Origin of the sequence: Streptomyces sp. NPDC002476 (assembly GCF_042889785.1) — a bacterium.
In the GTDB taxonomy this organism is placed as follows: Bacteria; Actinomycetota; Actinomycetes; order Streptomycetales; family Streptomycetaceae; genus Streptomyces.
Window position 1 is genome coordinate 55,976 of record NZ_JBIARH010000028.1, and the last position, 46,373, is coordinate 102,348.

Below are 46,373 nucleotides of genomic sequence, written 5' to 3' on the forward strand. Positions count from 1 at the left end.
CGTCGGTGAACTCGCCGTCGATGAACAGACCGTACGAGGGCGCGATGTCGACGACCGCGCGCGACTCGGGTGCGGGCGCGTACGCGAACGCGGAAGCGCTCGTGGAAGCGGATGCGGATGCGGATGTCATGGGGATCAGTCCACCGTCACGTAGTCGGGGCCGGAGTAACGGCCGGTGCTGAGCTTCTGACGCTGCATCAGCAGGTCGTTCAGCAGGCTGGAGGCGCCGAACCGGAACCAGTGGTTGTCCAGCCAGTCCGCGCCCACGGTCTCGTTCACCAGCACCAGGAACTTGATCGCGTCCTTGGACGTGCGGATGCCGCCGGCCGGCTTCACGCCGATCTGCACGCCGGTCTGCGCCCGGAAGTCGCGCACCGCCTCCAGCATCAGCAGGGTGTTCGCGGGCGTGGCGTTCGTCCCGACCTTGCCGGTCGACGTCTTGATGAAGTCGGCGCCCGCCATCATGCCGAGCCAGGAGGCGCGGCGGATGTTGTCGTACGTGGACAGCTCGCCGGTCTCGAAGATCACCTTCAGCCGGGCGTCGGGGCCGTCGGCCCGCGCGCACTCGGCCTTCACGGCCAGGATCTCCTCGTACACCTTGAGGTAGCGGCCGGAGAGGAAGGCGCCGCGGTCGATCACCATGTCGATCTCGTCGGCCCCGGCGGCCACGGCCTCGCGGACGTCCGCGAGCTTCACGTCGAGCGCGGCGCGCCCGGCCGGGAAGGCTGTCGCCACGGACGCCACCTTCACGCCGGAGCCGTCGAGCGCGGCGACGGCGGTCTCCACCATGTCGGGGTAGACGCAGACCGCCGCGGTGCGCGGGGTCGTGCGGTCGGGCTCGGCATCCAGGGGATCGGAGGAGAGCCGCGGCGAAGCGTAGCGAAGCGGGTCGGGGTGGACGGCCTTGGCGGCGAGGGCCCGGACCTTGCCCGGGGTGTCCGCGCCTTCCAGCGTCGTCAGGTCGATCATCGAGATGGCCAGGTCGATGGCGTACGCCTTGGCCGTCGTCTTGATCGAACGGGTTCCGAGGGACGCGGCGCGCGCTTCGAGGCCGACGGCGTCGACGCCGGGCAGGCCGTGCAGGAAGCGGCGCAGCGCACTGTCGGACGCGGTCGCGTCCGAGAGGGGGGTGCCGCCCTGCTCGAACGCAGTCGAGAGCCTGGGGGAGGGAGCTGTGGTGGGCATGGTCACCAGATGAGCATATCTACGCGCGTAGCGGCATGTACAGGGGGTGGGGTCCTCCGGGGACTAGTGCCGTGAGCGGCACTAGTGCGGGCACGACGGGGTCCGGCCCTTCCGGCGGCCCGCGGGGGCCGGTTCCTGCGGGGGCCGCGGGGTCGGTGCCGGGGTGGGATCCGGTGAGATCCGGCCGCCCTCCCGGACGCGGGCGACGTCAGGCAGAATCGGGCCCATGACGAGCCCCACACCGCCCGCAGAGCCGACCTACGCCGACCGGACCTTCCGGTCGTCCGCCGGGATCGTCGGCGGTGTCCTGCTGCTTCTGTTCATCTGCTGGCTCGGCGCGGACGCCCTGGTCAGGGGGCACGGCCGGACGCCCTGGCTGGCGCTGGCCGGTCTGCTGACCGTGGTGCCGCTCGTCGTCGCCTTCTCCGTGCGGCCCGCCGTCCTCGCGAACGACCGGCGCATCCGGATCCGCAACCCGTTCCGGACGATCACGCTGCCCTGGACCGAGGTCGCGGATGTCCGCGCCGGATATTCGAGCGAGCTGTTCACCGAGGACGGCACCAAGTACCAGATGTGGTCGGTGCCGGTGTCGCTGCGGCAGCGCAAGAGCGCGGCCCGGCAGCAGACCCGGGACGCGGCGACGGATCCCCGCGGCCGGACCTCGGGGGTTGCCGACGTCCGCGACAGCAAGTCCCGGATGGCGCCGGCCGACCGGACCATGGCGGATCTGCGGGAGATGGCGGAGCGTGCAAAGGCGGTCGCGTCGGCGTCGGGTGCGTCCGAGGCGTCCGAGGCTCCCGGCTCGGTGCGGTGGGCGTACGAGGTGATCGCACCGGCGGTGGCGGGCGTGGTGTTGTTCGTCGTGCTGCTCGCGACCGGCTGAGGCGCAGCCGAGCGGGTTACGGGAACGGGAAGCAGGAACGGGAAGCGGGACCGGGGCGGGGCGTCCTGACGGCGGGCGCGTTCCCCTTCAGCCGCGTTCGAAGTGGTGCGAGCGGCCGACGACCGAGAAGCCGCGGCGTTCGTACCAGTGGCGCGGCCAGTCGGCGGCATCGGCGGTGAGGAACCGCGTACCGCTGCCCGCGTCGGCGGCCAGCCGCAGGGCGGTGGTCAGGACGGCGTCCGCGTGGCCGCGCCCGAGATGGGCCTCCGAGGTGATCAGGTCCTCGATCTGGGCCGTGCCCGTCGCGGGATCCAGATAGAGGTCGGCCCAGGAGGCGACCTCGCCGTCCTCCGCGCGGGCGCCGATGAAGTGCACGATGTCGGCCCCGCGGTGGCGGGCCTCGCGCCGGTCGACGAGGTGACGTATCACTTCGTCGTCGGCGTCCGGGAGGAAGCCCCGCCAGCGCCGGGCGAGCGGGATCCGGAACGCGTCGAGGTCCACCACCTCCGCGCCACCGCCGTGCGGCACCGGGCCCGTGTGCAGCATGACCAGGCAGACGGAGTGGGAGTAACCGGCCCGGACCAGCGGTCCCGCGCATGCGCTTCCGAACTCGTCGTCGAGCACGGAGACCAGCCGGTACGGCAGATGCCCCAGTACCTCGTCCGCGACGGCGGGCAGCGCTTCGGGGTCGGCCGTCCCGTCGGCGGCCGGATCGATGACGAGCTGGTTGTTCCCGCGGGAATGGGCGAACGCGTCGTCGAGCACGGCGAATCCGCCCGGGACGTCGACGGTGCGACCGGCCTGGCGGCGGGCGAAGTCCGACAGGAAGGCGTTGATCCGTCGCGGTTCAGGGCTGGGGCGTGTTGCGAAAGTCCCGTCTGGCATGCGCGGCAGCTTAGGGCCTGCCGCCTGCCATCTGCTGCGTGCTGTCCGCCACGGATTACGGGACAGCCCTTACTGCCTGCTCGCGCAACGCGGTGGGAACCGGGACGGGGCGGGCCCGGCGGCCCTGCCTCGGCCGGTGGCCGGGCCGCCGGGCCGGTGCTCCGTCGCGGCGGCGGACGGCAGGGGCTTTGCGGGCGGTGTCACGCGGCGGTCCACTGCGTCCCCGGCGCCGTCCGAGGGCGCCGGTACCGCCGCCGTCCGCCCGGAACCGGCCCGGCGAAGCGTACGCGTGCGCCGGGAGGGGATGGTCAGCACCCCGAGACAGGCGACGACGAGGACGATCCCGGCCCAGCCGAGGACGGGCAGCCGCTCGCCCACGACCAGCACGGCGAACACCGCCGCCACGGCGGGCTCCAGCAGGGACAGGGTGGTCGCCGTGCTGACCGGCACGCGGGCCAGGCCGAAGCCGAACAGGACGTATCCGGTGAACATCGGTACCAGCGCCATGTAGAGGCCCACGCCCGCGTTCGTCCAGGAGGCGACCAGCGGTGCCCCGGTGGCGAGCAGCACCGGCACGAGCATCAGCCCGCCCAGCCCGAACACCGAGCCCATGGCCGCGCGCGACGGCACGCCGTGGGTGATGAGGCGGTGTGCCGCCCACGCGTACACGGCGTAGGTCACGCCCGCGAGCAGCCCGAGGCCCACGCCGACGACGGTCCGGACGGCGGAGCCCGTAGCGGGCCCGGATCCCGAGCCGGCCCCTGCCGCCTCGGCCGCGCACAGCAGCACGGTGCCGGCCACTCCCAGCGCCGCGCCCGCCATCCAGCGCCGGGACAGGCGCCGTCGGTCGATGACCCGTTCGATCAGCGCCGAGGCCAGCGGGGCGGAGCCGATGGAGACGACCGTGCCCACCGCGACACCGGCCAGACGCATGGAGGTGTAGAACGCCAGCGGGTACAGCGCCACCCCCGCCCCGCCGACGAGCGCGGTCCGCCACCGCGCCCGGAGGCCCGCCCGGAACCGTGCGATGCTCCGCCCGGCCACCGCCGCCTGGAGCAGCCCGCCCAGGCCCATCGCCGCGGCTCCGATCGCCAGCGGCCCCACCTGTGGCGCGAACGTCGCCGCCGTGCCCGTGGTGCCCCACAGCACCGAGGCCACCAGCACGGCGCCCGCCCCCGCCCCCGCTCCCGCGCTCGTGCCGACGGAGTGGCCGGCGGTCCGCGTCACAGGTCGTCCACCAGGCGCGCCGCCAGGTCGCGGGCGTGCCGCATCCGCGCGTCGTCCCCTTCGAGGCCCGCGCGCACGATGGCGCCTTCGAGCAGAAACGCCAGGTGCTCGGCCGTGGCGCGGGCCTTCTCCTCCCGGCCGGGCAGCAGCTCCGTCAGGTGCCCGGCCAGGATGGCCTCCACCTCTTCCTTGTGCTGCCGCACCACCGTCCGGCCCTCGTGACCTTGGGGCAGTTCGGCGGCGGCGTTGAGCAGCCCGCACCCCCGGAACCCGTGCTCGTAGGCGAGCCGGGCGTGATCGGCGTACGCGTCGAAGACGGCGAGCACGGCCTCGCGCGGGCCCCGCGCTCCGGCCAGGCGCTCCCGGTAGAGGCCGAGCCATTCCTCGTGCCGGGCCTGGAGGTAGGCGCGGACCAGATCGGCCTTGGAGCCGAAGTTGTTGTAGAGGCTCATCTTCGCCACGCCGGCCTCGGCCGTGATCGTGTCGATCCCCGTCGCCGCCACGCCGTCGGCGTAGAACCGGCGCGCCGCGGCATCGAGGATCCGGGTCCGCGCGGCCCCGCGCCTGCGCGTCACCGGCCGCTTCCCGGTGGCTTCCGCATCGGGCATGGCTGCCCCCTTTCCGTTATTAGGTAGACCAGTCTATCTAATAACGGAGAGGGGCGAGGGCGGGCGAGACATGTGGTGGGGCCCGGCTCGATTCCGGCGATCCGGTGCCCGCGTCGTGTCGTGTCGTCGTGAGGGGGCGGGTGGCTCAGTAGTCCCAGTCGTCGCCCCCGTCGTCGCCCCAGCCGCCGTGGCCGTGCCGGACCACCCGGAAGCTCGCGCCCACGCCGTTGAACACGGACACGCCTCCCTGGACGTGCTGCGGGATCACGCCCGAGGTGTCGCCGTACGGGCCGACGACCGCGATCGGGCCGCCGTTGTCGCAGGTCGCCCCGGAGAAGACCTCGACGGTCATCCGGCTCTCGTTGAAGATGTTGAAGCTGGTGGAGCCGAGGCCGCTGGCCGCGGTGACGCAGCCGTCCGGGTAGGCGGGGTACGTGCGCTCGTTGAAGTGGATGCGGCCCATGCGGTGATGGCCCCCGCCGCTCCCTCCGCCGTGGCCCCGGCCCTCGTCGCCGCCCCCGCCCCCGCCCTCCTCGTCACCCCGGTCGCCGCCGCGGCCCCCGCCGCCCTCTCCTCTGCTGCCCTCTCCTCCGCCGCCCTCTCCTCCGCCGCCCTCTCCTCCGCCGCCCTCTCCCTCTCCGCGCCCTCGTTCGTCGCCCCCGCTCTCGGCGCCGCCCGCTCCGGTGGCGTCCTTGCCTCCCTTTGGCGTGGTGGCCCCGTCGTGCACGGCGGGGGCGGGGGCGTGCACGGCGGGGGCGGGGGCCTGCCGGGCTGCCACCGGGGGATTCTCGGGCTTCTCGGGGGCGTCGGCCGAGGTGAGGCCGGAGCCGGAGGCGGCCAGGGCCGCCGCGGCCGCGGCGGCGACGGCGGCGGTGGTGGTGGCCGTGATGATGGTGGAACGCGTGGCCATGTCACTTTCTCCTGTCTGGGAGCGGTCGATTGAGTAACCGACCCGTGACTGAACGTACTTTTGCTCACCATTCGTGTCATGTCGAGGCATATCGAACGGATGGCGCCGACGTGCCGCCGGGGCCGCGGACCGTGCTCAGCCCGGCGGCGCGGGGGCCGTGACGCCGCTTCCGGTGCTGCCCGGCCGCTCCGGCCTCACCGGGGCCCGCCCCGGTCGCAGGGGACCCGGCATCGGAGCAGGTCGCCGGCCCGGGCCCGGGAACAGGCCCAGGAACGGGTCCGGGCCGTGTCCTCGCACCGGCGCCGCACAGCAGGCGGGAGTACGAGGACACGGCCCGGCGGGCACCAAGGCGTCAGATCCCGGCGGCCACCGCCAGATCCCGCTTGATCGCGGCCAGCAGCCGCGCCCCCTCCGCGCGGGCCTCGGGCAGGCCGTCCGTCGAACCGACCGGCACCACGACCTCCAGGTAGCACTTGAGCTTCGGCTCGGTGCCGCTGGGGCGGACGATCACCCGGGCGCCCCGGAGGCGGTAGCGCAGCCCGTCGGTGGGGGGCAGCTGCGCGCTGCCCCGTGACAGGTCCTCGGCCGAGACGACGTCGAGGCCGCCGAGCGAGGCGGGCGGACGCTCGCGCAGTCGCCGCATGGCGTCGGCGATGACCGACAGGTCCTGCACCCGCACCGACAACTGGTCGGTCGCGTGCAGCCCGTGCTCGACCGCCAGGTCGTCGAGGAGATCGAGGAGCGTACGGCCGCGCTCCTTGAGGGAGGAGGCGAGTTCGGCGACGAGCAGCGCCGCCGTGATGCCGTCCTTGTCGCGCACGCCCTCCGGGTCGACGCAGTAGCCGAGCGCCTCCTCGTAGCCGTACCGCAGGCCGTCCACCCGGGCGATCCACTTGAAGCCGGTCAGCGTCTCCTCGTACCCGAGGTCCGCCCGCTCGGCGATCCGCCCGAGCAGTGAGGAGGACACGATCGACTCGGCGAACACGCCCGCGGCGCCCCGGTCCACCAGATGGGCGGCGAGCAGCGCGCCGACCTCGTCGCCGCGCAGCATCCGCCAGCCGCCGTCGGCCGCCGGGTCCGGGACGGCGACGGCGCAGCGGTCGGCGTCCGGGTCGTTGGCGATGACGAGATCGGGCCCGGTCCGGCGCGCGGTCGCGAAGGCGAGATCCATCGCACCGGGCTCCTCCGGGTTGGGGAAGGCGACGGTGGGGAACGCCGGGTCGGGCTCGGCCTGTTCGGCGACGAGCACCGGCTCCGGGAAGCCGGCGCGGGCGAAGGCGGCGGTCAGCACGGAGGTGCCGACGCCGTGCATCGCCGTGTACACGACGCGGGCGGTGCGCGGCGATCCGGCGGCGAGCACGGCGTCCGTACGGGCCAGGTACGCGTCCAGGACCTCGTCGCCGAGGATCTCCCAGCCGCCCTCGGGGCGGGGCACGGTGTCCAGCGGGCCGACCGCGGCGATCTCGGCGGCGATCCGGGCGTCCGCCGGGGGGACGATCTGCGAACCGTCGCCGAGGTAGACCTTGTAGCCGTTGTCGCGCGGCGGGTTGTGGCTGGCGGTCACCTCGACGCCCGCGACGGCCCCCAGATGCCGTACGGCGTACGCGAGCACGGGGGTGGGCAGCGGGCGCGGGAGCACGGCCGCGCGCAGGCCCGCGCCGGTCATCACGGCGGCGGTGTCGCGCGCGAAGTCGGCCGACTTGTACCGGGCGTCGTACCCGATGACGACGAGCCCGTCGCCCTGCCCCTCGGCCTTGAGGTACGCGGCGAGCCCGGCCGCGGCCCGGATGACGACGGCGCGGTTCATCCGCATCGGCCCGGCCCCCAGCTCGCCGCGCAGCCCGGCCGTGCCGAACTGGAGCGTTCCGGCGAACCGCGCGGCGATCTCGGCGGCGCTCCCGGCGTCCCCGGCGGCCGCGGCGTCGACGAGCCCGGCCAGCTCGTCACGGGTCTCGGGGTCGGGATCCTCGGCGAGCCACGTCCTGGCCCGGGCCATGAGGTCCTGCTGCATGGGTCCGCCTTTCTGCGGGGTGGGTTGGGGGAGCGGTGACGCCCGTCCGGGCGCGGAATCCGTTCCGGGTCCGTCGCGTCGGGTCCGTCACGCGCGCCGCGACCGGTGCCCGGCTCAGATGCGTTCGAGCACCCGGGCCAGCAGCGCGCCCATCCGCGTGGCGGAGTCCCGCCCCGCCTGGAGGACCTCCTCGTGGTTGAGCGGTTCGCCGCTCAGCCCGGCCGCCAGGTTGGTGACCAGCGAGATGCCCAGCACCTCGGCCCCCGCCTCGCGTGCGGCGATCGCCTCCAGCACGGTGGACATGCCGACCAGGTCGCCGCCCATGACCCGGACCATGTTGATCTCGGCGGGCGTCTCGTAGTGCGGGCCGGGGAACTGCACGTACACCCCCTCTTCGAGGGTGTCGTCGATCTCCTTGCACAGCGCGCGCAGCCGCGGCGAGTACAGGTCGGTCAGATCGACGAAGTTGGCGCCGACGATGGGCGACGCCGCGGTCAGATTGATGTGGTCGCTGATCAGGACCGGCTGGCCGGGGCGCATGCCCTCGCGCAGCCCGCCGCATCCGTTGGTCAGGACGACGGTCCTACAGCCCGCGGCGACGGCGGTGCGCACCCCGTGCGCGACGGCGGCGACGCCGCGGCCCTCGTAGTAGTGCGTACGGCCCAGGAAGACCAGGGCCCGCTTCTCGCCGATCCGGTACGAACGGATCGTGCCGCCGTGCCCCTGCACGGCGGGCGCCGGGAAACCGGGGAGTTCGGTCACCGGGAACTCGGCCTCCGGAATGCCGAGCGCGTCGGCCGCCGGAGCCCAGCCGGAACCCATCACGAGCGCGACGTCGTGGGTGTCGGTACCGGTCAGCTCGCGCAGGCGGGCGGCGGCGGCGTCGGCGGCGGCCCGGGGGTCGCCCTGGATGTTGTCCGGAATAACTGATGCGTTCACGCGGACGAGCGTAACCGCTGATTCCCTACGCGCGTAGATGGCCACGTGCAGAGACTGCGCAGGCTTTCTCGTGCAATCACACAAAATTGCCGGTGGCGAGGGGAATTTCGGACGCACACGGGCCGGAAAGGCTTGTGCGGCCCGCGGCCGGACCCGTACGCGACCGCATCCGTACGAGGCGAGCCCGTACGGATGCGGTCGGGAGCGGCACCGGGGACGGATGCGGCGCACGGCCGGGGACGGCACGGGGGCCGCCGGGGCCGGGGCCGGCGCACGGCCGGGATCGGCGCGGGGCCGGGTCCGGCACGGTCGGCGGAGGCCCGGCGCGGGTCAGCAGGGGCGCTTGCGCATTTCCATCACGTAGTCGTGCGGTGCGCCCGCGGACTCCGCCGCGTCCGCGATCTCGCCGAGGTAGCGGGCGGAGGGCAGGCCGCCCTCGTATCCGTTCAGCACGTACATCCAGGCCGGTTCCTCACCGTCCAGGGTGTGCACGCGCACCCGCATCCGCCGGTAGACGTCGAGGCCGACGCCCTCCCAGCGGTCCATGGAGTCCTCGTCCATCGGCGCGATGTCGTAGAGAGCCACGAAGACCTGGGAGCGGGGGGCCTCCACCACCGTGGCGAGCGCGCCTTCCCAGCCCATCTGCTCGCCGCCGAAGGTCAGCCGCCAGCCGTTCAGCCAGCCGGTGCCGCGCAGCGGGGAATGCGGTGCGCGGCGTGTCATCAGCCGCGCGTCGAGGTTGCCGGCGTACGCGGCGTAGAGCGACATGTGATCGAGGGTACGGGAGGTCACGGCCGGATCGTCGATTCCGGGGCGCAAGACCCCTTACGGGGGTCGCCGGGGCCGCCGCGGGCCACCCGCTCGCGGCGGTCGGCGCGTGGCGTGACGGGCCCCGCCCGCACGGATGGAGGGGCCCCGGGGCGAAGCACCTTGGCGCGTGCGGGACAATGAAGTACGTACTGCATTCCCCCGGGGCGATCCCCCGGACCCCCGGCCGGGGTGGCGGACGGCCGCGGGATGACACATACGAGGCGGACTTTTCGTGACCCGGATCGTGATCATCGGCGGCGGACCCGGCGGCTACGAGGCGGCGCTGGTGGGCGCCCAGCTCGGTGCGGAGGTGACCGTCGTCGACTGCGACGGCCTCGGCGGAGCGTCCGTGCTCACCGACTGCGTGCCCTCGAAGACCCTGATCGCCACGGCGGAGGTGATGACCACCTTCGACTCCTCGTACGAGGAACTGGGCATCATCGTCGCCGACGACACCCCGCACATCGACCAGGCGGCCCGCGTGGTCGGCGTCGACCTCGGCAAGGTCAACCGGCGTGTGAAGCGCCTGGCGCTCGCCCAGTCCCACGACATCACCGCCTCCGTCACCCGCGCGGGGGCGCGCGTGCTGCGCGGCCGGGGCCGTCTGGAGGGCCTCCAGGCCGCCGACGGCTCCCGTACGGTCGTCGTGACCGCAGCCGACGGCACGGAGGAGCGGCTCACCGCCGACGCCGTGCTGATCGCGACCGGCGGCCACCCCCGGGAGATTCCGGACGCGCAGCCCGACGGCGAGCGCATCCTGAACTGGACCCAGGTCTACGACCTCGACGAACTCCCCGAGGAGCTCATCGTGGTCGGCTCCGGCGTGACGGGCGCCGAGTTCGCGGGCGCGTACCAGGCGCTCGGCTCCCGGGTCACCCTGGTCTCGTCCCGCGACCGGGTGCTGCCGGGCGAGGACCCGGACGCCGCCGCCGTGCTGGAGGACGTCTTCCGGCGCCGCGGCATGAACGTCATGGCCCGCTCCCGCGCCCAGGCCGCCAAGCGCGTCGGCGACCGCGTGGAGGTCACCCTGGCCGACGGACGGGTCATCTCCGGCACGCACTGCCTGATGGCCGTCGGGGCGATCCCGAACAGCGCGGGCATGGGCCTGGAGGAGGCCGGGGTCAGGCTCAAGGAGTCCGGCCACATCTGGACCGACAAGGTCTCCCGCACCACCGCTCCCGGTGTCTACGCGGCCGGTGACGTCACCGGGGTCTTCGCCCTCGCCTCGGTCGCCGCCATGCAGGGCCGGATCGCGATGTACCACTTCCTCGGCGACGCGGTGGCCCCGCTGGACCTGAAGACAGTGTCCTCCAACGTCTTCACCGACCCGGAGATCGCCACCGTCGGCTACACCCAGGCCGATGTCGACTCCGGCTCGATCGACGCCCGCGCGGTCAAGCTGCCGCTGCTGCGCAACCCGCGTGCCAAGATGCAGGGCATCCGCGACGGCTTCGTCAAGATCTTCTGCCGTCCCGGCACCGGCATCGTGGTCGGCGGCTGTGTCGTCGCGCCACGGGCGAGTGAATTGATCCACCCGATCTCGATCGCGGTCGACAACAATTTGACGGTGGAGCAGATCGCAAACACGTTCACCGTGTACCCGTCCCTGTCGGGTTCGATCGCTGAAGTGGCACGGCAGTTGCACACCCGTAAGCGGGCGGGCGACGCGTAGGACCCTCCGGACCTCGGGGAACCCGGCGGTCGCCGACGACACCCGGCAACCCGGGCTATGGAACGACCGTCGGACGATCAGTACGGAACAACAACAGGGCCGCTTATACCACTTGGCGACCCCTTGTATGCGCAGCTTCTGCTATTCGGTGCAAAGTGCTGAAAACACTCGGGCGAGCACGTTACTGTCAGTTTCGTGTTCGCTGCAGAACGTCGCCAATTGATCCTCGAAATGGTGCGCGCCAACGGGGCGGTATCGCTCCGTGAGCTCGCCCGTGTCGTCCAGACCTCCGAAGTGACCGTACGTCGGGACGTGCGGGCGTTGGAGGCGGAAGGACTCCTCGACCGCCGCCACGGTGGTGCGGTACTGCCGGGTGGGTTCACGCGGGAGTCCGGCTTCCCGCAGAAATCCCATCTCGCCACGGCGGAGAAGACCGCGATCGCCGATGTGGCCGCCGGACTCGTCGAAGAGGGCGAGGCCATCGTCGTGGGGGCCGGTACGACCACGCAGGAGCTGGCCCGCAGGCTCGCGCGCGTGCCCGGCCTGACCGTCGTGACCAACTCCCTGCTGGTCGCCCAGGCGCTGGCCCATGCCAACCGGGTGGAGGTGGTGATGACCGGCGGCACGCTGCGCGGTTCGAACTACGCGCTGGTGGGCAGCGGGGCCGAGCAGTCCCTCCAGGGGCTGCGGGTCTCGCGGGCGTTCCTCTCGGGGAGCGGGCTCACCGCCGAGCGCGGCCTCTCCACGTCCAACATGCTCTCGGCGAGCGTGGACCGGGCCCTGGTGCAGGCCGCGGCGGAGGTGGTGGTCCTGGCGGATCACACCAAGCTCGGTTCCGACACCATGTTCCAGACGGTGCCGACGGATCTCATCACCCGTCTCGTGACGGACGAGCCGCCCGGCCACGACGACCGTGCCGCCACCGAACTCCAGGCCCTGGCGGACCAGGGCGTGCAGATCGCGGTGGCCGGTGCGGGAGGCGGAAACCCGGGGACGGCCGAGGCGCCGCCGTCGGGACGGCAGGTGCGCCGCGACATGGCGCTGCCCGGCCAGCGCCGCACCCGCGGCGGCCCCGGGAAGCCGGGAGCGCAACCGCTGCGCGGCGCCGCGGTGCTGCCGGATCAGGGGCAGGCACAGGGGCAGGCTCAGCAGGACCGGGCGAGGGTGGCGGACCTGCGACGCCGATAGGCGTGCGCCCGAGGAGCCGCGCGGCCCACGGGTCCGGCGGCGGCCGGTACGGGGCGGTGGGGGCTGCTACGGGCTGCGGCATGGCTGGTACGGGTTGGCCGGCCCGATGCGGGCCGATGGGCACACGGGGCCGGTAGCGATACGGCTCCGACAGCACCGACAGCACCGACAGCACCGACAGCACCGACAGCACCGACAGCGCCGACGAGGCCGGTGGGCCCGGTGGGTCTGGTGGTTCCGGTGGGGTGTGCGCGGAGTTCAACCGCCTTCCGCGCCGGGCCCCTCAGCCCGCGCCGGGCCCGCTCAGCCCGCGCAGGGTCAACATCAGCAGCCGGTCGGCCAGTTCGGGGTCGTCCGGCGACTGCTCCGACGCCAGCGCGATCGCGTTCGTCAGCTGCATCAGGTCGTCGATGGACACCTCGGCCCGTACGGCCCCGCACGCCTGAGCCCGCGCCAGCAGGGCCGCCCCCGCCTCGCGCAGCGGCACGTTGCACTGCGCGAGGGCCGAAGTCTCGTCCCGTGACGTCGACATGAGCGCCTGCGCCAGGCCCCGGTACGCGCCCGCGTGGGTGATGATCGCGCCCAGCCACTCCACCAGACCCCGGCACGGCTGCTCCGCCGCCGCGAGCTCGCGGGACCGGCTGATCAGCTCGGCCAGGGCCTCCTGGAAGACGGCGTTCATCAGCGCGTGCCGGTTCGGGAAGTGCCGGTACAACGTGCCGATCCCGACCCCCGCACGGCGTGCGATGTCCTCCAGGGCCGCGTCGGTGCCGTGCTCCGAGAAGGCGGTACGGGCCGCGCTCAGCAGCCGGTCGTAGTTGCGGCGCGCGTCCGCACGCATGGGCCGGGACGGCGTCCGTGCCGTGCTCGTCGCCGTGCTCGTCACCATCGGGCCTCCCTCGTCATCCGCCCCGTGATCCAGGATGCCATCGCGGACGGGCGGGCCGGGTACTCCTCGCGCGAACGACCGGGCCCCCGCGGGTGCCTTTTCGGCTTCGCGGGGGCCTGGTGCGCACCGTCCGACGGGAGACGTCCGGTGCGGAATGTCTGGAACGGGCTGTCTGGAACGGAACGTCCCGAACGGAGCGTCCGGTGCGGGGCGGCCGGAACGGAACGGCCGGAACGGAGCGTCCGACGGGAGACGTCCGGTGCGGGGCGGCCGGTGGGGTCCGGCCGCCCCGACGGATGTCAGTCCTTGATCTCGCAGATCACGGCGCCGGAGGAGATGGAACTGCCGACCTCGGTGGTGAGTCCCTTGATGGTGCCGGCGCGGTGGGCGTTCAGCGGCTGCTCCATCTTCATGGCCTCCAGGACGACGACGAGGTCGCCCTCCTGCACCTGCTGGCCCTCCTCCACGGCGATCTTGACGATGGTGCCCTGCATCGGGGACGCCAGGGTGTCGCCGGAGACCGCGGAGCCGGACTTCTTCGCCGCGCGGCGCTTGGGCTTGGCGCCCGCCGCGAGACCGGTGCGGGCCAGGCTCATGCCCAGCGACGACGGCAGCGAGACCTCCAGGCGCTTGCCGCCGACCTCGACGACGACGGTCTCGCGACCCGCCTCCTCCTCGGCCTCCGCGTCGGCGGGTGCGGCGAAGGGCTTGATGTCGTTGACGAACTCGGTCTCGATCCAGCGGGTGTGGACCTTGAACGGGGTGCCGTCGGCCGGGGCGAACGCCGGGTCGGTGACGACCGAGCGGTGGAACGGGATGGCGGTGGCCATGCCCTCGACGTCGAACTCGGCCAGCGCGCGGGCCGCCCGCTGAAGGGCCTGCTCGCGGGTCGCGCCGGTCACGATCAACTTCGCCAGCAGCGAGTCCCAGGCGGGACCGATCACGCTGCCGGACTCCACGCCCGCGTCCAGACGGACACCGGGGCCGCTCGGCGGGGCGAAGACGGTCACCGTGCCCGGGGCGGGCAGGAAGTTGCGGCCCGGGTCCTCGCCGTTGATCCGGAACTCGAAGGAGTGGCCCCTTATGACCGGGTCGCCGTAGCCGAGCTCCTCGCCGTCGGCGATGCGGAACATCTCGCGCACGAGGTCGAGACCGGTGACCTCCTCGGTGACCGGGTGCTCGACCTGGAGGCGGGTGTTGACCTCCAGGAAGGAGATGGTGCCGTCCGCACCGACCAGGAACTCGACCGTGCCCGCGCCGACGTAACCGGCCTCCTTGAGGATGGCCTTCGACGCCGCGTACAGCTCGGCGTTCTGCTTCTCGGAGAGGAACGGCGCGGGCGCCTCCTCGACCAGCTTCTGGTGGCGGCGCTGGAGCGAGCAGTCACGGGTGGAGACCACGACCACGTTGCCGTGTTTGTCGGCCAGGCACTGCGTCTCCACGTGGCGCGGCTTGTCCAGGTAGCGCTCCACGAAGCACTCGCCGCGGCCGAACGCGGCCACGGCCTCGCGGACGGCGGAGTCGTACAGCTCCGGGATCTCCTCCAACGTGCGCGCCACCTTCAGACCGCGGCCGCCGCCACCGAAGGCGGCCTTGATCGCGATCGGCAGTCCGTGCTGCTCGGCGAACGCCACGACCTCGGCGGAGCCCTCGACCGGGTCCGGCGTGCCGGCCACCAGCGGGGCCCCCGCGCGCTGGGCGATGTGACGGGCGGCGACCTTGTCGCCGAGGTCCCGGATCGCCTGCGGCGGCGGGCCGATCCACGTCAGGTCCGCGTCGATGACGGCCTGGGCGAACTCGGCGTTCTCCGACAGGAAGCCGTAGCCCGGGTGGATCGCGTCCGCCCCCGAGTCCTTGGCGGCCTGGAGCACCTTGGCCATGTCCAGGTAGCTGGTGGCGGGGGTGTCACCGCCCAGGGCGAACGCCTCGTCGGCCGCGCGGACGTGCAGAGCGTCACGGTCCGGGTCGGCGTAGACGGCCACGCTCCCGATCCCGGCATCCCGGCATGCCCGGGCTACGCGGACAGCGATTTCGCCACGGTTGGCGATGAGCACCTTGCGCACGATGGCTCCCTCCTTGAAACAAGCTGAGTTTAGGGACTACCGACACGGCGCTACGACCCGTCCCCAATGGTGAGCTTGCCCACACGGAGTGTGATCCGAGGCTTGCTCAAGTCGCGAAATCCCTTGTGGCACCACGGTACGCCGGGATTCATGACCGCACAGTAGCCACGAGGTGTGGTCCGGGTCTCTGTTCATGCGACCAGCCGCTTCCGGCGTTTCTTTGTGGAGTCCCCACTAATGGACGAACGATTCTTTGCCCGGCGCACGAAAGGGTGCCAGCCGTGCGGGGTGCGCGCACGGTGAGAGACGGAGTGGCGCGAGGGCGGGAGGGGGCGCGGGCCGCGCGAGGTCTTGTCCCGGGCGTTACCGGTTAGTAGGGTCCGCGATATCGGACGTACTGCAGGTAACACGTACTACGGGTGACAGGAGGTGTGCGCCGTGATGCGCAGACCGGTGGCGTTCGTGGCCGCGCTCGCGTTGTTCGCGGAGGCCGTGGGCGTCGTGCTCGTCAACGGCATTCTCGCGACGGTCGTCGAGAACCAGGACATGTCCCTGGCCGGTCTCGAATCCGGTGCCATGTCCGGCGGCACCTGGGTGATGGGCGGCGTGTCCGGGCTCTGCCTGCTGCTGTGCGGGCTGGTCCTGCTGCTGACCGGCGTGCGCGACCGGGCCCCGGGCCGGCTGGGCCGCATCGCCCTCGTCGTCTGCGCCGTGGCGCACGGGGTGCTGGGGGCGCTGGCGGTGGGGCTGCTCGGCTGGATCGCGTTCGCGTTCCTGATGACGGTGCTCGGGCTGATCGTTCTGACGCTGGTGGTGTACGGCCCCGAGGGCGATCGGCCCGTCGGCGTCGAACCGTCCGCCGCCCGGGGGTCCGCGGACGGCGGATCCGCGGACGGGACCGGGCCGGGTGCCCCGGCGGCGGTCTGACGGGACGGGTTCGACGCGAGGGGGCCGACCGGAGGCGGTACGGCCCATGGGGGCCGGACGACCGGCGAGGACCGGCCCCGTCGCGGTCGGCCGAAGGGGGCGACACCGGGTGCCCGAGGGGAGTGGCCCGACCGGGTGGCCCGCCGGAGGTGGCTGACGGGGAGGGCTCAGACCCACAGGTCGGTGACGGAGATCCCCAGTTCGCCCAGGAGCCGGCGCAGCAGCGGCAGCGAGAGCCCGATGACGTTGCCGTGGTCGCCCTCGATCGAGTCGACGAACGGGGCCGAACGGCCGTCCAGGGTGAACGCGCCCGCCACGTGGAGCGGCTCGCCGGAGGCCACGTAGGCGGCGATCTCGGCGTCCGTCGGTTCACCGAAGAGGACGGTCGTCGACGCGGTCGCCGAGGCCGTGCGTCCGGTGGCGGTGTCGACCACGCTGTGGCCGGTACGCAGTACCCCGGCGCGGCCGCGCATGGACTTCCAGCGGGCGGTGGCCTCCTCGGCGTCGGCGGGCTTGCCGAGCGCCTGACCGTCGAGTTCGAGGACCGAGTCGCACCCGATGACCAGGGCGCCGGCCGTCTCCGGCAGGCCGGCCACGGCCGCGGCCTTCGCCTCGGCGAGCACCAGCGCCAGTTCGGCAGGGGTCGGGGCGCTCAGCGCGTCCTCGTCCACGCCGCTGACGATCACCTCGGGCGCGAATCCGGCCTGCCGCAGCAGACCGAGACGGGCGGGGGAGGCGGAGGCGAGCACGAGACGGCGCTGATCTGTCATACGCGCCATCGTAGAAGGAGCGGAAGGCCGCCCGCCCCGCCGGTCGGCCCGCCCGGGCCGAAGTCCGCCGTGCCGGGGTGCCGGGGTGCCGGGGTGCCGGGCCGTTCCGCCGGTCGCGGATCCCGGCCGCTCCGGCTCTCAGCGGATTCCGAGCGCCAGCATCCCGACGAGCATCGCGAGAGCGAGCACCAGGCCCGCGCGCCGGATCATGTCCTGGGCGTCGCGCAGTTCCTTCGGCGGCTTGTTCTCGGGATCGGACCACAGCATGACCCGATCCTGCTGCGACCGCGCACCACGGCGCCTGAGTACCCGTACTCAGGCGCCGTGGTGCCTACGGGCCAGATCGTGCCCGCAGCGTCACCCGGGCCAGTACGTCCGTGCCCAGGCACGCGGCCCCGGCACAGGGCGCGCGCGGCGGGCGATGCGCCCCGGGTCGGCCCACTGCCCGGGCAGCGCCGATCCGCCGGAGGACGCGTCGGACGCCGCTGCCGTCGCCGCCGCGCGCGCACGGACCACGGTGAGCGCGGCGGCCAGCTCCTCGGGAGTCGGGTTGCCCCGTACGACCTTGATCATGGCAATGACCCTTTCCGGAAGGGGAGTTGGGTGGGGCGGAGCGGCCGCCAGGTGCCGCCTGGGGCGTGTTTCGAAAGTCCCGTCCGGCCCGCGACGCCTGGCACGGCGCCTCGCCACGTCGTCGGGATCGTCCACGTAAGCCCGGTACGAGGACGATCCTCCGTCTTGCGATGCACCGCAGCCGTCGTCGCGCGCCCGCCAGGGATTACGGGACAGCCCTTAGAGGGGGATGTTGCCGTGCTTCTTCGGGGGCAGGGACTCCCTCTTCGTGCGCAGCTGGCGCAGCGCCTTCACGATGTGGGCGCGGGTGTCGGACGGCATGATCACCGCGTCGACGTAGCCGCGCTCGGCTGCCACGTACGGGTTGAGCAGCGTGTCCTCGTAGTCGGTGATGAGCTTCGCGCGGATCGCCTCCGCCTCCTGGGGATCCGTGGCCGCGGCGATCGTCCGGCGGTGCAGGATGTTCACCGCGCCCTGTGCGCCCATGACGGCGATCTGGGCGGTCGGCCAGGCCAGGTTGATGTCGGCGCCCAGGTGCTTGGAGCCCATCACGTCGTACGCGCCGCCGAACGCCTTGCGGGTGATCACCGTGATCAGCGGGACGGTCGCCTCCGCGTAGGCGTAGATCAGCTTGGCGCCCCGGCGGATGATGCCGCCGTACTCCTGGTCGACGCCGGGCAGGAAGCCGGGGACGTCGACGAAGGTCAGCACGGGCACGTTGAACGCGTCGCAGGTGCGGACGAACCGGGCCGCCTTCTCGCTCGCGTTGATGTCGAGACAGCCCGCGAACTGCATCGGCTGGTTGGCGACGATGCCGACCGGAGCGCCCTCGACCCGCCCGAAACCGGTGATGATGTTCGGCGCGAACAGGGCCTGGGTCTCCAGGAATTCGCCGTCGTCCAGCACGTGCTCGATGGCGGTGTGCATGTCGTACGGCTGGTTCGCGGAGTCCGGGATGAGCGTGTCGAGTTCGAGGTCCTCCTCGCTGGTGGCGAGGTTCGCCTCCTCCGGGAAGACCGGCGGCTCGGAGAGGTTGTTCGAAGGGAGGTACGACAGCAGCGACTTGACGTACTCGATGGCGTCCTTCTCGTCGCCCGCCATGTGGTGCGCCACACCGGAGACGGTGTTGTGGGTGCGGGCGCCGCCGAGCTGCTCGAAGCCGACGTCCTCGCCGGTGACGGTCTTGATGACGTCGGGGCCGGTGATGAACATGTGCGAGGTCTGGTCGACCATGACGGTGAAGTCGGTGATCGCGGGGGAGTAGACCGCGCCGCCCGCGCACGGTCCGACGATCAGCGAGATCTGCGGGACGACGCCCGAGGCGTGGACATTGCGGCGGAAGATCTCCGCGAACAGACCGAGCGCGACGACCCCCTCCTGGATGCGCGCGCCGCCTCCGTCGTTGATGCCGATGACCGGGCAGCCGGTCTTCAGCGCGAAGTCCATCACCTTCACGATCTTCTCGCCGTAGACCTCGCCGAGCGAGCCGCCGAAGATCGTGAAGTCCTGGGAGTACACACAGACGGGGCGGCCGTCGACCGTGCCGTAGCCGGTGACGACGCCGTCCCCGTACGGACGGTTCTTCTCGATGCCGAAGTTCGTCGACCGGTGCCGGGCGAACTCGTCGAGCTCCATGAAGGAACCCTCGTCGAGCAGCAGGCCGATCCGCTCCCGCGCGGTCAACTTGCCTTTCGCGTGCTGCTTCTCGACCGCCCGTGCGGAGCCCGCGTTCGTCGCCTCGTCGATGCGGCGCTGCAGGTCCGCGATCTTGCCCGCGGTGGTGTGGATGTCGATCTCTTCCGGCTCGGACATCGGGTGGCGGCTCCCTGCCTGGTCACGGGGACGACTGTGGCGCTGATCAAGATCAGGTGCTGGACACCGGCTGATCAGGTTCTGTCAGGTTCTGGAACACCTACTGATCCGTAGCGTATCGGCGTACATACGGTTCAGCAGTGCGTCGTTTACCACACCTAGTCTGGCTTGCATGACACCTTCGGATGCGCCTCACAGCCGCTGGTCCGACCTGGACCGACCGCCCCTGAACGTCCCCGCGCTGCGCCGCGGGCTGCTGCGGCCGGGCAGCCTGTGGACCTCGCTCGACGTCGTGGAGACCACCGGGTCCACCAACTCCGATCTGGCCGCGCGGGCAGCGTCCGGGCTCGCCGAGGGCGCGGTGCTGGTCGCCGAGGAGCAGACGGCGGGCCGCGGCCGGCTCGACCGCACCTGGACGGCCCCGGCCCGTTCGGGGCTGTTCTTCTCCGTCTTCCTCGAACCCGGCGACATCCCGGTCGCGCGGTGGGGGTGGCTGCCGCTGCTCACCGGCGTCGCCGTGGCCACCGGGCTGGCCCGCGCGGCGGGCGTCGACACCGCCCTGAAGTGGCCCAACGACCTGCTCGTCACGGTGGCGGGCGAGGAACGCAAGACGGGCGGCATCCTCGCCGAGCGAGCCGGGGACGGCGTCGTCGTCGGCACCGGCCTCAACGTCACCCTGCGCGCCGCCGAACTGCCCGTCCCCACCGCCGGATCGCTCTCCCTCGCCGGGGCCGTCTCCACCGACCGGGAGACCCTGCTGAGGGGCGTGCTGCGCTCGCTGGAGCACTGGTACGGCCGCTGGCGGGAGGCCGGCGGCGACGCGGCGGCCAGCGGGCTCCAGGAGGCGTACGCGGCGGGCTGCGCGACGCTCGGCCGGCCGGTACGCGCCGAGCTGCCCGGCGACCGCACGCTCACCGGCGAGGCCGTGGCGATCGACGGCGACGGCAGGCTGGTCCTGTCCACGGACGAGGGCCTGCGCGAACCCCTGTCCGCGGGCGACATCGTGCACCTGCGGGGAGCCGGGGGCGAGCTGACCTGACGCGCTCCGGGACGTCCCACCGGGCCCACCCGCGCACCGCCCCCGGGACGTCCCGCCCGGCCGCCGCCCACCCGCGCACCGCCCCCGGGAGTCCCGCCCGGCCGCCGGCCACCCGCGCACCGTCCCCCGGGCGTCCCGTCCGGTCGCCGGGGGAACTCCTGCCCGGCCGCCCCGGGGACGTCCCGCCCGGTCACCCCGCGACGTCGGAGTGCGGCTCACGGACGTGAGCCACGGCACACCTGCCGTAAAGTTGAGGCGATCCACCGACAGATCGGCAGGGAAGTGCGCAGGGAACGGGCAGGAGGCGGCTGGTGACCGTCGACGACACGACCTCCGGCGCGGGCGACGAGCCCCCGTCGGAACCCTCGGTCCACCCGACGCCGCATCACGAAGTCGACCATACGGCGGAGCCGACCGACGACCCCCTCGCGATCCGGCTGGAACAGCTCATCCTGGGCGCCGACCGCCGTTACACGCCGTTCCAGGCGGCCCGGACCGCCGGTGTCTCGATGGACCTGGCCTCCCGGTTCTGGCGGGCCATGGGCTTCGCCGACATCGGTCAGGCCAGGGCGCTCACCGAGGCCGACGTGCTGGCGCTGCGCCGCCTCGCCGGTCTCGTCGAGGCCGGGCTGCTCAGCGAGCCGATGGCGATCCAGGTCGCCCGGTCCACCGGGCAGACCACCGCCCGGCTGGCGGAATGGCAGATCGATTCGTTCCTGGCGGGGCTGACCGAGCCGCCCGAGCCCGGCATGACCCGTACCGAGGTCACGTACCCACTGGTCGAACTGCTCCTCCCGGAGCTGCAGGAGTTCCTGGTGTACGTGTGGCGGCGCCAGCTCGCCGCCGCCACCGGCCGGGTCGTGCAGGCGGCCGACGACGAGGAGATGGTCGACCGGCGCCTGGCCGTGGGCTTCGCCGACCTGGTCGGCTTCACCCGGCTGACCAGGCGGCTGGAGGAGGAGGAACTCGGCGAACTGGTCGAGGCGTTCGAGACCACCGCCGCCGACCTGGTCGCCGCCCATGGCGGCCGGCTCATCAAGACCCTCGGCGACGAGGTCCTCTACTGCGCCGACGACGCCGGGACCGCCGCCGAGATCGCGCTGCGCCTGATCGAGGCGATGAACCAGAACGAGACGATGCCCGCGCTGCGCGTCGGCATCGCCTTCGGCACCGTCACCACCCGTATGGGCGATGTCTTCGGGACGACGGTGAACCTCGCCAGCCGGCTGACCTCCATAGCGCCGAAGGACGCCGTGCTGGTGGACGGCGCGTTCGCGGAGGAACTGACCCGCACCGGCGACGCTCCGGCCTCCGAGGCGCAGGCCGCCGCGCAGGCGGCGGCGGCCGAGAAGGAGCGCCAGGAGGGCCTGGAGCCGACGGCTCTGCCCAGGTACCGCTACGGACTGCAGCCCATGTGGCAGCGGCCGGTGCGCGGCCTCGGAGTTGTCGAACCCTGGCTGCTGGCCCGCCGCGGCACGTCCTGACGCCGTCCGCCGCCCTCGCCGCACGCCCTGGAAGCCGCCCCATAGGATCCCTCCGGTAACGCTCGTTAACCGGAGGGGTGAAGTCATGACCGTCGCGTCCGTCACGTCCGAGCAACGGTTCGGGGAGTTCGTCGTCGTACGGGTCCACGAGGGGCAGGAGCACGTCGCCGAGCTGGTCCTCGACCGGCCCGGGGCCATGAACGCGGTGTCCACGGACATGGCCCGCTCGATCGCCGCCGCCTGCGCCGCGCTCGCCGCGGACCCCGCAGTCCGGGTCACCGTCCTCACCTCCAGCCACGAGCGGGCCTTCTGCGTGGGCGCCGACCTGAAGGAGCGGAACTCCTTCACCGACGCCGAGCTGCTGCGCCAGCGTCCCGTCGCGCGCGCCGCCTACACCGGAGTGCTCGAACTGCCGATGCCGACGATCGCGGCGGTGCACGGCTTCGCGCTCGGCGGCGGGTTCGAGCTGGCCCTGTCCTGCGACCTGATCGTCGCCGACCGCACGGCCGTGGTCGGCCTGCCCGAGGTGTCGGTCGGCGTCATCCCGGGCGGCGGCGGCACGCAGCTGCTGCCGCGGCGGATCGGCGCGGCGCGCGCGGCCGAGCTGGTCTTCACGGCCCGGCGGGTGGAGGCGGCCGAGGCGCACGAGACCGGTCTGGTCGACGAACTGGTCGAGGCGGGCCGGGACCGCGACGAGGCGCTCGCGCTCGCCGGGCGGATCGCCGCCAACTCCCCGGTGGGGCTGCGGGCCGCGAAGCGGGCGCTGCGGCTCGGGCACGGTCTCGATCTGCGGGCCGGCCTGGAGGTCGAGGACGCCGCGTGGCGATCGGTGGCCTTCTCGGGCGACCGGGCCGAGGGCGTGGCCGCGTTCAACGAGAAGAGGAAGCCGGACTGGCCCGGCGAGTGATGCGCGCGCGGTGAGACGGGCGATGCCGGGCGACGCGACGGGAGCAGCGCCGACGGGACGCGGGCGACGGCGACGGGACGCGAGTGACGCCGGGCGACGCGGACCGAGCGGTGCCCTGAGTGAACCGGCCGCTCGGTGCCGCCCGGCGCCGAGCGAAGTGACGTTGAGTGTTCAAAAGGACACGCACTGAATATTTTCTGCGCCTCAAGCTGATCAAATCACCACAAAACTACATAAGCTGTGGTGATGGGTGGTGAAGATGCACGGCTGCGGGCCGTGGTTGCGCTTGCGCAGGCGATGGCGGCGGCGCACACCCCTCGGGGGTCGTGGCGAGCGGCCGCGCTGGGGGCGTGCGAGGCGCTCGGCGGCACGTTCGCCGCGCTCTCCGTGTGGGAGCGCGGGGGCGGTCGGCTGCGTGTGCTGGTGAACGCGGGTGAACGGGGCGAGGGGGAGGAGGAGTTCCCCGAGGACGAGACGTACCCGGTGCACCGGTTCCCGGAGATCACCGAGTTCCTGCACGAGCGGTGGGCCGCCGGTGGCGAGCCCGACGCCTGGGTGGAGACCGCCGAGGGGCCGGTGGACGGTGCGTCGGGCGGCGGAGCGCCCGGGCGCGGGCGCGGCTACTGTCACCAGCGGGTGGTCGCCCTGCGCCGTCGCGGGCGCGGGTCCTGCGTGGTCGCGCCGATCGTTCTGCACGGGCGGGCCTGGGGCGAACTGTATGTGGCGCGCCCGGTGGGGCAGCCGGTGTTCGGACGGGAGGACGCGGACTTCGCCACCGTGCTGGCCGCCGTCGTCGCCGCCGGGATCTCCCAGGCCGAACGGCTCGAAGAGGTCCGCAGGCTCGCGTTCACCGATCCGCTGACCGGGCTGGCCAACCGGCGCGCGGTCGACGTGCGGCTGGACGAGGCGGTGGAGCGGCATCGCGTGGACGGTGCGGTGGTCAGCCTGGTCGTCTGCGACGTCAACGGCCTGAAGCGGGTCAACGACACACACGGCCATGCGGTCGGTGATCGCCTGCTGGAACGTTTCGGTTCGGTGCTGTCCCGTTGCGGCGCCATGCTTCCCGGCGCGCTCGCGGCACGGCTCGGCGGAGATGAGTTCTGCCTGCTCGCGGTGGGCCCCGAGACGGACGAGGTGGTCCGGGTGGCCGCCGAACTCTGCGAGCGCGCGGCCGAGTTGGAGCTGGGGGACGGGGTGGCGTGCGGGATCGCCTCGACCGGCGACCCGATCGGTCCGGTGATCTCGGCGCGGCGCCTCTTCCGGCTCGCGGACGCGGCCCAGTACCGGGCGAAGGCGGCCCGCTCCACGGAGCCGGTGGTGGCGGGGCGCGACGGCGAGGTGCTGCGGCTGGCCGACGCACCGCCCCGGTCCCCGCACGAGCGACGCCATCTGCGCGGCAGTCACCGCTGAGCGCGGACGTGCCCCTGGCCCGGCGGCGGACGTGCGACCGGCCCGGCGTCCGCGGGGGCGGGCGGTGGTCCATCGGCCCGTGGGCGGGGCGCGGCGGGCGCGTGAGCGGGACGCGGGCCGCGTGCACGGAGTTTGCGGGCCGCGCGAACAGGGCGGCGGCGCGAACGGGGCGCAGGCGGGGCGTCGGGAGCCCGCTCCCTCTTGCTCCCCAGGTCGTAAGGAGTCAACCGTACGACCACTGGTGACATGGCGAGATTCAGTCCGTACGCTGCTGAATATGGATATGCACACAGTCGTGGTGGGGACGTCCGGAACCACGGCCCAGGACGTCATCGCCGTGGCCCGCGACAACGCTCGCGTCGAGCTCTCCGAGGCCGCCGTGAACGCACTCGCCGCCGCTCGCGAGGTCGTGGACGCGCTCGCCGCCAAGCCCGAGCCGGTCTACGGCGTCTCCACCGGATTCGGGGCACTCGCCACCCGGCACATCGGCCACGAACTCCGCACACAGCTCCAGCGCAACATCGTCCGTTCGCACGCCGCCGGCATGGGCCCGCAGGTCGAGCGCGAGGTGGTCCGCGCCCTGATGTTCCTGCGGCTCAAGACGGTCGCCTCGGGGCGCACCGGCGTACGCCCCGAGGTCGCGCAGACCATGGCCGACGTCCTCAACGCGGGCATCACCCCGGTCGTCCACGAGTACGGCTCGCTCGGCTGCTCCGGCGACCTGGCTCCCCTCTCCCACTGCGCCCTGACCCTGATGGGCGAGGGCGACGCGGAGGGCCCCGACGGCGTCGTGCGCCCCGCGGGCGAACTGCTCGCCGCCCACGGCATCACCCCGGTGGAGCTGCACGAGAAGGAGGGCCTCGCCCTTCTCAACGGCACCGACGGCATGCTCGGCATGCTCGTCATGGCCCTCGCCGACCTGCGTAATCTCTACACCTCCGCCGACATCACCGCCGCCCTCTCCCTGGAGGCACTGCTCGGCACGGACAAGGTGCTCGCCCCCGAGCTGCACGCCATACGCCCCCACCCGGGCCAGGGCGCCAGCGCCGACAACATGCTGCGCGTCCTCGCCGGATCAGGCCTGACCGGCCATCACCAGGACGATGCCCCGCGAGTGCAGGACGCCTACTCGGTGCGCTGCGCACCCCAGGTCAACGGTGCCGGGCGCGACACCCTCGCCCACGCCGCGACGGTCGCGGACCGCGAACTGGCCGCCGCCGTCGACAACCCCGTCGTCCTGCCCGACGGCCGGGTCGAGTCGAACGGGAACTTCCACGGCGCGCCCGTCGCGTACGTACTCGACTTCCTGGCGATCGCCGCCGCCGACCTCGGTTCGATCTCCGAGCGCCGTACCGACCGGCTGCTGGACAAGAACCGGTCGCACGGGCTGCCGCCGTTCCTCGCCGACGACGCGGGTGTGGACTCGGGCCTGATGATCGCCCAGTACACCCAGGCCGCCCTGGTCAGCGAGATGAAGCGGCTCGCCGTTCCCGCGTCGGCCGACTCGATCCCGTCCTCCGCGATGCAGGAGGACCACGTCTCCATGGGCTGGTCGGCGGCGCGCAAGCTCCGTACCGCCGTCGACAACCTCGCCCGGATCATCGCCGTCGAACTGTACGCGGCGACGCGTGCCGTCGAACTGCGGGCCGCCGAGGGGCTCATCCCCGCCCCCGCCTCACGGGCCGCCGTCGAGGCCCTGCGCGCGGCGGGCGTCGAGGGGCCGGGGCCGGACCGCTTCCTGTCGCCGGACCTGGCCGCGGCGGACGCGTTCGTCCGCAGGGGAGCGCTGGTCGCGGCGGTCGAGCAGGTCACCGGGCCGCTGGCCTGAGCGGACCGTGGGGGAGGGCAATCTCCCGGTCGGCGGCGCGGCCGTTCGGGGGCGGGAGAGGGCTCTGTGCGGCTTCGGGACAGGGCCGAGCGGGCTCAGTGGACTCAGTGGGCTGAGTGGGCTCAGAACGACGGTGTGTCGGCGCGGCGGATCGAGTAGGTGACGAAGGCCGCGCCGATGCCCAGGAACGCGGCGCCGCCGAACAGGTACGGGGTGGTGTCGACCCCGCTCCCGGTGTCGGCGAGCCCGGGGCCGGACGACGACGTGCTCACGGCGGTGGCCGCCCCAGGGCCGTCGGCGTCCGGGGCATCCGAGGTGCCCCGGACGCCGGAGCTGCCGGGGGAGCCCGACGCACCCGGGGTGTTCGACGTCACCGGGGTGATGGAAGCGGCCGAGGCATCGGACGCGGCCGAGACGACCGTCGGGTCCGTGCCCCGGTCCGTCGAGGTCGGGTCGGTGCTCCGGTCCGTCGGGGCCGGGGCCGGGGCCGTGCTCCGGTGCGCCGAGCCCGTGTTCCGGCCTGTCGGGCCCGTCACACTCGTCGTGGTTCCGCCCGTCCCGTCGGTCTGTTCGTCCGTCGCGTTGGCGGACGGGACGAACCACAGAGCGGCCAGCAACGTGCCCGCGGCAGCGGCGGTCAGAAGCGGGCGGCGAGCGACGGCCACGGACGAACCCCCTTGTCACAGCCGTGAGTCAGGCATGCGCACCGATGCTAGTGAAACCAGCGGGTCATGGGAAAGTCGCATGTTCGTGGCCCCCGCGCCCCGCGCGTGAGCCGTTCGCTCCGGGGCATCACGGCGCGTCGGGCTCCGGGCGGCATGGTGTCGGAAATCACGGCCCCCGCCGCCCTCAATGTTGCCGCGAAGGGGGGTTGTGGCGGGGGAGTTGTCGGCGGCGTCCCGCACAATGGGAGAAACCTCGACGACACGACGACGCGAGCCGTGCCGCGGACCGGGGCCGAACTCCCGGACGGCCCGGCTCCGGTGAGCGGGACGCGGATCGGCACGGGACGGGACGGGACGGGGACACGGATCGGGACCGGGACACAAGTCCGGGACCGGAGTCGACCGGATCGGACCATACCGGAGCGTGCTGTGTACCGGGCTCGCAACAATGGCGGGCGCCGGGGAACCACCGCTGCCCGGGACGCGTCGATGAGTGTTGTTCCCCACATCTTCAGGGGATGTGGAACGGAGGGCCCATTCCATGGGTTCTCGGTGTGTTGACGGGTCTCGCCGGTCACCGGCGGCTCCGCTCGGGGTTTTTGGGGAATCGGTAACGATGGAGATGCGTGTGATGACGGACAGCAAGCGGCGCAGGGCCCTCACGGTCGCGTCCGCACTGCTCGGTGGCGTACTGGTACTCACGGCCTGCGACAGCGGCATCGCGGAAGGTGGCGCCGAGGGCTCGAAGAAGTCGCAGGCCGAGGTCGACAAGGCGGCCGCCAAGGACGCGTCGGAGGCGCAGATATCCATCGCGCCGAAGAACGGCGCGACCAACGCGAGCATCAACAACGCCGCCAGGGTCACCGTCGCCAAGGGCACGCTGACGCAGGTCGCCATGACCACGCAGGACGGTGCGGAGGTCAAGGGCACGCTCGCCACCGACGGCAAGAGCTGGCAGCCGGACGCCCAGCTGGAGCGCTCGACCACGTACAAGATCAGCGCGACGGCCAAGGACTCCAAGGGCCGCGAGGCGCACGAGAACACCTCCTTCACCACCGTGTCGCCCGACAACAGCTTCATCGGCAACTTCACCCCCGAGGACGGCTCCACCGTCGGCGTCGGCATGCCGGTGTCGATCAACTTCAACAAGCCGATCACGGACCGGAAGGCCGTTCAGGCCGGTATCACCGTGACGTCCAGCAGCGGCCAGGAGGTCGTCGGCCACTGGTTCAACAACCAGCGCCTGGACCTTCGCCCCGAGAACTACTGGCAGGGCGGCTCCACCGTCACCCTGAAGCTCGACCTGGACGGTGTCGAGGGCGCGGACGGCGTCTACGGCGTGCAGCAGAAGACGGTCACCTTCAAGGTCGGCCGCAACCAGGTCTCGACGGTCGACGTCGCCGCGCGCACCATGACCGTCGCCCAGGACGGCAAGACGATCAAGACCATCCCGATATCCGCCGGTTCCGCCGCCAACCCCACGTACAACGGGCAGATGGTGATCTCCGAGAAGTACAAGGAGACCCGGATGAACGGTGACACCGTCGGCTTCGGCGGCGAGTACGACATCAAGGACGTCCCGCACGCCATGCGGCTGTCCACCTCCGGCACCTTCATCCACGGCAACTACTGGGGTGCGCGGTCGATCTTCGGCAGCGCCAACACCAGCCACGGCTGTGTCGGCCTCCCCGACGTGAAGGGCGCGGGCGACGCGAACCAGCCCGCTGCCTGGTTCTACAACAACTCGCTCATCGGCGACCTCGTCGTCGTCAAGAACTCCCCGGACAGGAACATCACCCCCGACAACGGTCTCAACGGCTGGAACATGAACTGGGCGGAGTGGAAGGCGGGCTCCGCGGTCTGACGGCCACGCGGCTCCTTCCGCTCCTTTCCGCAGCGCCGGACGCGCCTCCGTAGCACCGGAGGCGTTTCCGTCGCACCGGACGCAGCCGGACCCCGCGTCCGTACGGAACCCCTCTTCCACACGCACGAAGGCGGCGGCACCCGGATCCTCCCGATCCGCGGTGCCGCCGCCTTCGTGCGTGCTCTCGGTGTGCCGGCCGGAAGTCCTTGTACTGGACGTACTTGGGCTTTCGGCTGGTGCAGCGAGAGTGCGTGCCCAACGTCGCGACGGGGCAAACGTTGCCTGATGCGGCACTAGCGTGCTCATCGCCGCTCCTGCTCGACTACTGAACGGAACCGTCCGTGCGACCCACTGCGCAGCCCTCCGTCGAGACGGCCGGATCGTCCGCCCGGCGGGTGCGTCCCGGGGAGACCGAGCGGGACGTCTTCCCGCGGCGGTACCGCGTGCCGCTCCTGGCCACCGCCCTGTCCGTGCCTCTGTACGCGTTCTGGGCGGCCTTCCTCGCCACCGGCGGCGGAGACCTCGCGGCCCAGGTGTTCTGGTCCGGTTTCGTGGCACGGCACCCGGGCGCTCCGTACAGCCTCTCCTGGTACGGCGGTATCCATGTCGGCAACTACAGCGTCATCGCGCCGCAGTTGATGGCCCTGCTCGGGGTGCGGACCGTCACCGCGCTCTCGGGAGTGGCCGCCTCCTGGCTGGCAGCGGCCCTGTTCGTGCGCAGCGGGATGAGGAATCCCTTGTGGCCCGCCCTGGTGGCGACGCTGACGCTCTGGTACAACGTGGCCTCCGGGCGGTCCACGTTCGCCCTGGGGGTGGCGCTCGCCCTGGTCTCGTGCCTGGTGCTGACAGGTGGTGCGTGCCGACCGGTCGTGGCCGCTGTCTTCAGTGCCCTGGCGACGATGGCGAGTCCGGTCGCCGGACTCTTCCTGCTGGTCGCGGGCGCGGGCCGGCTGCTGAACCGGGAGTGGCGGAAGGCGGCCGCGCTGTGTGCCCCGGCCGTGGCCGTGGTCGGACTGACCACCCTGCTGTTTCCCTTCAGCGGCGAGATGCCCATGGCCACCAGCGATGTCTGGAAGCCGGTCCTCTTCGGCGTCCTGCTCGTCGCGCTGGCGCCGCGGGAGTGGCGGGTGCTGCGGTTCGGCGCCGGGGTCTACGCGGTGGGGGTCGTGCTGACCGCTCTCGTTCCTTCGCCGGTGGGCTCGAACGTCATCCGGCTGGCCGAGCTGTTCGGGGCCCCGGTCCTGCTCGCCGTGCTCCTGGCCCACGGGGTGCGGCTCTGGCGGAAGGTCGCCCTCGGTGCCGCCCTGGCGCTGTCCCTGCAATGGGTGACCCAGCACGCCGTCCACGTACTGGAGATGTCGACGCCGGTCCCGGCGTGGGCCACCGGGACGAGGGGAGTGGTGGCCGCTCTCGATCGCCTCGGCGCCGACCGCACCCGCGTCGAGGCCGTACCGGCCGTCGACCACCGGGAGACCACCGCCCTCGGCCCGCACGTCAATCTGGCCCGCGGCTGGAACCGTCAGCTCGACGTGGAGCGCGGAGCACTCTTCTACGACGGATCCTTTTCCGCCGAGAGCTATCGCTCCTGGCTCGACCACTGGGCGGTGGGGTACGTCGTCCTGCCGGAAGGCACCCCGGACTGGGCGGCGAGGGAGGAGGCCGCACTCGTCCGCGACGAACCGGACTGGCTGCGGCTGGTCTGGCGCGACCCGCACTGGCGCGTCTACCGGGTGGAGCGGGCGACACCCATGGTCTCGGGCGCCGGCGCGTCCGTCGTCGGCGGCGACAGCGCAGGGCTCGTCGTGCGGGCCCATGAGCGCGGGTCGGTGACCGTCCGCGTCGCCTACTCGCCCTGGCTGCGGGCGGACGGCGGATGTCTGGAGCGCGCGGGTGAGTGGACCCGGCTGAGGGTGCCGGGGGCCGGCGACTACCGGATCGGCTCCTCGTACCTGCCCTCCCGGCAGGGGAAGTGCTGAACGCCGCCCCGTCCTGCTGAGCGCCGCCGCACCGTCCTGATGGGCGTCGCGGCCCCGATGGCTCGTGGGCGGCGCCGACCCGGCTCGTACCGGACGTCGTGCGCGCGGTCGGACGTCGGGCGCGCGGTCGGTCCGTACGACCGCGTCATGGTGTAGCCGGCTGCACCATGACTCCGGGTGGGTGGTCCCTCGTGGCGGACCGTCCCGGCCGGTGATGATGAAGACCTCGCCCGCCGACCCCCGACCACGGAGGAAACACCATGAAATCGCCGCTCTGGATCGTTCTCGTCGCCGCGCTCGCCGCCAATGTGTTCGCGAGCTTCGGCGTGCCGAAGGAGAGCACGCAGATAGTGCTGAGCGTCGCCTCCGGTCTGATCGTGATCGGATCCGGTACCGGGCTGTGGATGCTGCGCGACCGCAAGGACGCCTGAGTCGGTTGCCGTAGTGAAATGTCGCTTTTGTTGTGAATTTAAGGATGGGTTGCGGTCGAGTCGGGACCACTATGTGGATGCCGTGGTGTACCTCGTGGGGCGCACTGGGACAATCGAAGTGCCACAACGGTTCTGTACGTCGCCTTCGTGAGCCGCCGGAGCGTGCGATGTCTGGGTGACGCCCTCAATGGGGAGGGGGACCGCTGGTGTCCCCGGGACGGGGCACCTTCGCGCGCGACGCCGACCCATGGAAGGCATTGATCAGATGCAGACCACCCCTGACCCCGTCACCCCGCACGCCACCGAGAGCCGGGTCATCGAGCCGCTGTACGCCGAGATCCTCCGCCGCAACCAGGGCGAGAAGGAGTTCCACCAGGCGGTGCGGGAGGTCCTGGAGACCCTCGGCCCGGTCCTCGTGAAGCGGCCGGAGTTCGTGGACGCCCGGATCGTCGAGCGGGTCTGCGAACCGGAGCGCCAGCTCATCTTCCGCGTGCCGTGGTCGGACGACTCCGGGGACATCCACGTCAACCGCGGCTTCCGCGTCGAGTTCAGCAGCTCGCTCGGCCCGTACAAGGGCGGCCTGCGCTTCCACCCCTCGGTCAACCTCGGCATCGTGAAGTTCCTCGGCTTCGAGCAGATCTTCAAGAACGCGCTCACCGGCATGCCCATCGGCGGCGGCAAGGGCGGCGCGGACTTCGACCCGAAGGGCCGCTCCGACGCCGAGATCATGCGGTTCTGCCAGTCGTTCATGACCGAACTCCACCGTCACCTCGGCGAGTACACGGACGTCCCCGCCGGTGACATCGGTGTCGGCGGCCGCGAGATCGGCTATCTGTTCGGCCAGTACAAGCGGATCACCAACCGCTACGAGTCCGGCGTCCTCACCGGAAAGGGCCTCGGCTGGGGCGGCTCCCAGGCGCGTACCGAGGCGACCGGCTACGGCTGCGTGCTCTTCACCGCCGAGATGCTGCGCAGCCGCGGCGAGTCCCTCGACGGGCAGCGCGTCGTCGTCTCGGGCTCCGGCAACGTCGCGATCTACGCCGTCGAGAAGGCCCAGCAGCTCGGGGCGACCGTCGTGACCTGCTCCGACTCCGACGGCTACGTCGTGGACGAGAAGGGCATCGACCTCGCCCTGCTCAAGGAGATCAAGGAGGCCGGCCGGGGCCGGATCTCCGAGTACGCCGCGCGCCGCGGCGAGCACGTCACGTACGTCCCCGGCAGCGGCGTCTGGAACGTCCCCTGCGACGTGGCCCTGCCCTGCGCCACCCAGAACGAGCTGCACGAGGCCGACGCCCTCGTGCTCGTGCGCAACGGCGTGAAGGCGGTCGCCGAGGGCGCCAACATGCCCACCACGCCGGAGGCCGTGCGCGTCTTCCAGGAGGCGGGCGTCGCCTTCGCCCCCGGCAAGGCCGCGAACGCGGGCGGCGTGGCCACCAGTGCCCTGGAGATGCAGCAGAACGCCTCGCGCGACTCGTGGACCTTCGCCCACACCGAGGAACGCCTCGCGGAGATCATGCGCCACATTCACGACTCCTGCTACGAGACCGCCGAGCGCTACGGCAGCCCCGGCAACTACGTGGTCGGCGCCAACATCGCCGGCTTCGAACTGGTCGCGGACGCGATGCTGGCGCAGGGCCTCATCTGATCCCTCCGCCCGGCGACACCACGGGCCCCACGACACCACGGGCCCCCACCCTCTCCGGGGTGGGGGCCCGTGGTGCTCGGTGCTCGTCACTCCCCGGCGGGAGCGACCCCGACCGGGCAGGAGACGCCCGTGCCGCCGATGCCGCAGTAGCCGGCCGGGTTCTTGTCCAGGTACTGCTGGTGGTATGCCTCGGCGGGCCAGAACGTGCGGTCCTCGGCCGGGAGGATCTCCGTGGTGATCGTGCCGTGGCCGGAGCCGGTGAGCACCTTCTGGTACGCCTCGCGGGAGGACTCGGCTGCCGCCGCCTGCTCGGGGGAGTGGGTGTGGATCGCGGAGCGGTACTGCGTACCGACGTCGTTGCCCTGGCGGAAGCCCTGGGTCGGGTCGTGGGACTCCCAGAACAGCTTCAGCAGCTGGGCATACGAGACGGTCCTCGGGTCGAAGACGACGCGGACCGCCTCCGTGTGACCGGTCAGGCCCGAGCAGACCTCCTCGTACGCGGGGTTCTCCGTGCAGCCGCCCTGGTAGCCGACGAGCGTCGTCCAGACGCCCTCCGTCTGCCAGAACTTGCGCTCGGCGCCCCAGAAGCAGCCGAGCGCGAAGTCCGCGATCTCCAGACCCTCCGGGTACGGGCCCAGCAGCGGGTTGCCGAGGACCGTGTGGCGGGACGGGACGGCGAACGTGGGCTCGGGGCGGCCCTTCAGGGCCTCCTCGGGGGTGGGGAGCTGGGGGGTGCGGCGGTACGGAAACATGCGGGGGCTCCTCCTGGCTGCGGATACATGGCCATAACGCGAGGAGGGCGCCGGGGATTCCGGCGCCCTCCTCGTACGCGTCGCACGGGCCTCGTACGCGTCGCACGGGCGGTCGTCGTGCCGCGACGACGTCCTATCGCGGCAGCGTCGCCGGGTTTCCGCCGTTCGCCTCGTAACCCGCGACCGCCAGTGCGCGGTGGACCGTGTACGCGGCGGCCGGGTCGGGGTTGTGGGTCCACGGCAGCGCGCCCACATGGCCGTCCACGCGGACGATCTGGTTCATCGCCTCCGACCAGCGCTCCATCCGGACCAGGAAGAAGACCAGCAGATGGCGCACGTGGGCGAGCATCGGATCGTCCTCCCGGGCCGCGTGCACCGCGAACAGGGCGCCCTCGACCGCCTTGGTCACCACCGCGCTCCGGTAGAAGCCCTGGACGAGGTTGACCTCCGGCAGGTGCTCGTACACCGCGAAGAGCGGCAGCGCCGCCAGCAGCGAGCCCTGCGGGGCGCGGGCGGCGGCCGAGGTGGCGAAGCGGTCGGCCTCCTCGCGGGAACCGTGCCACTTCTCGCACCAGTAGTGCAGCGCGGCGAGGTGCGCGCCCATGTGGGCCGGGGCGCGGTCGATCACCTTCGCCCACAGCTGGTCGAACTCCTCGTGGGAGTAACCGAGTCCGCGGGCCACGGCCAGCTCGACGAGATACGGAACGGGGTCGCCGGGCGCCAGCAGCGCCGCCTCGCCGCAGACCGTACGTGCCTCCTCCAGGATGATCCGGAAGTCGTCCGTACCCGCGGTCGACGAACGCCACGCCTGCTGCACCAGGAACTCGGCGTGCACTGCCGCGCCCCCCGCGTCCTTCGGCGCCTCGGCCCGCCACGTGCGCAGCCACGCACCGCCGACACCGGGCCGCTCCGCCAGTTCCAGCGAAGCCGCACCGGCGAACGCCTGCACCCGCTGCCAGCGCACCTCGCCCTCCTTGGGCGTGCCGGCCAGCAGCTGGGAGGCCGCGCGCCAGTCCTGGGAGCGCTGGACCACTTCGAGTACGTCGAGGAGATCCTGGTCCGGACCCGGCAGCCGGATGTCCAGCTCCTCCTGGCGTGCGAAGCCGTAGGCGTCCGGGTCGGCGGCGTCCGGTGAACCGGGCGCGACCTGACGGATGTGGCCGCGGCGGCGCAGCACGAAGGGGCCGATGATCGCGGTGATCATGCACAGCGCGATCAGGAACCAGAGAATCTCCATGCCCCCATTGTCACCGGACGGCCCGGAAGCGGGGTGGGGGACCTCGTGACGAACTACGCTCGGGCCCCATGAGCGACCAGCACAGCTTCGAAACCCTCGCGATCCACGCGGGAAACACCGCCGATCCCCTCACCGGCGCCGTCGTCCCGCCCATCTACCAGGTGTCCACGTACAAGCAGGACGGTGTGGGCGGGCTGCGCGGCGGCTACGAGTACAGCCGCAGCGCCAACCCGACCCGTACCGCCCTGGAGGACAACCTCGCGGCCCTGGAGGGCGGCCGTCGGGGTCTGGCCTTCGCCTCCGGTCTCGCCGCCGAGGACTGCCTGCTCCGCACCCTGCTGACCCCCGGTGACCACGTGGTCATCCCGAACGACGCGTACGGCGGCACGTTCCGGCTGTTCGCGAAGGTCGTCTCGCGGTGGGGCGTGGAGTTCTCGGTAGCCGACACCTCGGACGTGTCGGCGGTACGGGAAGCGATCACCCCGCGCACCAAGGCGATCTGGGTGGAGACCCCGTCCAACCCGCTGCTCGGCATCACCGACATCGCCGCGATCGCCGATGTGGCCCGCTCGGCGGGGGCGCGGCTGGTCGTCGACAACACCTTCGCCAGCCCCTACCTCCAGCAGCCCCTCGCCCTGGGGGCCGACGTGGTGGTGCACTCCACGACCAAGTACATGGGCGGCCACTCGGATGTCGTCGGCGGCGCGCTGATCGTCAACGACCCCGGTCTGGCAGAGGAGTTGGCGTACCACCAGAACGCGATGGGGGCGGTGGCCGGACCGTTCGACGCGTGGCTGGTGCTGCGTGGCATCAAGACGCTCGCGGTCCGCATGGACCGGCACAGCGAGAACGCCACGAAGATCGCCGACCTGCTGACCCGTCACCCCAAGGTCACCCAGGTCCTCTACCCGGGTCTGCCCGAGCATGCGGGGCACGAGGTCGCCGCCAAGCAGATGAAGGCGTTCGGCGGCATGGTGTCGTTCCGCGTCGCGGGCGGCGAGGAGGCGGCGGTCCAGGTCTGCAACCGGGCCGAGCTGTTCACCCTCGGTGAGTCGCTGGGCGGTGTCGAGTCCCTGGTGGAGCACCCGGGCCGGATGACGCACGCCTCGGCGGCGGGCTCCCCGCTGGAGGTTCCGGCCGACCTCGTCCGGCTCTCCGTCGGCATCGAGTCCGCCGACGACCTGATCGCCGACCTGACGCAGGCGCTCGGCTGACGCAACCGGCCCCGGTCCGGATCCGGCCCGGCACCGATCCCGGACCGGGTCCCGGTCCCTGTCCCGTTCCGGGACCGGGACCGGGAACAGGACCGGGAACAGGACCGGGAACAGGACCGGGAACAGGACCGGGAACAGGACCGGGAACAGGACCGGGAACAGGACCGGGAACGGGAACGACCGGCGGAGACGCAGCACCGGCCCGCCGCGTATCCGCGCTCACCAGCCGTCCGCCGGGGTCGTCGCGGCGGGCGGCGTCCGCCACGGCTGTGCCGTGGCCGCCCACACCGTGAACGCGACCACCGCGGCGAACGCCACCACCAGCAGCAGCCTGCGGGCGAGCCGCCGTCGGCGCAGCAGCCTGCCGCCGCGCGTCACGGCCCGTCGCGCCAGGTCGGCGGGCACCTGCGGGTGCGGGCCGTCCAGCATGCGCCGGACCTCGTCCTCCTTGTCGCCGCGGCGGCTCACGGCGCCGCCCGCATCGGCCGTCGTGGCTGCCGGGTCTTCTCGGGGCTCCGACGCGATCGCCGCGGCAGCCACCGGGAGGCGGGGCGGCGGGTGCCGCGCAACGTGGCCACCGAGCGGTGGCAGACCGCCCGGAGCCGGTCCACCGGAAGCCCCAGCAGCGCCGCCGCCTGTTCCTCCGCGACCCCTTCGTACAGACGCAGCACCAGTACCAGGCGTTCCTGCGGGGTCAGCGGGTCCAGCGGCCCGCCGCGCGGACGGTGGTGGCGCCAGACCTCATGGGCGAACCGGTCGACCAGTTCCCGCCGGGCGCGGTCGTACGGGTCCTCGCCGCGCAGCCGTTCCCACCGCGCGTACGTGCGGGCCAGCGCGGCGGTGAGCAGTCGCCGGGCCCGCGGGTTGGCGCCGGGCGGGCGCAGGGGCTCGGTGGTGAGCAGCGTGGCCGTGTGCAGCAGCCGGCCCGCCGCGCCCGCCACGAAGGACTCGAAGTCCCGGGCGCGGTGCCGTTCGTGGTCCACTCGGCGCTCTCGCACACGGCACATCCGAGCCGCTGCCGGGGCCCCGGGTCAAGAGGCGTGCGCCGGCCCGGCCCGGCCGGTCGTCCGGTGCGTCGGCCGGTGCGTCCGGTCCTCCGGGGAGCGGTCAGCCCGACGGGGGCGTCTGGTGCGCGGTCTGCCGGGCGGCGAGCGCCGCGTTGAACCGGGTGAGCAGCGTGCAGAACGTCTCGCGTTCCTCGGTCGTCCAGCCGTCCGTGACCTGCGTCATGAGTTCGCGCCGGGAGCCGCGCACCTCGGCCAGCCGTGCCTGGCCGCGCGGGGACAGCTGGAGCACCACGGCCCGGCCGTCCTCCGGGTGCGAGGTGCGCTTGACCAGGCCCGTGTCGACGAGCGGCGCGACCTGCCGGGTCACGGTCGAGGAGTCGATCCCCATGCCCGCGGCCAGGGCCTTGACGCCCATCGGCCCCTCCCGGTCCAGCCGGTTGAGCAGCAGATAGGCGGCCCGGTCCATGGAATTGCGCACCTGGCCGACGCCGCCGAGGCGGGTCTGCTCGGCACGGCGGGCGAACACCGCGACCTGGTGCTGGAGCGCGTCCAGGACGTGCTCGGTTTCCGCGGGCTCGGGGGCCGCGTCCCCGGAAGGAGACGCAGCTGTCGTCATGTCCTGAGGGGGCATGGCCGGGAGCTCTCTTCGTACGGTGTCGGATGGGTGGGGGACAGAGTACGCGGCCCCGGGGCAACGCGTACCAGTGCTGCACAAACCCGTGAACACCGGCGCAGGACGGGACCGTGGACGACGCGGCGGATCCCCGTCGGGCTGCGAGACTTGCCGTATGGACTTCCGCACTCCCGGCCATCATCCCCCGCTCATCCTCGACGACGTCCGCGGGGCGCAGAAGATGCTCTCCGGCGTGGCCAGGGTGACGCCCATGGAAGGCAGCCGTCACCTGTCGGGCCTCGTCGGGGCCCCGGTCCACCTCAAGTGCGAGAACCTCCAGCGCACGGGTTCGTTCAAGCTGCGCGGCGCCTACGTGCGGATCGCCGGCCTGTCTCCGGTGGAGCGGGCGGCCGGGGTCGTCGCGGCGAGCGCCGGGAACCACGCGCAGGGTGTCGCGCTCGCGTCCTCGCTGCTCGGCGTGCGCTCGACGGTCTTCATGCCGGTCGGGGCGCCGCTGCCGAAGGTGGCCGCCACCCGCCAGTACGGGGCGGAGGTCCGGCTGCACGGCCACGTCGTCGACGAGGCGCTGGCCGCCGCGCAGGAGTACGCGCGGGAGACCGGCGCGGTCCTCATCCACCCCTTCGACCACCCCGACATCATCGCCGGGCAGGGCACGGTCGGCCTGGAGATCCTCGAACAGTGCCCCGAGGTGCGCACGATCGTCGTCGGGGTCGGCGGCGGCGGGCTCGTCGCGGGTGTCGCGCTGGCGGTGAAGGCGCTGCGGCCCGACGTACGGGTCGTGGGCGTGCAGGCGGCGGGAGCGGCCGGCTATCCGCCCTCGCTGGCCGCGGGACACCCGGTGTCGATCGGCTCGTTGAACACGATGGCCGACGGCATCAAGGTGGGGCGGCCCGGCGAGGTGCCGTTCAAGATCGTCCGGGAGCTGGTCGACGAGGTGCGTACGGTCTCCGAGGACGAGCTGTCCAGCGCGCTGCTGCTCTGCCTGGAGCGGGCGAAGCTGGTGGTGGAACCGGCGGGCGCGAGCCCGGTCGCGGCGCTGCTGAGCGATCCGGAGTCGTTCCGCGGACCGGTGGTGGCGCTGCTGTCGGGCGGCAACGTCGACCCGTTGCTGATGCAGCGCGTCCTGACCCACGGCATGGTGGCGGCCGGGCGCTACCTGAGCCTGCGGCTGCGGCTGTCCGACCGGCCGGGGGCGCTGGCCACGCTGCTCGGCGTGCTCTCGGTGGTCGACGCCAACGTGCTCGACATCGGACACGTCCGTACCGATCCCCGGCTCGGGCTGACCGAGGTCGAGGTGGAGCTCCAACTGGAGACGAAGGGGCCGGAGCACTGCGAGGAGGTCTCGGAGGCGCTGCGCGAGGCCGGCTATCTGGTGATGGGCTGAGGTCCGGGCCAGGGCCGGGCCGCACCGGATCGGGCCGGGTCGCGTTTGCCGTGCGTGCTCCCGTGCGTGGCGCTTCACGTGTTCGCGTACGCGGTGCTTCGCCCCGTGAACGCGCGGGTGCCGCCGGACCCTTCCGGGTCGGCGGCACCCCGCGTCGTCGATGCCTGCGGATCAGCCGGTGTAGGGCTTCGCCGCGAGGATCTTCACGCTTGCCATCTTGCCGTTCGGCAGCTCGTACTCGGCCACGTCGCCCGTGCGCTTGCCGTTGACGCCGGTGCCGAGCGGCGACTGCGGGGAGTACGTCTCGATTTCCGAGCTCGCGTACTCGCGGGAGGCGAGCAGGAAGGTCAGGGCGTCGTCCGGGTCGCCGTCGAACGCGATGGTGACGACCATGCCGGGCTCGACCACGCCGTCGTCGGCGGGTGCCTCGCCGACCTTCGCCTGCTCCAGGAGCTGGGTGAGCTGGCGCACACGCAGCTCCATCTTGCCCTGCTCCTCCTTGGCCGCGTGGTAGCCGCCATTCTCTCGGAGGTCACCCTCCTCACGGGCCGCCGCGATCTTTACGGAGATTTCCGTGCGCGCGGGACCAGACAGGTACTCCAGCTCGGCCTTGAGCTGGTTGTACGCCTCCTGCGTGAGCCAGGTGACGTTTTCGCTGGTCTGGGTCACAGGGTGCTCCTCGTCGGTGCTGGGAATACAAAGCATCGCCCTACCCGTAAGCATGTGCCTCTACAGGTGGGCGAAACCACGAGCCTAACAATTCACCGGGAAAAGGGGGAGAAGGTAAATCACCAGGACTGCGTACGTGCAGGTCAGCGGCTGTCGGAGCCGCCTGGTGTCGCTGTGCGGCGGGTCAGTTCGCCGGGCCGCCGTCGGCGGTGCAGCCGATCAGCTCGACGCTGGTCGCCCTCGCGGTCGTACGCAACGACACGATGCGGTCCATGCGGCCGGTGCGGTCGTCGAAGCGGAAGTCCTTGCGGGCCACGTCGCTGCCGTCCTCGTGCTGGGCGCGGAGGGTGCAGTAGCCCTTGGTGTCCGCGTCCTTGCGCACCTCCAGGTGCACGTCGACCCGCTCGTCGGAGACGACCTGGCGCTTGATGATCTCGGCGCTGATCTGCTGGCCGGAGATGTAGTCGTAGCCGAACCACCCGATCACACCGAGGAAGGCGACGCCGAGCACCGAACCGATGATCCTGAGCCTGCGGTCGGCGCGCTCGTCCGCGGAGCGGCCGTAGCGGTTCTCCGGAAGCGCGTCGCGCACCGCCGTCATGATCGTTCCTCCCGTGCCGGGGACCGAGGAATTTTCCGCCCCCCGGTTCGGTCACTATAGAAGCCCCGGACCGCCACCCGACCACCACCCCGCGCCCACGTCCCGCGGGGGCGACACACCACGTCGACGTCGACGACACACGACGGCGATGCTGACGACACACGACGTCGACGTCGACGACACCGCGTAATCGCGACCGGATCGCGACCGATCACTGAGGACCGAGATTGACTGAGCAGCTGCGTTTGATGGCCGTTCACGCCCACCCCGACGACGAATCGAGCAAGGGCGCGGCAACGATGGCCAAGTATGTGTCCGAGGGGGTGGACGTGCTGGTGGTGACCTGCACGGGAGGCGAGCGCGGCTCCATCCTCAACCCGAAGCTCCAGGGGGACGCGTACGTCGAGGAACACATCCACGAGGTGCGCAGGAAAGAGATGGACGAGGCCCGGGAGATCCTGGGCGTCAGGCAGGAGTGGCTCGGCTTCGTCGACTCGGGGCTGCCCGAGGGCGACCCGCTGCCGCCGCTGCCCGAGGGCTGCTTCGCGCTGGAGGACGAGGAGAAGGCCGCGGGACGGCTCGTCCGCAGCATCCGCGCGTTCCGGCCGCAGGTCATCACGACGTACGACGAGAACGGCGGGTACCCGCACCCCGACCACATCATGACCCACAAGATCACGATGATCGCGTTCGAGGGCGCGACGGACACCGAGACCTTCCCGGAGTCGGAGTTCGGACCGGCCTGGCAGCCGCAGAAGCTCTACTACAACCAGGGCTTCAACCGGCCGCGCACGGTGGCGCTCCACGAGGCCCTGCTGGCCCGGGGCCTGGAGTCCCCGTACGGCGACTGGCTCAAGCGCTGGAAGGAGTTCGAGCGCGAGGAGCGCACCCTCACCACGCACGTCCCGTGCGCGGACTTCTTCGAGATCCGCGACAAGGCGCTGATCGCGCACGCGACGCAGATCGACCCCGACGGCGGCTGGTTCCGCGTCCCGATGGACCTCCAGAAGGAGGTCTGGCCGACCGAGGAGTACGAGCTGGCGAAGTCCCTCGTTGATACCTCCCTCCCCGAGAGCGACCTCTTCGCAGGCATCCGCGACAATGCCTGATATGTACGCGACTCAGGCACTGACCGACCTCGTCACGCTTGCCGACACGTTCGACAAGAACAAGGTGACCCCCGGCGTCCTCGGCTTCATCGTCTTCGCGGCGCTCGCCGTCGGCGTGTGGATGCTGATGAAGTCCATGAACCGGCACATGGACAGGGTCGACTTCGAGGAGGCCCCGGATCCCGCGGCGACGGCCGACGCCGCCGCGGGGGCGGGCGCCGCGAAGCGCAAGTAGGGCAAGTACGAGCGCGGAAGCGGGCGGAGCGGGCACGGCGCGCCGCCCGCCGCGCACCAGTGCCGCCGTGCCCGCCATGCCCATCACCTCCCGGGCGTGGCGGGCGCGGCCGCATGCCCCGGGGCGGCCTTGTGCGCGCGTCGCGCCCCGGGCCTCATGGCGCCGGGCCTCCTGCCCGTCGGCCGTGACCGGTTGTCCTGCCCGTCGGCCGCACCCGGCGTCCTCCGGCCGCGTTCCGCGGTCCCGCGCCGCCGCGCGGCCGTGAACCACCGTGTGATCCCGAGCACTCGCGTACGGCCGTGAACACCTCCACGAACTCCTCCGGTCCGCCGTCGCGGTGCCCTCGGGCTTCGTGTTCGCGCCCTCGGCGACTCCGGGTCGCACCGGGCGACGTGGCTACCGTCACACGATTTCTTCCGGCCGCTGTTCGCCTCCTGTTCTCGTCCGCCTCCGGTCCGTCCGCGGGCGGCGCCCGTCCGGCCCGCCCGGCCTGTCCGAAGCACCCGAACCGTCCGGCCCGTCCGGCCCGCCCCACCCCGACCCCGGAGAACCCGAAGTGACCATCCCTCCCCCCAGCCGGCAGCACGAGCACCGGCCCGCCCGGACCGGGACCGTTCCGAACCCGTCCGTCACCGCCCCGGCACCGGACAAGGGCGACCTCGGCCGGCTGCCGTGGCCGCTGCGGCGGCTCACGCCCGGCGACCGCGAGGTGCTGTGGCTGTACCTGCTGACCCGGGTGGGCATCTGGACCGTCGCGTACTGCACCCGCTGGCTGTTCGCCGACGACGGCCAGAGCCGGCACGCCGATGAGTTCTTCTCGTCGTGGCAGCGGTGGGACTGGTGGCACTACCTGCACATAGCCCAGGAGGGCTACTTCCCGGACGGGCAGGGGCCCTGGACGTCCGAGTGGGACAACAGGGAGGCGTTCTTCCCCGGCTTCCCCTTGCTGCTGCGGGCCGTCCACGTGATCGTCCCGAGCTGGCCCGCGGCGGGTGCCCTGATCTCCTTCGTCGCCGGGGGCGTCGCCGTACTGGCCCTCGCCCGGATCGCCCGGCTGTACCTGCCGCAGGACGAGGCCGGGCCCCGGGCGGCCCTGTTCTTCCTGCTCTCCCCGTGCGCGGTCTTCCTGGCCGCCGGTTACACCGAGGCCCTCTTCCTCGCCCTGGCCCTGCCCGCCTGGCTGGCCGCCCAGCGTCTCAACTGGCCGCTCGCGGCCGTGCTGACGACCCTGGCCACGACCGTCCGGGTCAGCGGTCTCTTCCTCGCCGCGGCCCTCGCCGTCCACTTCCTGGTCACCGCCCGCACCGCCGCCCACTGGCGCCGCCTCCCCTGGCTGTTCCTGCCCGCCCTCGCCCCGCTCCTGTACAGCTGGTACCTGCACGCGCACACCGGCGACTGGATGGCCTGGAAGCACGCCGAGGAGCGCGGCTGGTACCGCGACTTCCACGCACCCTGGGAAGCCTGGGCGAACACCTGGCACGCCGCCTTCGGCCACTCCCAGGCCACCGGGTATGCCCTGATGAGCCAGGCCGAGCTGCTCGCCATGCTGGTCGGCGTCGCCCTGTGCGGCGTGCTGCTGTGGCGCAGGCGCTGGCCGGAGGCCGCGTACATCGGGCTGAGCCTGTGGGCCCTGGGCACCTCCTACTGGTACACGTCCATCCCCCGGGCGACCCTCCTGTGGTGGCCCCTGTGGGTCGGGCTCGCCGTGTGGAGCCTGCGCAGGCCCCTGGTCAAGACCGCCTATCTCGCCGTCGCCGCCCCCCTGATGACCGTCGTCGCCGTCACCTTCCTCTCCGGGCGCTGGGCCGGCTGAGACGGGGCGCGCCGGGGCGGCCGGGACGGAGCGCGATGGGCCGGCCGGGAGGGAGCGCGGTGGAAGGCGGGCCCGTCCGGGCCGCGGGGCCCCGAGGCGTACGCCGCGCCCCGTGCCGTGGGCGCGTCGTTCCCTCGTGTGCGACAGGATGGGGCCATGGCCAACCGACTCGCGCACGCCACGTCCCCGTACCTGCTCCAGCACGCGGACAATCCCGTCGACTGGTGGCCGTGGGAGCCCGCCGCGTTCGAGGAGGCGCGTCGGCGCGGCGTGCCCGTGTTCCTGAGCGTCGGGTACAGCTCCTGCCACTGGTGCCACGTCCTCGCCCACGAGAGCTTCGAGGACGAGGAGACGGCCGCCTTCATGAACGCGCACTTCGTGTCCGTGAAGGTGGACCGCGAGGAGCGCCCCGATGTCGACGCCGTCTACATGGAGGCGCTCCAGGCGGCGACCGGGCAGGGCGGCTGGCCGATGTCGGTGTTCATGACCTCCGAGGGCCGGCCGTTCTACTTCGGCACGTACTTCCCGCCCGAGCCGCGGCACGGCATGCCGTCGTTCAAGCAGGTGCTGGAGGGGGTGCGGGCGGCCTGGGCCGAGCGGCCCGACGAGGTGACCGAGGTGGCGGGGAGGATCGCGCGGGATCTGGCCGGGCGGCAGATGGACCTCACGCAGGCCGGACCGCCCGGCGAGGCGGAGCTCGCCCGCGCGCTGCTCGAACTCACCCGTACGTACGACCCGGAGACCGGATGGTTCGGCGGGGACACGAAGTTCCCGGCGGGCATGGTCGTGGAGTTCCTGCTCCGCCACCACGCCCGGACCGAGTCCCAGGGAGCCCTCGACATGGCCGTGGGGCTGTGCCGGGCGATGGCCGGGTCGAGCCTGTTCGACCAGGTCGGAGGCGGCTTCCACCGGTACGTGCTGCGTCAGCGCCCCGGCGGACCCCTGGTACCGCACTTCGAGAAGATGCTCTACGACAACGCGCAGCTCTGCCGGGTGTACACGCACCTGTGGCGGGCGACGGGCTCGGCGGAGGCCCGCCGGGTCGCTCTGGAGACCGCCGACTTCATGGTGCGCGAACTGCGCACCGCCGAGGGCGGTTTCGCCTCCGCGCTCGACGCCGACAGCGTCGAGGACACCAACGGCGCCGGGAAGGCAGAGAACGCGGTCGGGGCCGGTCGCCATGTCGAGGGCGCGTACTACGTGTGGACTCCCGAGCAGCTGCGCGATGTCCTCGGGGAGCAGGACGCGGCCTTCGCCGCCGCGTACTTCGACGTGACGGAGGAGGGCACCTTCGAGGGGGGCGCCTCCGTCCTCCGGTCGGCCGGTGCGCAGCCCGACGCGGACGGGGAGCGGGTCGCCGACGTACGGGCCCGGCTGCTGGCCGCCCGTGAGGAGCGCCCCTGCCCCGGGCGGGACGACAAGGTGGTCGCCGCCTGGAACGGCCTGGCGATCGCCGCACTCGCCGAGACGGGGGCCTGCTTCGACCGGCCCGACCTGGTCGAACGGGCCACCGAGGCGGCGGATCTGCTGGTCCGGGTCCACATGGGGGGCACCGCTCGGCTGGCCCGTACCTCCAAGGACGGCCGGGCCGGCGAGCACGCCGGGGTCCTGGAGGACTACGGAGACGTGGCGGAGGGCTTCCTCGCCCTGGCCGCGGTCACCGGCGAGGGCGTCTGGCTGGAGTTCGCCGGTTTCCTGCTCGACATCGTGCTCCAGCACTTCACCGGCGAGGGCGGGCAGTTGTACGACACGGCGGACGACGCCGAGCAGCTGATCCGCCGCCCGCAGGACCCCACCGACAATGCGGCCCCGGCGGGCTGGACGGCGGCGGCCGGCGCGCTCCTCTCGTACGCCGCGCACACCGGTTCGCAGGCCCATCGCGCCGCCGCGGAAGGGGCGTTGGGCGTGGTGAAAACGCTCGGCCCGCGGGTGCCCCGGTTCATCGGCTGGGGGCTCGCCGTCGCCGAGGCGCTGCTCGACGGGCCGCGCGAGGTGGCGGTCGCCGGTCCGGTCGGGGGCGAACTGCACCGCACGGCGCTGCTGGGACGGGCGCCCGGCGCGGTGGTGGCGGCAGGGGAGACGGGCGGAGCGGAGTTCCCGCTGCTGGCGGACCGGCCGATGGTGGGCGGCGCGCCGACGGCGTACGTGTGCCGGCACTTCGTGTGCGACGCCCCGACGACGGATCCGGAGGAGCTGGCCCGGCGCCTGGGATCCGGCCCGTCAGCCCCGTCAGCCCCGTCAGCCCCGTCAGGACCGTCCGGCCCGGGCCGCCGCTCGTCCTGAGAGGCGGGCGGCGGTACGCCATCGGCCGGACACCGGCCCGGGGCCCCGGACGCGCTCCCGGCCGGGGCCGGGAGGAGCACCACGGCGTCGGGCCGCGGCATCGGGCCCGGCTACCGGGTTCATTCGCAGTGCACCGGGCTTCATCCCGGTGGTGAAGCGAATCTGAGAACTGCTCTGAGCTCAGCTGTGTGCACGGGTCTGCACTGTTGGCCTCAGCCCGGGTCGGAGCGGCCGGTTCTGCTGCTCGATGTACTGCTTGACGGTGCTGAGGGGCGCGTCGCCGACGGACCCGGCGAAGTAGGACCCGGACCACAGGCGTTGCGCGCGCCAGTAGTGGCGGACGAGGTCGGGGAACTCCTGGCGGAGTCTGCGTGAGGAGACGCCCTTGAGGGAGTTCACCAGCCTGGACACGGCGACCTTCGGAGGGAAGTTCACGAGTAGGTGGACGTGGTTGGCCTCGCCGTTGAACTCGACCAGCTCGGCCTCGAAGTCCTCGCACACGCTCCGCGTGATCTCTTCGCACCGCGTCAGGTGCCGGTCGGCGAAGACGGAGTGCCGGTACTTGGTCACGAAAACCAAATGGACGTGAAGGCGGAAGACGCGGTGACGGCCTGTACGAATGTTCTCATCGATATCCATAAACCAACTGTTTATCGTGATTGGCGTGCGGCTTCGGCACAGCTTCCGCCTGTACCCGAGCGCCGGTCAGCGCACGGCGTTGGCACGGGCGTTCGGGTGCGCGCGGGTGGTCTACAACGACGCCCTCAGGGCGCGGGAGACCGCCCGCAGCCAGGGGCTGCCCTTCCCGAAGACCGGCGACCTGTCCAAAGCGCT

44 protein-coding genes (1 of these 44 cut by a window edge) are annotated in these 46,373 nt (G+C 72.4%); 20 read left to right on the forward strand and 24 right to left on the reverse strand.

The features are described from left to right. Both ACFYXM_RS26740 and deoC read right to left on the reverse strand, forming a co-directional pair. Positions 1–130 carry the beginning of an aldehyde dehydrogenase family protein gene (locus ACFYXM_RS26740; protein ID WP_389293010.1) on the reverse strand. The gene continues 1,340 nt to the left of window position 1, outside the view, so 130 of the gene's 1,470 nt are visible here — the first part of the coding sequence; its start codon is at positions 128–130; the stop codon falls past the left edge of the window. A 5-nt stretch (positions 131–135) separates the two neighbouring features. Beyond that, positions 136–1,185, reverse strand: coding sequence for a deoxyribose-phosphate aldolase (gene deoC / locus ACFYXM_RS26745; protein WP_389293089.1), 1,050 nt, complete (start codon positions 1,183–1,185; stop codon positions 136–138). 226 nt (positions 1,186–1,411) lie between these two features. Between deoC and ACFYXM_RS26750 the strand changes: the two genes are divergently transcribed. Next, positions 1,412–2,068, forward strand: a complete 657-nt coding sequence (locus ACFYXM_RS26750) for a PH domain-containing protein (protein WP_389293011.1) — start codon at positions 1,412–1,414, stop codon at positions 2,066–2,068. A gap of 87 nt (positions 2,069–2,155) precedes the next feature. On the opposite strand, the gene ACFYXM_RS26755 is transcribed toward ACFYXM_RS26750, so the two are convergent. The 7 genes from ACFYXM_RS26755 to ACFYXM_RS26785 form a co-directional block, all read right to left on the reverse strand. Then, complete coding sequence (locus ACFYXM_RS26755) at positions 2,156–2,953, reverse strand: GNAT family N-acetyltransferase (RefSeq protein ID WP_389293013.1); 798 nt, start codon at positions 2,951–2,953, stop codon at positions 2,156–2,158. 69 nt (positions 2,954–3,022) lie between these two features. Further along, the gene (locus tag ACFYXM_RS26760) at positions 3,023–4,180 is read right to left on the reverse strand and encodes a DMT family transporter (RefSeq protein WP_389293015.1); all 1,158 of its coding nucleotides are present in this window, start codon (positions 4,178–4,180) and stop codon (positions 3,023–3,025) included. After that, positions 4,177–4,788 carry a TetR/AcrR family transcriptional regulator gene (locus ACFYXM_RS26765; RefSeq protein WP_389293017.1) on the reverse strand — a complete coding sequence of 204 codons (612 nt, stop codon included), beginning with the start codon at positions 4,786–4,788 and terminating at the stop codon, positions 4,177–4,179. The genes ACFYXM_RS26760 and ACFYXM_RS26765 overlap by 4 nt, the downstream gene beginning before the upstream one ends. A 145-nt stretch (positions 4,789–4,933) precedes the next feature. Further along, complete coding sequence (locus ACFYXM_RS26770; protein ID WP_389293019.1) at positions 4,934–5,698, reverse strand: hypothetical protein; 765 nt, start codon at positions 5,696–5,698, stop codon at positions 4,934–4,936. A 352-nt stretch (positions 5,699–6,050) separates the two neighbouring features. Beyond that, a complete protein-coding gene (locus tag ACFYXM_RS26775) occupies positions 6,051–7,709 on the reverse strand; it encodes a phospho-sugar mutase (protein WP_389293021.1) in 1,659 nt (552 codons plus the stop codon). Positions 7,710–7,823: 114 nt separating this feature from the next. Beyond that, positions 7,824–8,648 (reverse strand): purine-nucleoside phosphorylase, encoded by an 825-nt coding sequence (locus ACFYXM_RS26780; RefSeq protein ID WP_389293023.1) that lies wholly within the window; start codon positions 8,646–8,648, stop codon positions 7,824–7,826. 330 nt (positions 8,649–8,978) lie between these two features. Further along, the gene (locus tag ACFYXM_RS26785) at positions 8,979–9,416 is read right to left on the reverse strand and encodes a gamma-glutamylcyclotransferase (protein ID WP_389293090.1); all 438 of its coding nucleotides are present in this window, start codon (positions 9,414–9,416) and stop codon (positions 8,979–8,981) included. A gap of 274 nt (positions 9,417–9,690) precedes the next feature. Here ACFYXM_RS26785 and ACFYXM_RS26790 point away from each other — a divergent pair, with 274 nt between their 5' ends. Beyond that, complete coding sequence (locus ACFYXM_RS26790) at positions 9,691–11,130, forward strand: NAD(P)H-quinone dehydrogenase (RefSeq protein WP_389293024.1); 1,440 nt, start codon at positions 9,691–9,693, stop codon at positions 11,128–11,130. Positions 11,131–11,325: 195 nt separating this feature from the next. After that, entirely contained in the window at positions 11,326–12,318 is a 993-nt protein-coding gene (locus tag ACFYXM_RS26795) for a DeoR/GlpR family DNA-binding transcription regulator (protein ID WP_389293026.1), read from the forward strand. A gap of 283 nt (positions 12,319–12,601) precedes the next feature. Here the strand turns inward: ACFYXM_RS26795 and ACFYXM_RS26800 are convergent, their stop codons facing one another. Beyond that, positions 12,602–13,159: a TetR/AcrR family transcriptional regulator gene (locus tag ACFYXM_RS26800; RefSeq protein WP_389293091.1), complete on the reverse strand. Its 558-nt coding sequence runs from the start codon at positions 13,157–13,159 to the stop codon at positions 12,602–12,604. A 347-nt stretch (positions 13,160–13,506) separates the two neighbouring features. Then, positions 13,507–15,270 carry an acetyl/propionyl/methylcrotonyl-CoA carboxylase subunit alpha gene (locus ACFYXM_RS26805; RefSeq protein WP_389293028.1) on the reverse strand — a complete coding sequence of 588 codons (1,764 nt, stop codon included), beginning with the start codon at positions 15,268–15,270 and terminating at the stop codon, positions 13,507–13,509. 441 nt (positions 15,271–15,711) lie between these two features. Between ACFYXM_RS26805 and ACFYXM_RS26810 the strand changes: the two genes are divergently transcribed. Continuing rightward, complete coding sequence (locus tag ACFYXM_RS26810; protein WP_389293093.1) at positions 15,712–16,197, forward strand: hypothetical protein; 486 nt, start codon at positions 15,712–15,714, stop codon at positions 16,195–16,197. A 167-nt stretch (positions 16,198–16,364) separates the two neighbouring features. Here ACFYXM_RS26810 and ACFYXM_RS26815 read toward each other — a convergent pair whose 3' ends face one another. The 4 genes from ACFYXM_RS26815 to ACFYXM_RS26830 all read right to left on the reverse strand — a co-directional run bounded on the left by ACFYXM_RS26815 (position 16,365) and on the right by ACFYXM_RS26830 (position 19,352). Next, positions 16,365–16,976 (reverse strand): Maf family protein, encoded by a 612-nt coding sequence (locus ACFYXM_RS26815; protein WP_389293030.1) that lies wholly within the window; start codon positions 16,974–16,976, stop codon positions 16,365–16,367. A gap of 129 nt (positions 16,977–17,105) precedes the next feature. Further along, entirely contained in the window at positions 17,106–17,234 is a 129-nt protein-coding gene (gene mmpB / locus ACFYXM_RS26820; RefSeq protein ID WP_389293032.1) for a morphogenic membrane protein MmpB, read from the reverse strand. A gap of 90 nt (positions 17,235–17,324) precedes the next feature. Next, entirely contained in the window at positions 17,325–17,540 is a 216-nt protein-coding gene (locus ACFYXM_RS26825) for an acyl-CoA carboxylase subunit epsilon (RefSeq protein ID WP_389293034.1), read from the reverse strand. A gap of 219 nt (positions 17,541–17,759) precedes the next feature. Then, positions 17,760–19,352, reverse strand: a complete 1,593-nt coding sequence (locus ACFYXM_RS26830) for an acyl-CoA carboxylase subunit beta (RefSeq protein WP_389293035.1) — start codon at positions 19,350–19,352, stop codon at positions 17,760–17,762. A 172-nt stretch (positions 19,353–19,524) separates the two neighbouring features. Between ACFYXM_RS26830 and ACFYXM_RS26835 the strand changes: the two genes are divergently transcribed. The 5 genes from ACFYXM_RS26835 to hutH all read left to right on the forward strand — a co-directional run bounded on the left by ACFYXM_RS26835 (position 19,525) and on the right by hutH (position 26,020). Beyond that, the gene (locus ACFYXM_RS26835; RefSeq protein WP_389293037.1) at positions 19,525–20,391 is read left to right on the forward strand and encodes a biotin--[acetyl-CoA-carboxylase] ligase; all 867 of its coding nucleotides are present in this window, start codon (positions 19,525–19,527) and stop codon (positions 20,389–20,391) included. Positions 20,392–20,702: 311 nt separating this feature from the next. Next, complete coding sequence (locus ACFYXM_RS26840) at positions 20,703–21,875, forward strand: adenylate/guanylate cyclase domain-containing protein (protein WP_389293038.1); 1,173 nt, start codon at positions 20,703–20,705, stop codon at positions 21,873–21,875. A gap of 85 nt (positions 21,876–21,960) precedes the next feature. Next, positions 21,961–22,782 carry an enoyl-CoA hydratase/isomerase family protein gene (locus ACFYXM_RS26845; protein WP_389293040.1) on the forward strand — a complete coding sequence of 274 codons (822 nt, stop codon included), beginning with the start codon at positions 21,961–21,963 and terminating at the stop codon, positions 22,780–22,782. 246 nt (positions 22,783–23,028) lie between these two features. Then, on the forward strand, positions 23,029–24,192 hold the full coding sequence (locus tag ACFYXM_RS26850) for a diguanylate cyclase domain-containing protein (protein WP_389293042.1): 1,164 nt from the start codon (positions 23,029–23,031) through the stop codon (positions 24,190–24,192). A 277-nt stretch (positions 24,193–24,469) separates the two neighbouring features. Next, positions 24,470–26,020 (forward strand): histidine ammonia-lyase, encoded by a 1,551-nt coding sequence (gene hutH / locus ACFYXM_RS26855; RefSeq protein ID WP_389293043.1) that lies wholly within the window; start codon positions 24,470–24,472, stop codon positions 26,018–26,020. A gap of 122 nt (positions 26,021–26,142) precedes the next feature. Here the strand turns inward: hutH and ACFYXM_RS26860 are convergent, their stop codons facing one another. Beyond that, positions 26,143–26,685: a hypothetical protein gene (locus ACFYXM_RS26860; RefSeq protein WP_389293045.1), complete on the reverse strand. Its 543-nt coding sequence runs from the start codon at positions 26,683–26,685 to the stop codon at positions 26,143–26,145. Positions 26,686–27,301: 616 nt separating this feature from the next. Between ACFYXM_RS26860 and ACFYXM_RS26865 the strand changes: the two genes are divergently transcribed. From ACFYXM_RS26865 to gdhA, 4 genes are all read left to right on the forward strand, one after another. Further along, complete coding sequence (locus ACFYXM_RS26865; RefSeq protein ID WP_389293048.1) at positions 27,302–28,549, forward strand: Ig-like domain-containing protein; 1,248 nt, start codon at positions 27,302–27,304, stop codon at positions 28,547–28,549. A 443-nt stretch (positions 28,550–28,992) separates the two neighbouring features. Then, positions 28,993–30,525 carry a hypothetical protein gene (locus tag ACFYXM_RS26870; protein WP_389293095.1) on the forward strand — a complete coding sequence of 511 codons (1,533 nt, stop codon included), beginning with the start codon at positions 28,993–28,995 and terminating at the stop codon, positions 30,523–30,525. 260 nt (positions 30,526–30,785) lie between these two features. Then, complete coding sequence (locus tag ACFYXM_RS26875) at positions 30,786–30,956, forward strand: hypothetical protein (RefSeq protein WP_389293050.1); 171 nt, start codon at positions 30,786–30,788, stop codon at positions 30,954–30,956. 265 nt (positions 30,957–31,221) lie between these two features. Then, positions 31,222–32,601 (forward strand): NADP-specific glutamate dehydrogenase, encoded by a 1,380-nt coding sequence (gene gdhA, locus ACFYXM_RS26880; RefSeq protein WP_389293052.1) that lies wholly within the window; start codon positions 31,222–31,224, stop codon positions 32,599–32,601. A gap of 86 nt (positions 32,602–32,687) precedes the next feature. On the opposite strand, the gene msrA is transcribed toward gdhA, so the two are convergent. Both msrA and ACFYXM_RS26890 read right to left on the reverse strand, forming a co-directional pair. Beyond that, positions 32,688–33,353, reverse strand: coding sequence for a peptide-methionine (S)-S-oxide reductase MsrA (gene msrA / locus ACFYXM_RS26885; protein ID WP_389293053.1), 666 nt, complete (start codon positions 33,351–33,353; stop codon positions 32,688–32,690). Positions 33,354–33,486: 133 nt separating this feature from the next. Continuing rightward, on the reverse strand, positions 33,487–34,590 hold the full coding sequence (locus ACFYXM_RS26890; protein WP_389293054.1) for a hypothetical protein: 1,104 nt from the start codon (positions 34,588–34,590) through the stop codon (positions 33,487–33,489). A gap of 68 nt (positions 34,591–34,658) precedes the next feature. On the opposite strand from ACFYXM_RS26890, the gene ACFYXM_RS26895 reads away from it, so the two are divergent. Further along, positions 34,659–35,804: a cystathionine gamma-synthase gene (locus ACFYXM_RS26895; protein ID WP_389293055.1), complete on the forward strand. Its 1,146-nt coding sequence runs from the start codon at positions 34,659–34,661 to the stop codon at positions 35,802–35,804. Positions 35,805–36,023: 219 nt separating this feature from the next. On the opposite strand, the gene ACFYXM_RS26900 is transcribed toward ACFYXM_RS26895, so the two are convergent. The 3 genes from ACFYXM_RS26900 to ACFYXM_RS26910 all read right to left on the reverse strand — a co-directional run bounded on the left by ACFYXM_RS26900 (position 36,024) and on the right by ACFYXM_RS26910 (position 37,442). Next, positions 36,024–36,272, reverse strand: coding sequence for a hypothetical protein (locus ACFYXM_RS26900; RefSeq protein ID WP_073781675.1), 249 nt, complete (start codon positions 36,270–36,272; stop codon positions 36,024–36,026). Beyond that, the gene (locus ACFYXM_RS26905) at positions 36,269–36,802 is read right to left on the reverse strand and encodes an RNA polymerase (protein WP_389293057.1); all 534 of its coding nucleotides are present in this window, start codon (positions 36,800–36,802) and stop codon (positions 36,269–36,271) included. The genes ACFYXM_RS26900 and ACFYXM_RS26905 overlap by 4 nt, the downstream gene beginning before the upstream one ends. Before the next feature lie 109 nt (positions 36,803–36,911). Beyond that, positions 36,912–37,442, reverse strand: coding sequence for a MarR family winged helix-turn-helix transcriptional regulator (locus ACFYXM_RS26910; RefSeq protein WP_389293059.1), 531 nt, complete (start codon positions 37,440–37,442; stop codon positions 36,912–36,914). 157 nt (positions 37,443–37,599) lie between these two features. Here ACFYXM_RS26910 and ilvA point away from each other — a divergent pair, with 157 nt between their 5' ends. Further along, the gene (gene ilvA, locus ACFYXM_RS26915; protein ID WP_389293061.1) at positions 37,600–38,829 is read left to right on the forward strand and encodes a threonine ammonia-lyase; all 1,230 of its coding nucleotides are present in this window, start codon (positions 37,600–37,602) and stop codon (positions 38,827–38,829) included. 171 nt (positions 38,830–39,000) lie between these two features. Here the strand turns inward: ilvA and greA are convergent, their stop codons facing one another. Together greA and ACFYXM_RS26925 are read right to left on the reverse strand one after the other, a co-directional pair. Then, complete coding sequence (gene greA / locus ACFYXM_RS26920; RefSeq protein WP_389293063.1) at positions 39,001–39,498, reverse strand: transcription elongation factor GreA; 498 nt, start codon at positions 39,496–39,498, stop codon at positions 39,001–39,003. Between the two features lie 184 nt (positions 39,499–39,682). Next, positions 39,683–40,099, reverse strand: a complete 417-nt coding sequence (locus tag ACFYXM_RS26925; protein ID WP_389293065.1) for a DUF4307 domain-containing protein — start codon at positions 40,097–40,099, stop codon at positions 39,683–39,685. A 227-nt stretch (positions 40,100–40,326) separates the two neighbouring features. On the opposite strand from ACFYXM_RS26925, the gene mca reads away from it, so the two are divergent. The 4 genes from mca to ACFYXM_RS26945 all read left to right on the forward strand — a co-directional run bounded on the left by mca (position 40,327) and on the right by ACFYXM_RS26945 (position 45,539). Then, entirely contained in the window at positions 40,327–41,208 is an 882-nt protein-coding gene (gene mca, locus ACFYXM_RS26930) for a mycothiol conjugate amidase Mca (RefSeq protein WP_389293067.1), read from the forward strand. 1 nt (position 41,209) lies between these two features. Next, the gene (locus ACFYXM_RS26935) at positions 41,210–41,443 is read left to right on the forward strand and encodes a hypothetical protein (RefSeq protein ID WP_389293069.1); all 234 of its coding nucleotides are present in this window, start codon (positions 41,210–41,212) and stop codon (positions 41,441–41,443) included. Between the two features lie 556 nt (positions 41,444–41,999). Further along, a complete protein-coding gene (locus ACFYXM_RS26940) occupies positions 42,000–43,256 on the forward strand; it encodes a mannosyltransferase family protein (RefSeq protein ID WP_389293071.1) in 1,257 nt (418 codons plus the stop codon). A 156-nt stretch (positions 43,257–43,412) separates the two neighbouring features. Further along, positions 43,413–45,539, forward strand: coding sequence for a thioredoxin domain-containing protein (locus tag ACFYXM_RS26945; protein WP_389293073.1), 2,127 nt, complete (start codon positions 43,413–43,415; stop codon positions 45,537–45,539). A gap of 180 nt (positions 45,540–45,719) precedes the next feature. On the opposite strand, the gene tnpA is transcribed toward ACFYXM_RS26945, so the two are convergent. Beyond that, positions 45,720–46,178, reverse strand: coding sequence for an IS200/IS605 family transposase (tnpA, locus tag ACFYXM_RS26950; RefSeq protein ID WP_389293076.1), 459 nt, complete (start codon positions 46,176–46,178; stop codon positions 45,720–45,722). 25 nt (positions 46,179–46,203) lie between these two features. Between tnpA and ACFYXM_RS26955 the strand changes: the two genes are divergently transcribed. Next, the coding region (locus ACFYXM_RS26955) for a helix-turn-helix domain-containing protein (protein ID WP_389293097.1) at positions 46,204–46,373 on the forward strand (170 nt) is incomplete at its 3' end.

Excerpts from the sequence above, each read along its gene's own strand:
- deoC (WP_389293089.1), bottom strand. The coding sequence starts at position 1,185 with ATGCCCACCACAGCTCCCTCCCCCAGGCTCTCGACTGCGTTCGAGCAG.
- ACFYXM_RS26750 (WP_389293011.1), top strand. The coding sequence starts at position 1,412 with ATGACGAGCCCCACACCGCCCGCAGAGCCGACCTACGCCGACCGGACC.
- ACFYXM_RS26755 (WP_389293013.1), bottom strand. The coding sequence starts at position 2,953 with ATGCCAGACGGGACTTTCGCAACACGCCCCAGCCCTGAACCGCGACGG.
- ACFYXM_RS26765 (WP_389293017.1), bottom strand. The coding sequence starts at position 4,788 with ATGCCCGATGCGGAAGCCACCGGGAAGCGGCCGGTGACGCGCAGGCGC.
- ACFYXM_RS26770 (WP_389293019.1), bottom strand. The coding sequence starts at position 5,698 with ATGGCCACGCGTTCCACCATCATCACGGCCACCACCACCGCCGCCGTC.
- ACFYXM_RS26775 (WP_389293021.1), bottom strand. The coding sequence starts at position 7,709 with ATGCAGCAGGACCTCATGGCCCGGGCCAGGACGTGGCTCGCCGAGGAT.
- ACFYXM_RS26785 (WP_389293090.1), bottom strand. The coding sequence starts at position 9,416 with ATGTCGCTCTACGCCGCGTACGCCGGCAACCTCGACGCGCGGCTGATG.
- ACFYXM_RS26800 (WP_389293091.1), bottom strand. The coding sequence starts at position 13,159 with ATGCGTGCGGACGCGCGCCGCAACTACGACCGGCTGCTGAGCGCGGCC.
- ACFYXM_RS26810 (WP_389293093.1), top strand. The coding sequence starts at position 15,712 with ATGCGCAGACCGGTGGCGTTCGTGGCCGCGCTCGCGTTGTTCGCGGAG.
- ACFYXM_RS26815 (WP_389293030.1), bottom strand. The coding sequence starts at position 16,976 with ATGGCGCGTATGACAGATCAGCGCCGTCTCGTGCTCGCCTCCGCCTCC.
- mmpB (WP_389293032.1), bottom strand. The coding sequence starts at position 17,234 with ATGCTGTGGTCCGATCCCGAGAACAAGCCGCCGAAGGAACTGCGCGAC.
- ACFYXM_RS26825 (WP_389293034.1), bottom strand. The coding sequence starts at position 17,540 with ATGATCAAGGTCGTACGGGGCAACCCGACTCCCGAGGAGCTGGCCGCC.
- ACFYXM_RS26830 (WP_389293035.1), bottom strand. The coding sequence starts at position 19,352 with ATGTCCGAGCCGGAAGAGATCGACATCCACACCACCGCGGGCAAGATC.
- ACFYXM_RS26835 (WP_389293037.1), top strand. The coding sequence starts at position 19,525 with ATGACACCTTCGGATGCGCCTCACAGCCGCTGGTCCGACCTGGACCGA.
- ACFYXM_RS26845 (WP_389293040.1), top strand. The coding sequence starts at position 21,961 with ATGACCGTCGCGTCCGTCACGTCCGAGCAACGGTTCGGGGAGTTCGTC.
- ACFYXM_RS26850 (WP_389293042.1), top strand. The coding sequence starts at position 23,029 with ATGGGTGGTGAAGATGCACGGCTGCGGGCCGTGGTTGCGCTTGCGCAG.
- hutH (WP_389293043.1), top strand. The coding sequence starts at position 24,470 with ATGGATATGCACACAGTCGTGGTGGGGACGTCCGGAACCACGGCCCAG.
- ACFYXM_RS26865 (WP_389293048.1), top strand. The coding sequence starts at position 27,302 with ATGGAGATGCGTGTGATGACGGACAGCAAGCGGCGCAGGGCCCTCACG.
- ACFYXM_RS26875 (WP_389293050.1), top strand. The coding sequence starts at position 30,786 with ATGAAATCGCCGCTCTGGATCGTTCTCGTCGCCGCGCTCGCCGCCAAT.
- gdhA (WP_389293052.1), top strand. The coding sequence starts at position 31,222 with ATGCAGACCACCCCTGACCCCGTCACCCCGCACGCCACCGAGAGCCGG.
- msrA (WP_389293053.1), bottom strand. The coding sequence starts at position 33,353 with ATGTTTCCGTACCGCCGCACCCCCCAGCTCCCCACCCCCGAGGAGGCC.
- ACFYXM_RS26890 (WP_389293054.1), bottom strand. The coding sequence starts at position 34,590 with ATGGAGATTCTCTGGTTCCTGATCGCGCTGTGCATGATCACCGCGATC.
- ACFYXM_RS26895 (WP_389293055.1), top strand. The coding sequence starts at position 34,659 with ATGAGCGACCAGCACAGCTTCGAAACCCTCGCGATCCACGCGGGAAAC.
- ACFYXM_RS26910 (WP_389293059.1), bottom strand. The coding sequence starts at position 37,442 with ATGCCCCCTCAGGACATGACGACAGCTGCGTCTCCTTCCGGGGACGCG.
- ilvA (WP_389293061.1), top strand. The coding sequence starts at position 37,600 with ATGGACTTCCGCACTCCCGGCCATCATCCCCCGCTCATCCTCGACGAC.
- ACFYXM_RS26925 (WP_389293065.1), bottom strand. The coding sequence starts at position 40,099 with ATGACGGCGGTGCGCGACGCGCTTCCGGAGAACCGCTACGGCCGCTCC.
- ACFYXM_RS26935 (WP_389293069.1), top strand. The coding sequence starts at position 41,210 with ATGTACGCGACTCAGGCACTGACCGACCTCGTCACGCTTGCCGACACG.
- ACFYXM_RS26945 (WP_389293073.1), top strand. The coding sequence starts at position 43,413 with ATGGCCAACCGACTCGCGCACGCCACGTCCCCGTACCTGCTCCAGCAC.
- tnpA (WP_389293076.1), bottom strand. The coding sequence starts at position 46,178 with ATGGATATCGATGAGAACATTCGTACAGGCCGTCACCGCGTCTTCCGC.